Annotated in this window: 54 protein-coding genes, 1 tRNA gene and 1 pseudogene (2 of these 56 cut by a window edge); 36 read left to right on the top strand and 20 right to left on the bottom strand. The window is 28.3% G+C overall.

Annotated features, from left to right (window positions below; all coding sequences use genetic code 11):
- Window positions 1-2,007: the 5' portion of a cytochrome c biogenesis protein CcsA gene (ccsA, locus tag AVANS_RS07710; protein ID WP_239817303.1), read on the bottom strand. The gene continues 741 nt to the left of window position 1, outside the view; 2,007 of the gene's 2,748 nt are visible here — the first part of the coding sequence; its start codon is at window positions 2,005-2,007; its stop codon lies off the left edge, out of view.
- Between the two features lie 277 nt (window positions 2,008-2,284).
- On the opposite strand from ccsA, the gene AVANS_RS07705 reads away from it, so the two are divergent.
- From AVANS_RS07705 to AVANS_RS07685, 5 genes are all read left to right on the top strand, one after another.
- Window positions 2,285-4,171 carry a cytochrome c3 family protein gene (locus AVANS_RS07705; protein ID WP_239818548.1) on the top strand — a complete coding sequence of 629 codons (1,887 nt, stop codon included), beginning with the start codon at window positions 2,285-2,287 and terminating at the stop codon, window positions 4,169-4,171.
- 40 nt (window positions 4,172-4,211) lie between these two features.
- Entirely contained in the window at window positions 4,212-6,248 is a 2,037-nt protein-coding gene (locus AVANS_RS07700) for a rhodanese-like domain-containing protein (protein WP_239817302.1), read from the top strand.
- 4 nt (window positions 6,249-6,252) lie between these two features.
- A complete protein-coding gene (locus tag AVANS_RS07695; protein ID WP_239817301.1) occupies window positions 6,253-6,693 on the top strand; it encodes a hypothetical protein in 441 nt (146 codons plus the stop codon).
- Between the two features lie 233 nt (window positions 6,694-6,926).
- Window positions 6,927-8,960: an N-6 DNA methylase gene (locus tag AVANS_RS07690; RefSeq protein ID WP_239817300.1), complete on the top strand. Its 2,034-nt coding sequence runs from the start codon at window positions 6,927-6,929 to the stop codon at window positions 8,958-8,960.
- Complete coding sequence (locus tag AVANS_RS07685; protein WP_345772313.1) at window positions 8,942-10,042, top strand: restriction endonuclease subunit S; 1,101 nt, start codon at window positions 8,942-8,944, stop codon at window positions 10,040-10,042. The genes AVANS_RS07690 and AVANS_RS07685 overlap by 19 nt, the downstream gene beginning before the upstream one ends.
- 216 nt (window positions 10,043-10,258) lie before the next feature.
- On the opposite strand, the gene AVANS_RS07680 is transcribed toward AVANS_RS07685, so the two are convergent.
- The 3 genes from AVANS_RS07680 to thiD form a co-directional block, all read right to left on the bottom strand.
- On the bottom strand, window positions 10,259-11,185 hold the full coding sequence (locus AVANS_RS07680) for an exopolyphosphatase (RefSeq protein ID WP_239817299.1): 927 nt from the start codon (window positions 11,183-11,185) through the stop codon (window positions 10,259-10,261).
- On the bottom strand, window positions 11,178-12,452 hold the full coding sequence (locus tag AVANS_RS07675; protein ID WP_239818546.1) for a hemolysin family protein: 1,275 nt from the start codon (window positions 12,450-12,452) through the stop codon (window positions 11,178-11,180). The genes AVANS_RS07680 and AVANS_RS07675 overlap by 8 nt, the downstream gene beginning before the upstream one ends.
- A gap of 163 nt (window positions 12,453-12,615) precedes the next feature.
- Window positions 12,616-13,398, bottom strand: a complete 783-nt coding sequence (gene thiD, locus AVANS_RS07670; RefSeq protein ID WP_239817298.1) for a bifunctional hydroxymethylpyrimidine kinase/phosphomethylpyrimidine kinase — start codon at window positions 13,396-13,398, stop codon at window positions 12,616-12,618.
- A 98-nt stretch (window positions 13,399-13,496) separates the two neighbouring features.
- On the opposite strand from thiD, the gene mraY reads away from it, so the two are divergent.
- The 20 genes from mraY to AVANS_RS07570 all read left to right on the top strand — a co-directional run bounded on the left by mraY (window position 13,497) and on the right by AVANS_RS07570 (window position 34,747).
- Window positions 13,497-14,543 carry a phospho-N-acetylmuramoyl-pentapeptide-transferase gene (gene mraY, locus AVANS_RS07665; protein ID WP_239817297.1) on the top strand — a complete coding sequence of 349 codons (1,047 nt, stop codon included), beginning with the start codon at window positions 13,497-13,499 and terminating at the stop codon, window positions 14,541-14,543.
- Window positions 14,544-14,547: 4 nt separating this feature from the next.
- Window positions 14,548-15,735, top strand: a complete 1,188-nt coding sequence (gene murD / locus AVANS_RS07660; RefSeq protein WP_239817296.1) for a UDP-N-acetylmuramoyl-L-alanine--D-glutamate ligase — start codon at window positions 14,548-14,550, stop codon at window positions 15,733-15,735.
- Window positions 15,728-16,126, top strand: a complete 399-nt coding sequence (locus AVANS_RS07655; protein WP_239817295.1) for a hypothetical protein — start codon at window positions 15,728-15,730, stop codon at window positions 16,124-16,126. The genes murD and AVANS_RS07655 overlap by 8 nt, the downstream gene beginning before the upstream one ends.
- A 36-nt stretch (window positions 16,127-16,162) precedes the next feature.
- A tRNA-Phe gene (locus AVANS_RS07650) sits at window positions 16,163-16,238 on the top strand.
- Window positions 16,239-16,318: 80 nt separating this feature from the next.
- Complete coding sequence (rsmA, locus tag AVANS_RS07645; RefSeq protein ID WP_239817294.1) at window positions 16,319-17,089, top strand: 16S rRNA (adenine(1518)-N(6)/adenine(1519)-N(6))-dimethyltransferase RsmA; 771 nt, start codon at window positions 16,319-16,321, stop codon at window positions 17,087-17,089.
- A complete protein-coding gene (locus tag AVANS_RS07640; RefSeq protein ID WP_239817293.1) occupies window positions 17,076-18,980 on the top strand; it encodes a ribonuclease J in 1,905 nt (634 codons plus the stop codon). The genes rsmA and AVANS_RS07640 overlap by 14 nt, the downstream gene beginning before the upstream one ends.
- A 9-nt stretch (window positions 18,981-18,989) precedes the next feature.
- Window positions 18,990-19,913: a KpsF/GutQ family sugar-phosphate isomerase gene (locus AVANS_RS07635; protein ID WP_239817292.1), complete on the top strand. Its 924-nt coding sequence runs from the start codon at window positions 18,990-18,992 to the stop codon at window positions 19,911-19,913.
- Window positions 19,913-20,677, top strand: coding sequence for a pseudouridine synthase (locus tag AVANS_RS07630; RefSeq protein ID WP_239817291.1), 765 nt, complete (start codon window positions 19,913-19,915; stop codon window positions 20,675-20,677). Before AVANS_RS07635 ends, AVANS_RS07630 begins: the two co-directional genes overlap by 1 nt.
- Window positions 20,668-21,846: an amidohydrolase gene (locus AVANS_RS07625; RefSeq protein ID WP_345772312.1), complete on the top strand. Its 1,179-nt coding sequence runs from the start codon at window positions 20,668-20,670 to the stop codon at window positions 21,844-21,846. Before AVANS_RS07630 ends, AVANS_RS07625 begins: the two co-directional genes overlap by 10 nt.
- 163 nt (window positions 21,847-22,009) lie before the next feature.
- Entirely contained in the window at window positions 22,010-23,521 is a 1,512-nt protein-coding gene (locus AVANS_RS07620) for an ABC transporter substrate-binding protein (protein ID WP_239817289.1), read from the top strand.
- Window positions 23,521-24,459 (top strand): ABC transporter permease, encoded by a 939-nt coding sequence (locus AVANS_RS07615; protein WP_239817288.1) that lies wholly within the window; start codon window positions 23,521-23,523, stop codon window positions 24,457-24,459. The genes AVANS_RS07620 and AVANS_RS07615 overlap by 1 nt, the downstream gene beginning before the upstream one ends.
- Window positions 24,456-25,208, top strand: a complete 753-nt coding sequence (locus tag AVANS_RS07610; protein ID WP_239817287.1) for an ABC transporter permease — start codon at window positions 24,456-24,458, stop codon at window positions 25,206-25,208. The genes AVANS_RS07615 and AVANS_RS07610 overlap by 4 nt, the downstream gene beginning before the upstream one ends.
- Before the next feature lies 1 nt (window position 25,209).
- On the top strand, window positions 25,210-25,827 hold the full coding sequence (locus tag AVANS_RS07605) for an ATP-binding cassette domain-containing protein (protein WP_239817286.1): 618 nt from the start codon (window positions 25,210-25,212) through the stop codon (window positions 25,825-25,827).
- Window positions 25,814-26,467, top strand: coding sequence for an ATP-binding cassette domain-containing protein (locus AVANS_RS07600; RefSeq protein ID WP_239817285.1), 654 nt, complete (start codon window positions 25,814-25,816; stop codon window positions 26,465-26,467). The genes AVANS_RS07605 and AVANS_RS07600 overlap by 14 nt, the downstream gene beginning before the upstream one ends.
- A 1-nt stretch (window position 26,468) precedes the next feature.
- Window positions 26,469-27,038, top strand: a complete 570-nt coding sequence (locus AVANS_RS07595) for a CatA-like O-acetyltransferase (protein WP_239817284.1) — start codon at window positions 26,469-26,471, stop codon at window positions 27,036-27,038.
- Between the two features lie 61 nt (window positions 27,039-27,099).
- Complete coding sequence (locus AVANS_RS07590) at window positions 27,100-29,127, top strand: TonB-dependent receptor (RefSeq protein ID WP_239817283.1); 2,028 nt, start codon at window positions 27,100-27,102, stop codon at window positions 29,125-29,127.
- Between the two features lie 111 nt (window positions 29,128-29,238).
- Window positions 29,239-31,674 carry a hypothetical protein gene (locus AVANS_RS07585; protein ID WP_239817282.1) on the top strand — a complete coding sequence of 812 codons (2,436 nt, stop codon included), beginning with the start codon at window positions 29,239-29,241 and terminating at the stop codon, window positions 31,672-31,674.
- Window positions 31,675-31,791: 117 nt separating this feature from the next.
- Window positions 31,792-33,618, top strand: a complete 1,827-nt coding sequence (rpoD, locus tag AVANS_RS07580) for an RNA polymerase sigma factor RpoD (RefSeq protein WP_239817281.1) — start codon at window positions 31,792-31,794, stop codon at window positions 33,616-33,618.
- Window positions 33,615-33,794 carry a hypothetical protein gene (locus AVANS_RS07575; RefSeq protein ID WP_239817280.1) on the top strand — a complete coding sequence of 60 codons (180 nt, stop codon included), beginning with the start codon at window positions 33,615-33,617 and terminating at the stop codon, window positions 33,792-33,794. Before rpoD ends, AVANS_RS07575 begins: the two co-directional genes overlap by 4 nt.
- 101 nt (window positions 33,795-33,895) lie before the next feature.
- Window positions 33,896-34,747, top strand: coding sequence for a hypothetical protein (locus AVANS_RS07570; protein ID WP_239817279.1), 852 nt, complete (start codon window positions 33,896-33,898; stop codon window positions 34,745-34,747).
- A 329-nt stretch (window positions 34,748-35,076) separates the two neighbouring features.
- On the opposite strand, the gene AVANS_RS07565 is transcribed toward AVANS_RS07570, so the two are convergent.
- The 12 genes from AVANS_RS07565 to ciaB all read right to left on the bottom strand — a co-directional run bounded on the left by AVANS_RS07565 (window position 35,077) and on the right by ciaB (window position 45,616).
- Window positions 35,077-35,379 (bottom strand): metalloregulator ArsR/SmtB family transcription factor, encoded by a 303-nt coding sequence (locus AVANS_RS07565; protein ID WP_239817278.1) that lies wholly within the window; start codon window positions 35,377-35,379, stop codon window positions 35,077-35,079.
- Between the two features lies 1 nt (window position 35,380).
- A complete protein-coding gene (arsB, locus tag AVANS_RS07560; protein WP_239817277.1) occupies window positions 35,381-36,403 on the bottom strand; it encodes an ACR3 family arsenite efflux transporter in 1,023 nt (340 codons plus the stop codon).
- Window positions 36,393-36,791, bottom strand: coding sequence for an arsenate reductase ArsC (locus tag AVANS_RS07555; RefSeq protein WP_239817276.1), 399 nt, complete (start codon window positions 36,789-36,791; stop codon window positions 36,393-36,395). The genes arsB and AVANS_RS07555 overlap by 11 nt, the downstream gene beginning before the upstream one ends.
- A 9-nt stretch (window positions 36,792-36,800) precedes the next feature.
- The gene (locus AVANS_RS07550; protein ID WP_239817275.1) at window positions 36,801-37,676 is read right to left on the bottom strand and encodes a permease; all 876 of its coding nucleotides are present in this window, start codon (window positions 37,674-37,676) and stop codon (window positions 36,801-36,803) included.
- 744 nt (window positions 37,677-38,420) lie between these two features.
- Entirely contained in the window at window positions 38,421-38,681 is a 261-nt protein-coding gene (locus tag AVANS_RS07545) for a (2Fe-2S)-binding protein (RefSeq protein ID WP_239817274.1), read from the bottom strand.
- A gap of 12 nt (window positions 38,682-38,693) precedes the next feature.
- Window positions 38,694-38,984: a metalloregulator ArsR/SmtB family transcription factor gene (locus tag AVANS_RS07540; protein ID WP_239817273.1), complete on the bottom strand. Its 291-nt coding sequence runs from the start codon at window positions 38,982-38,984 to the stop codon at window positions 38,694-38,696.
- An 8-nt stretch (window positions 38,985-38,992) separates the two neighbouring features.
- Window positions 38,993-39,931 (bottom strand): permease, encoded by a 939-nt coding sequence (locus tag AVANS_RS07535; RefSeq protein ID WP_239817272.1) that lies wholly within the window; start codon window positions 39,929-39,931, stop codon window positions 38,993-38,995.
- Between the two features lie 311 nt (window positions 39,932-40,242).
- The gene (locus AVANS_RS07530; RefSeq protein ID WP_239817271.1) at window positions 40,243-40,722 is read right to left on the bottom strand and encodes a hypothetical protein; all 480 of its coding nucleotides are present in this window, start codon (window positions 40,720-40,722) and stop codon (window positions 40,243-40,245) included.
- A gap of 11 nt (window positions 40,723-40,733) precedes the next feature.
- On the bottom strand, window positions 40,734-40,988 hold the full coding sequence (locus AVANS_RS07525) for a hypothetical protein (protein WP_239817270.1): 255 nt from the start codon (window positions 40,986-40,988) through the stop codon (window positions 40,734-40,736).
- A 368-nt stretch (window positions 40,989-41,356) separates the two neighbouring features.
- The gene (locus tag AVANS_RS07520; protein WP_239817269.1) at window positions 41,357-41,764 is read right to left on the bottom strand and encodes a hypothetical protein; all 408 of its coding nucleotides are present in this window, start codon (window positions 41,762-41,764) and stop codon (window positions 41,357-41,359) included.
- A 24-nt stretch (window positions 41,765-41,788) separates the two neighbouring features.
- Window positions 41,789-43,876 (bottom strand): type I DNA topoisomerase, encoded by a 2,088-nt coding sequence (topA, locus tag AVANS_RS07515; protein WP_239817268.1) that lies wholly within the window; start codon window positions 43,874-43,876, stop codon window positions 41,789-41,791.
- Window positions 43,877-45,616: an invasion protein CiaB gene (gene ciaB, locus AVANS_RS07510; protein ID WP_239817267.1), complete on the bottom strand. Its 1,740-nt coding sequence runs from the start codon at window positions 45,614-45,616 to the stop codon at window positions 43,877-43,879.
- Window positions 45,617-45,708: 92 nt separating this feature from the next.
- Here ciaB and AVANS_RS07505 point away from each other — a divergent pair, with 92 nt between their 5' ends.
- The 4 genes from AVANS_RS07505 (at window position 45,709) to AVANS_RS07490 (ending at window position 49,351) form a co-directional block, all read left to right on the top strand.
- Window positions 45,709-46,524 (top strand): flagellar hook capping FlgD N-terminal domain-containing protein, encoded by an 816-nt coding sequence (locus tag AVANS_RS07505; protein WP_239817266.1) that lies wholly within the window; start codon window positions 45,709-45,711, stop codon window positions 46,522-46,524.
- Complete coding sequence (locus tag AVANS_RS07500; RefSeq protein WP_239817265.1) at window positions 46,521-48,068, top strand: flagellar hook-basal body complex protein; 1,548 nt, start codon at window positions 46,521-46,523, stop codon at window positions 48,066-48,068. Before AVANS_RS07505 ends, AVANS_RS07500 begins: the two co-directional genes overlap by 4 nt.
- A gap of 95 nt (window positions 48,069-48,163) precedes the next feature.
- Window positions 48,164-48,760, top strand: coding sequence for a hydrogenase-4 component G (locus AVANS_RS07495; RefSeq protein WP_239817264.1), 597 nt, complete (start codon window positions 48,164-48,166; stop codon window positions 48,758-48,760).
- Window positions 48,761-48,805: 45 nt separating this feature from the next.
- Window positions 48,806-49,351, top strand: a complete 546-nt coding sequence (locus tag AVANS_RS07490) for a hypothetical protein (RefSeq protein ID WP_239817263.1) — start codon at window positions 48,806-48,808, stop codon at window positions 49,349-49,351.
- An 8-nt stretch (window positions 49,352-49,359) separates the two neighbouring features.
- On the opposite strand, the gene AVANS_RS07485 is transcribed toward AVANS_RS07490, so the two are convergent.
- Complete coding sequence (locus AVANS_RS07485; protein WP_239817262.1) at window positions 49,360-49,692, bottom strand: helix-turn-helix domain-containing protein; 333 nt, start codon at window positions 49,690-49,692, stop codon at window positions 49,360-49,362.
- A 99-nt stretch (window positions 49,693-49,791) separates the two neighbouring features.
- On the opposite strand from AVANS_RS07485, the gene AVANS_RS07480 reads away from it, so the two are divergent.
- Window positions 49,792-50,382, top strand: a complete 591-nt coding sequence (locus AVANS_RS07480; RefSeq protein WP_239817261.1) for an NAD(P)H-dependent oxidoreductase — start codon at window positions 49,792-49,794, stop codon at window positions 50,380-50,382.
- A gap of 92 nt (window positions 50,383-50,474) precedes the next feature.
- On the opposite strand, the gene AVANS_RS07475 is transcribed toward AVANS_RS07480, so the two are convergent.
- Together AVANS_RS07475 and dnaG are read right to left on the bottom strand one after the other, a co-directional pair.
- Window positions 50,475-51,446 (bottom strand): argininosuccinate synthase domain-containing protein, encoded by a 972-nt coding sequence (locus AVANS_RS07475; RefSeq protein ID WP_239817260.1) that lies wholly within the window; start codon window positions 51,444-51,446, stop codon window positions 50,475-50,477.
- Window positions 51,447-53,171, bottom strand: a complete 1,725-nt coding sequence (gene dnaG / locus AVANS_RS07470; RefSeq protein ID WP_239817259.1) for a DNA primase — start codon at window positions 53,169-53,171, stop codon at window positions 51,447-51,449.
- Window positions 53,172-53,217: 46 nt separating this feature from the next.
- Here dnaG and AVANS_RS07465 point away from each other — a divergent pair, with 46 nt between their 5' ends.
- From AVANS_RS07465 to AVANS_RS07440, 6 genes and pseudogenes are all read left to right on the top strand, one after another.
- Window positions 53,218-53,922, top strand: coding sequence for a hypothetical protein (locus AVANS_RS07465; protein WP_239817258.1), 705 nt, complete (start codon window positions 53,218-53,220; stop codon window positions 53,920-53,922).
- Window positions 53,919-54,308 (top strand): annotated as a pseudogene (gene rnhA, locus AVANS_RS07460) (ribonuclease HI); the annotation flags it as partial. The gene AVANS_RS07465 and the pseudogene rnhA, both read left to right, overlap by 4 nt.
- A gap of 36 nt (window positions 54,309-54,344) precedes the next feature.
- Window positions 54,345-55,028 (top strand): ribonuclease III, encoded by a 684-nt coding sequence (gene rnc / locus AVANS_RS07455; RefSeq protein ID WP_239818545.1) that lies wholly within the window; start codon window positions 54,345-54,347, stop codon window positions 55,026-55,028.
- Entirely contained in the window at window positions 55,021-56,214 is a 1,194-nt protein-coding gene (gene aroC, locus AVANS_RS07450) for a chorismate synthase (protein ID WP_239817257.1), read from the top strand. The genes rnc and aroC overlap by 8 nt, the downstream gene beginning before the upstream one ends.
- Window positions 56,215-56,445, top strand: coding sequence for a 4-oxalocrotonate tautomerase family protein (locus AVANS_RS07445; RefSeq protein WP_239817256.1), 231 nt, complete (start codon window positions 56,215-56,217; stop codon window positions 56,443-56,445).
- A 25-nt stretch (window positions 56,446-56,470) separates the two neighbouring features.
- On the top strand, window positions 56,471-57,250 hold the full coding sequence (locus AVANS_RS07440; RefSeq protein WP_239817255.1) for a hypothetical protein: 780 nt from the start codon (window positions 56,471-56,473) through the stop codon (window positions 57,248-57,250).
- Window positions 57,251-57,402: 152 nt separating this feature from the next.
- On the opposite strand, the gene AVANS_RS07435 is transcribed toward AVANS_RS07440, so the two are convergent.
- Window positions 57,403-57,671, bottom strand: partial view of a TSUP family transporter gene (locus AVANS_RS07435; protein ID WP_239817254.1) — the end only. 490 nt of this gene lie beyond the right edge of the window; the window shows 269 of its 759 coding nt (coding positions 491-759); the start codon falls outside the window, past its right edge — the gene reads right to left on this strand; its stop codon occupies window positions 57,403-57,405.

The raw sequence follows: 57,671 nt of genomic DNA, 5'->3' as shown, positions 1-57,671 counted from the left end.
TGAGCTTAAATAAAATATGATTTTGCTTCTTTTATTTATAAAAAATAAAGATATAAAAAATAATATTAAATAAGCTAAGCATAGATTATAAAAAACATCGTATTTATTAAGAAATATTTCAGCTTTTATTTGATTTTCACTAGGTAAAAAATCTTGCATTTTTTGAAGATTTTTAATTTTTTCTAAAGCAATGTTAGCTTCATCATAATTGTTTGTTTTTTTAGCAATTAATAATGCGCTTAAATAATCATTTACAAGCTTTTGATTTTCTAAGCTTACATTATTTGCAAATGGGCTTTGCAAGTGATTTTCGTTTGGCAATATTTTGAATAATTCTCCTGTGAAAATTAAATAAAGAATATTTACGCTTTCATCAACTCTAATTAAGTCTTTATCATAATCATTAAAATTTGCTTCGCCTTTTGCGTAAGTTTTTTTAAGTTCATCTTTTAATTTATAGCTTGAACCTTCGTAAAAATCGCTAAATTTTGCTTGTTTTTCGCAGTTTAAAAACTCTCTTAATTTAGGATTTTTTACCTTTATTAATCTTGCTTCATTTACATAATTAACATCACTAATTAGCCTAAAAATCTCGCTACTTGCATTAGATATATCAGGACAGCCTATTTTATTGCATAAATTTTTTGAATATGAATAAAATGGCAAAAATCTATCATTGTAATCTTGAATAATTAAAGTGTTTAAATTATCTATATGATTTGCCCTTAAATTAGTGCTAAAAAATACTAAAAATACTAAGCTTAAAGCCTTAAAATAGCTTATGGTTTTTTTGCTAAATAGATTTAAAAAGCAGCCTAAAAATAATAAAAAATATCCTATATAAGTAGGGGTTTTGCCTAAATCTTTATTCGCACTTAAAATTGAGCCCTTTAAATCTTCATCGTATGAATGCTGAAAATACCTAATGCCTTTATAATCAAGCACTTTATTCATAGCGATTTTTGTATGAATATTTTTATCTTTATCAATTATTACGATTTCGCTTTCATAATCTTTTGGGCTATTGCTGTTTGCATAAGTTATTAGATTAAATCTTTTTAGATAAACATCAAAATCAAGCTTTAAGCTTTCTTGACTCCACAATATTTCATAATCATTTATTTTAATACTATCATTTAGAGCTAGGATTAGATTTTCTTTTGATGATCCTATTTTAAATTCCACTTTAATTGCTTGTAAATTACCCCCACTCATACTAAGAGCGTCTTTTGAATGAACTAAATAATTTAAAGCAGAAAATGAAAAATCATCTAAAGTATATATTCCATCTTTTAGCTTAAAATCAAAATCAAGAATTTGATTTAGGAATTTGATTTTTTCATTTGTAGCTACATAAAACTCATTATCTTTAATATAAAAATTTACATAATTATTTAAGCTTGTTTTATTAAAGCAAAAATTAGTTTTGCCAACTAAAAGGCAATCATTATAATTAATCTCAACATCGCTATAACCACTTGCGAAGTTAAATCTTAATTTTAAATAACTTGGGTCGTTTAAATTATCGCTTTTTACTTTAGTAAGACCTGCTTCGTTGCTAAAATCTAAAAACTTTAAACTAGCATTATTTAGCTTTAGACTTTCGTTTAAATTATCCGTGCTAATTATTTCATCATTATGTTTTAAGATTAATTTGGTTTTAGTGCTTTTAATCTCGTTAGCTTTATTATCAACTCTTAAATGAATTACTCCTTCAAAGCCAAAAAAATGCGTAAGCACTGCACCTATAAAAATAAAAATAAAAGAACTATGTATTAAAAATAATGAAAGATTTTTATAAAGTTTATATTTAAATATACAAAAAATTGTGCTTAAAAATAGCAAAATCATAATTAAATAAAAATACCAAGCGTTATAAATCAAACTATTTGCATAAGCTGTGCCGTTTTTACTCTCAATAAAAGTTGCAATCATACATAAAAATGCGAATATAAACATATAAAATAAACTAAATTTTAAAGAAAAAATCTTATTAATAATTTTCATAAATTACAAACCTTATTCTTAAAATCTTTATTAGTTGATAAAATTTATTATCTAAACTTAAATTAATATTTTATAATAAAAGCCTTAAAAAATAGAAAAATTATAAAATTTTATTTCATACTATTTATATCTTATTTTAAATTTTTAAATTATATTTATTTTTTTAAGTTTTTTTAAGAAAGCTTTAAATGAAAATGGACTAAACTTAAGAACCAAAATATTTTTTAAGGAGAATGTTATGAAACGATTATTGGTGCTTAGTGCCTGTATTAGCTCAATGCTATTTGGTGTTACGCCGCAAGCTGATGGTATAGAACCTAGAACTCTTCATGATTATGTTAATCAAGAAACTGATTTTATAGAGTTTTTAAAAGATCGCCACCCTATGTTTAAATACGAAAAAGAAGGCAGATTAGTAGGAAAATATTCTATTTCAAATCGCCAAGAAGAATTCGTAGAATTTGGTGGTGCAGCAAACTATGAAAAAGACAAAGGACATGGTGCTTCAATTACATATCGCTTAGGTATGGAAAGTATTTTAGATTATCCAAACAAATTCGTTGGTCCTAAAAAATGTGGAGAGTGCCACCCTGCACAATATGAAGCTTGGCAACGCTCACGCCACTCAAAAGTTATTCGCTTCCCTGATGAGCTAGAAGAAGCAGGAGGAGATCCTAAAAAGCCTATGTATGGAAGCAGCGAAGCTACAATTTTACCTAAAGGTGTTGAAGCTGATGATGTATTCGTTATCGTAGGAACTCCTAGAACAAAATATGGTTTTATTGATAAGTGGTTGGTTCGTGGAACTTATCACATTGAAGATGGAAAATTAGCTGATGGAACAGGTAAAATGGTTGCTGGTGGTAATCAATTCTCACGCCTTTGGGTTGAATCACTTACACCTGAAGTAGCGAAAAAAATAGCTGAATTTTCTCCAAATTTCCCTACAAAATTAGAAGATTTTGGCAAACAAACTTCAAGCGTTTGGGGAATTAACTCTTATGGTTCTACTTATAAAGAAAAGATGATGTTTCAACCTGCATCTGCATATTGTGAAGTTTGCCATAGCTTTAAATTTGACTTTAAATCTAAAGAAGAATTTTTAGCAGCAATCGGTAATAAAGATGAACTTAGAAAACACGCAATTTCTAAAGGAATTAGCTGTGAAGAATGCCACGGAGCAGGAGCTCACCTTTATGGAGCAAGGGGTGCTGGTATGCCAAGTAACTGCGAAAGATGTCATCAAAGATTTGCTTATGATAGTGAAGACGCTAAGATTGATCCAAGAAAGCCATTTAATAGCTACTTTAAATCAGCATGTCCATCTTGTGGAACAGAAGGCTCACAAATGTATAACACAATGCACTATGATAAAGGTATGAGATGTTCAACTTGCCATGATCCACACGAAGTTACTGCAAACGATTGGAAAGATCCATATACAAAAGTAGGGCTTAAGAAAACTTGTAGTGATTGCCACGAAACTCAAGCTGATATGTTTAAATACGGCGGAGCACACTCAAAAGATAATTGTACAGGTTGTCATATGCCAAATATGATGAGTTGTGAAAACTTTGCAAGCGTTCAAAACCCTGATAAAGGTGGATTTGATAACGTTCGTGCAAGTCATATTTGGAAGATTTATGTAGATAAAGACGCAAAAACTCTAAATCCACCAGCAGGCAAGCCAAGAGATCCACAAAATACTAAGGGTTGGACAATTGCTAGAAAAGATGGAAAATTCTTCGTTGATTTAATGTGGAGTTGTGGAAGAACTAGCTGGAGTGATGTAAATCTTGTTGGGCCTGGGGCTAGTGGATGCCATAGTGCAGTTCAATCAACTTTACCAAAAGAATTACACTTTACAGACCAAGAGCAAATCTATGATAAGGTTATGGAGTGGCAATTACCTGTTAAAGAAGGATTTAAAAAACTTGAGCTTGCAATTCGCAAAATTGATAGAGAACAAGCAAAAATGGATAATTTAAGCACAAAAGTTAAAGCTGAAATTATTCTACTTACAAAAGAAGCAAGAACAATTTATGAAAAAATTGAAAAAGACGGCAGCTGGGGTGTGCATGGTCCAAAATATGCTCTAAAATTAATAAATGAAGCATTAGTTTATGCACAACAAGCTCAAGAGTTATTAGATGGTAAGAAATAAAAGGCTAGGGATTTTCCTAGCCTTCGTGAAAGGATAAAATATGTTGTTAAGACTTATTTTTGCCATCTTTTTAAGCTTTAACCTTTTTGCATCAGAAGGCGATTTTGCAGTAGTTGATGGGGTAATTCCCATATCTATGGCTGATGTAGAAAAAGAATTAGGTAAAAAAGATGTTTATATATTTGATGCAAACACAAAAGAAGAAAGAATAAAATACGGCTATTTAAAGGGCTCTATTTTTATTAATACTCCTGAATGGGTAAGTTTATTACCTAGCAATAAAGATGCTAAGATTATTTTTTATTGTTTAAATAGAATGTGTTATGCAAGCTCTGATGCAGCTTTAAAAGCACAAAAATTAGGCTATACAAATGTTCGTGTAATGCTTGATGGAATTGAAAGCTGGATTCTTAGTGCAAGACCTATTGAAAAAGGCGGAATTAAACCACTTGTAAAAAGCTATGATATAAATAGCTGGCATGAAGGTAGTGAAGTTAGTAGCTTTAAAGATGAGTTACATAAAAATCTAAGATTTGGTAATCTTCCTGCTTGTAGAGATTGTCATGGTGATAGTGGAAAAATCAATGAATTAGCAAATGATAAAGATAATGTAAATAATAACTGCTCAAGCTGTCATAAAGAAGTTAAATCTGAGTTTAGCGGAAGCGTTCATGATAAAAGGACAAATCCAAGAGAAAAATCTCCATCATGTTCGGATTGTCATAACGTGCATGATAAACAACAATTAACTTCTTTAGCTGTTAAAAAATTAAGTGATGTTAAATGTGGAAGTTGCCACGAAAAAGAACAAAAGCATTATCATGAAACATTCCATGGTAAAGCTATGCTTTTAGCACAAGATGGTGAGAGTAAAAAAATAGCAGCTTGTTTTGACTGCCATGGAGCACACAATATTCATAAACCTGAAGATAAAAAATCAACACTTTATGATGAAGCAAAAATCAAAACTTGTGAAAAGTGCCATGAAGGTGCTAATGCTAACTTTAGTGATTTTATAGCTCATGCTGACCATACAGATAAAGAGAATTTCCCATTGCTTTATTGGGCTTATGTGTTTATGACAGGGCTTGTTATATCTGTATTTGCATTCTTTGGCTTACACACGTTCTTGTGGAGTATGAAACTAATTTATATGAGTATTAAATATAAAGATGAGTGGCGTGCAGCAAAAGAAAAAATGCATAAAGATAAGGTAAATATTAAACGCTTTAGTACATTGCATAGAATTCAACATTTCTTCGTAGCTTCAAGCTTCTTAGGGCTTAGCTTTAGTGGTTTACCACAAAAGTTCTATACAGCTCCTTGGGCGCAAACTATGATTGATATGATGGGTGGAATTGTAATGGCTACTAAGATACACCATTTTAGTGCATTTATTATGATAGCAGTGTTCTTAAGCCATATTGCTGAAGTAATTTATAATTCTTGGATTAAGCGTGACGCTATTCGTGATGCTAATGGAAAACTAAGCTTTAAATTATTCTTAGCAAAATTATTTGGACCTGATAGTTTAATGCCTAGAATGCAAGACTTAAGAGACGTTGTAGCTCACTTTAAATGGTTTATTGGTAAAGGTGAAAGACCTAAGTTTGATAGATTTACTTACTGGGAGAAGTTTGATTATATAGCAGTATTTTGGGGTATGTTTATTATAGGATTTAGTGGGCTTGTATTGTGGTTTCCGGTTGAATTTACAAAGATTTTACCTGGCTTTATGCTAAATCTTGCAACACTTGTGCATTCTGATGAAGCACTTTTAGCTACTGGATTTATTTTTGCAGTTCACTTCTTTAATACTCACTTTAGAGCTGATAGATTCCCAATGGATATGGTTATATTTAGTGGAGAATTAACAGAAGAAGAATTAAAGCACGATAGACCTGAATGGTATGCAAGGCTTAAGGCTAGTGGAAAATTAGAGAGCCTTAAAAATGAAAGCAATTCTTTTGCTAAGTATTTTTATTTTGCAAGAGTTGTTGGATTTTTAATGCTATTTACTGGACTAATTTTTCTGTTCTTGATAATTTATGCATTTGCAGATATGTTGATAGGTTGAGTTGATGAAAAATAAAGATGCTAATATAATTTTAAGTTTTATGGCTTCTTCTTTAGTTACTGCAGCACTTATTTTAAGTGCTTGCGGTAACGAGAAAAAAGAGCCTGAAATGGTGGTTAAGGATTTTGTGCTTTTATGTGAAGCTGGAAAAATGAATGAAGCTTCAAAACTTCTTGCAAAAAAGAATAATGTAGATTATTTTAAGAAGTTTCAAGATAAAGGTAAGGATATGATTTTTATAGATTATGATTACAAGGGTAATGATGATACTATTGAAATGAGCTTTACTAAGAAGAATAAAAGTAGCGAAATAGCTGTGGTACAAGTTGATACAAACTATAAAATACAGCAGCATAAATTCAGTAAAGATGTAATTTTACACAACGAAAACGGCGAGTGGAAAATCTACGAATACCCTTCGCTATATCCTGTAAAGGTTAAATAGGAATTTCAAATTCCTATTTCAAATTCTTGAAAAAATCTTGGAATTTGAAATAGGAATTAGGATTTTTGTGGTAGCTCATTAAACTTCATAAAAATGTTATAGTAAATAGTTTATTTTAGCTTGATTGTTTTAGACTATTTGTTAAACTCATAACATTATAAAATTAAAATATTTTAGCTTTATAGCTTGTAAAATAATTTTTATAATAAATTTGAATTATTATAGGAGTAAGTATGGCAAAAATAAAAATTCAATCAGTAGAACCAAATATCGCTGATATGGTTAATAATTGGCTTAAAAACTATGGGCTTGATTATAAGCTAGAGCAAGAAAGTTTAAATACTCAAGTAGATTATGCTTTAAATGAATACTATTCAAAAAGTGGAATGGGCGGGGGGAATAGACCTGATGCAAAATTATTATTAAAAGATAAATTTGGAAACTTCTATCCAATCCTTATAGAGTATAAGGGTTATAAAGACAAATTAGTAAAATTAGATAAACAAAATAATGTTTTTAATAAAGATGAAAATGGTGTTTTTCAATTTAATAACATAAAAAATTATGCAGTAAATGGTGCTATTCATTATGCAAATGCCTTGCTAGAACACACAAATTATGAAAAAATCATAGCAATCGGAGTTACAGGTTATAAATATTTAGATAAGTTGAGTCATGAAATAGGAGTATATTTGGTATCAAAAGATAATTTTGGTATAGGACAAGAGATTGGAAAATACACTGATTTATCATTTTTACAAAAAACTCATTTTGATGATTTTATAAAAGATTGTGATAATCTCAATCTAAACGATGACGAAATAGAGGCTTTAAGGATTAAGCGAGAGCAAGAGTTAAATAGTATTATTAAAAACTTAAATAAGCATATATATTCAAATGAAAAGGGTATATCAGAAAAAGATAGAGTTTATTTAGTAGTAGCTACCATTATGGCTACTTTAGGAGCTAGTGGGGTTGCTCCACTTGATAAAAAAGATTTAAAATCTTTGTCAGAATTAGGTAATCAAGACGGCGATATAATACTAAGAAAAATCAAAGCTTTTTTAGATAAAAGAAGCATTCCGCAAGATAAAAAAGACTTTATTTTAAGAGCTTTTGAAAATCTTTTAACTAATGAAAATTTAAACAAAGTAAAAGATGGAGAAAGTCAAATAAGAAGAATATTTGTTAAGATTGTAGATGAATTAGGTTTTTATTATAAAGTTAATCTAAGCACTGATTTTACGGGCAAGTTATTTAATGAAATGTATAATTGGCTTGGTTTCACACAAGATAAATTAAATGATGTTGTTTTAACACCACCATACGTTGCAACGCTTTTAGCAAAATTAGCAAGAGTTGATATGAATTCTTATGTTTGGGATTTTGCTACTGGTTCAGCTGGGCTTTTAGTCGCTGCTATGAATGAAATGATAAATAATGCAAAAGAAAACATAAAATCCCCTGATGAATTAGCTAAAAAAATAGCCCAGATTAAAGCTGAACAACTTTTAGGTTTAGAAGTTTTACCTGAAATTTATATGCTTGCTATTTTAAATATGATTTTGATGGGAGATGGAAGTTCTAATATATTAAATAAGGATTCTTTATATGATTTTAATGGAGAGTATGAATTTAATAAACAAGGAGAAAAATTCCCTGCAACAGCTTTCGTTTTAAACCCACCATATTCAGCAGATGGATGTGGAATGATATTTGTAAAACAAGCATTATCTATGATGAGCAAAGGTTATGCGTCGGTTATAATTCAAGGTTCTGCAGGTAGTGGAAAAGCAATAGAATATAACAAAGAGATATTAAAAAATAATACTCTAATAGCAAGCATTAAAATGCCAAATGATTTATTTGTAGGAAAATCAAGCGTGCAAACATATGTTTATGTATTTAGAGTAGGCGAAAAACATGAAAAAGATGAAGTTGTAAAGTTTATTGACTTTTCAAACGATGGATATTCAAGAAATGCTCGTAAAAAATCAAATTCAAATTTAATTGATATTGATAATGCAAAAGTTAGATACCAAGAATTGGTAGATTTAGTTAGGTTTGGCAAAACAAAGCTTAAAATTTTTAGTGCAAATGAGTACTATGAAAGTACAATAGATCCAGAAAATGGAGCTGATTGGAATCAAGTAGCCCCAGTTGACACTATACCAAAATTAGAAGATTTTGTAAAAACAATTGGCGATTTTTTATCGTGGGAGATAATAAATATTATTAAAGATGAAGAATTGTTAAAAAAGCTCTAAGCCCACTTAATGATGGTTTAAAAAGCGTTAAGTGGGCTGAATATAAATTAGGTGATTTATTTAGTATAAATGCGACAAAAAGTTTTAATAAAGACAAGCTTGTTAGCGGCAACGAATACGATTACATCACTAGAACATCACAAAACCAAGGAATTTTGCAAAGTACTGGATTTGTAAATGATTCTAATTTAAACAATGCCAAAAGTTGGAGTTTAGGTTTATTACAAATGGACTTTTTTTATAGAAAAAGAAAGTGGTATGCAGGTCAATTTGTTAGAAAAATTGATTGTAAATTTCAAATTAATGAAAATATGGCACATTTTTTTACCACAATACTTAATCATCAAAAATCAAAATTATTATCTGTTTTGGTTAGAGATGTAGATAAAATATTTAATGAAAGCATTGTAAAGCTACCAATAGATAATAGTGGAATTAATTTAAGTTTTATTGGTGATTTTATGAGTGAAATTAGGCGATTAGGTCTATCACAAGTAAAAAAATACTTAGCTGACAAAAAATTAGATATGAACTTAACGAGCGATGAAGCAAAAGCTTTAAAAGATTTTAAGAGCGGTTGTATTGTTTGGAATGATTATAGGCTAGGTAGTTTATTTGAAAAAATAAAAACAAATAAGTTGAGCTATAAAGGCTCCTATTTACCGAAATATAAGCAAGGTGAGTTCGTGTTACCTGCACTTACTTCAACAACTCAAAATCAAGGACTAAGTGTTTATGTGCCAATGGTAGATACTACAATTTTGAAAAATGTTATATCTATTGCTTCTAATGGAGAATGTCCAGTTTTTTATCAAAGCAAAGATTTTACAATATTTCAAGATGCTTATGCTATAAAATATCAAGTTAGGGTATTAAATGAAAATGAAAGTTTGTTTTTTGTAAGTTCTATTTCTAAAGTTATGAGAAAATACAATTGGGACAATAAGGGTAGTTGGGAAAAAGTAAAAAACGAATATATCGTATTACCTTCAAAAAATAAACAAATAGACTTTAAATTTATAAATGATTTTGCTAGTGCGATACTAAAAACAATATCAAAAGAAATTTTAAAGTTTATATGATTTAATTTATTACTTTTGATACTAAATTTCGTTTGTTTATGGTAACTTTTAAACTATAAACAAATGAAAAATTATTTTTTTGTTTAAAAAGCTAATATCGATATTGATAAGAAACTATATTGTTTGTTAGTATATAGTGAAGATACAATATAAATTATTATAAAAGTAAAGTAATTTAGATTCCTATTTGAAATTCTCAAATAGGAATTGTGATTATTAGCCGTCTGCGTTGATTTTTGCTATTAGTTCGTTTAAAACTTTTTCGGCATCTTCGTGAGATACTTGGCAAGTGCCTGCTGCTTCGTGTCCGCCTCCGCCGTATTTTAGCATTAGCTCTCCGATGTTTGTTTTGCTAGTTCTATTGAATATGCTCTTACCTGTTGCATAAACCATATTTTGACCTCTAAAGCCTAAGATTTTATGAATAGAGATATTGCATTCTGGATAAAGCGCATAAATCATAAAGCGATTGCCTGGATAAATAATCTCTTCTTTGCTTAAGTCTAATACAACTAGATTTTTATAAACTTTAGAACATCTTTTTAATTGTTCTTTAAATTCATTTTCGTATTTTTTATACAAATCACTTCTTTCAACAACATCAGGTAATTTCATAATATCTTCAATTTTGTGATTTTTGCAATAATCAATTAAATCCATCATAAGGTTATAGTTGCTTATTCTAAAGTCGTGAAATCTTCCAAGACCAGTTCTACTATCCATTAAAAAGCTTAAAAATTCCCAACCTTTAGGCTCAAGCACATCTTCCATTAAAAATTGTGCGCTATCAGCTTTATCAACTGCAACCATCATATCATCCCATTCTTTAGGGAATTCTACGCCTTGTTTAGTGTAATAATCATACACAACTCTAGCAGCACTTGGTGCATCAGGTATTATAATATGATTATCAGCTTTACCATTTCTAATACTTTCGCTTTCATGATGATCAAATACTAAATGTGCATTAGGGCAATACGGCAAGTTTGTTACTATATCATTGCTTGTAATTTCTATTGTGCCATCTTGCATATCTTTAGGATGAACGAATTTAATATCGCTAATTAAATCCATGTGCTTTAATAATACAGCACATACAAGTCCATCCATATCACTTCTAGTTATTAATCTATATTTATTCATTATTTTTCCTTTGCTTTTTGATTATTTTTAAATATTTTATGCTATTTGATTGCATTTGTTTTACTTCATAATAGCAATGTTCGTCTTCACAACGCTCTTTTTCACTAGGAACATGCCCTAAGCGATTGAATATATATCCACCTATGGTTAGCTCTTCTAATTCATCATCATATTTTATATCAAGCAATTCTTCAACGCTTTCAATATCAAGCCTTCCATTTACGATATAAATATCATCATTTATTTTTCTATAATCTTGCTCTTTTTTATCGTGCTCATCATTAATATCACCTACTAATTCTTCAATAATATCTTCCATAGTAAGCAATCCTGCGGTTCCGCCGTATTCATCCATTACTATTGCTGTATGGATTTGCTCTTTATTCATTTGAACTAGAACCTTTGAAATACTGATATTTTCAGGAACAAAAAGAACTTTTCTAACACATTCATTTAGGTCTTTATTTTGATTATCTAATAAATCTCTAATATGAATCATACCTAATACATTATCTTTACTAGCATCTATGAAAGGAAATCTAGTGTGTTTATAATCATGAACTATTTTTATATTTTCTTCATAAGTATTGCTTTTGTTTAAGCATATCATATCGCGTCTTGGAGTCATAATCTCTTTAGCTACAATGTCGCTAAAATCAACTGCATTTTGGATAAGTTCAGTTTCAAATTCATCTAAAACTCCACTTTTTTGGCTTTCACTTGCTATAAATTTAATTTCTTCTTCAGAGTGAGCTGCATGCTCGTTTGTTTTTATTCTTAACATTTTTAAAATTGATAAAGATAAAAAATCAAATGTAGCAATAAAAGGTGCAAAAATTATTCTAAATAAATAAAGTGGTCTTGCTATCCATAATACAACGGTTTCAGTTTTTGCTATTGCTATACTTTTTGGAACAATTTCGCCTAAGACAACATGTAAAAGCGTAATTAATATAAAAGAAATAACAACAGAAACACTATGAATTGCGATAGGATTTACATTAAAATTAGATAAAAGTTTGTTTAATAAAACCGCAACAGAACTCTCGCCCAACCAACCAAGAGCAAGTGAGCTTAAAGTAATTCCTAGCTGAGTAGCTGATAAATAAGTATCTAAGTTTTTATACATTTCTAAGGCTAATTTAGCGTTAGTTCTTCCTTGATTTACAAATTCTTCTAGCTTACTTTTTCTAATTTTTACAATGCTAAATTCAGATAACACGAAAAATCCATTTAAAAAAACACAAAATAATGCTAAAAACAGCATTAAAGCTGTATAACTGGGGTCCAAAAAATCTCCTTTTTTCAAAATAAAAACAAAAATTATAAACTCACAAGCTTAAAAATAAGTAAGTAAGATAAATAAAGCTATTTTTTAGATAATTTGCTTAGGAATTTCATTTAGGAATTTGAAATTCCTAAATGAAATTCTATAAATCAAACATATGATTTAAAGGGCCTCTTCCAGCACCTAATTTTGGTGCGTTTTCCATTGCATTTTGAGTATAAATTTTTGCATTTGCAACTGCACTTAATTTATCTAAGCCATTTGCTAGGTTTGCAGCAATTGCAGCGCTTAGAGTACAACCTGCTCCGTGGTCGTTTGAAGTTTGCAAGTTTTTACCACAAAGTTCGTGAAAATCTTTTCCATCATAAAAATAATCCACTGCTAAATCAAAATATTTTCCACCTTTAGCCAAAACGCTTTTAGCTCCTAAATCAATTAGTTTTTTAGCTGAATCTTTTAATTTTTCTTTTGAATCAATGCTAAATCCACAAAGAAGTTCAGCTTCAAGTTTGTTAGGTGTTAAAACATCGGCAAATTGTATGAATTCTTCTACATATAATTTAAAATCTTCATCGCCAATTAGTCTAAAACCACTTTTTGAAAACATAACAGGGTCAATTACTATATTTTCTGGCTTAAATTCTTTAAATTTTGCAGTGATTAATCTAATTAAATCAGCATCTCCCATTAAACCTGTTTTAAGAGCTTTTGGTCTTATATCATTAAAAACTGCATCAAATTGAGATGCAACAATTTCTTTATCCATAACACAAGCACCATAAACACCTTGAGTATTTACAGAATAAACACCTAAAACCACTGCCATTCCAAAAGTTTTATGCATTGTAAAAGTTTTTAAATCAGCCTCAAGTCCGCTACCCCCACTGCAATCACTACCTGCAATCGTTAGAACTGGATTTAACATATAAGCTCCTTAATATGAATTAGAAGCGAAATAATACTTAAAAATTTATAATTTTATTATAATATTTGCCTTTTTTATTTAATTTTTTAGGAACAAATATGTTTAACATTGATATAAACTTATTTTCATACATTAGCGTTAGGGCGTTTTTAGCTTTTTTATTGTCTTTTTTTATGACTTTAATTATTATGCCACTTTTTATTTCTTGGGCAAAAAATATAGGTGCAAATCAACCTATTTTAAGTGATGCTCCAAAAACTCATCAAAAAAAGTGCAATACCCCTACAATGGGCGGAGTGATATTTTTAGGCTCAACACTTCTTTCAAGCCTTATTTTTGCTACTTTTAATGTTTATAGTATTTCTGCGTTTTTGTGCTTAGTGTGCTTTGGAGCGATTGGAATTATTGATGATTTAGGTAAGGTTTTAAAAAAGGCTAATAAAGCAGGTCTTAAACCACGCTCAAAAATGCTTTTAATGATAATTGCTTCATTAATTACCTTACTTCCTATTATGATTTTTAGTGATTTTAGCACGGAGCTTTTCGTTCCTTTTTATAAATATCCAATAATAGATATGAAATATTTTGCTTTAATTTTTTGGATTTTGGTATTAATTTCAAGCTCAAATGCTATTAATTTAACCGATGGTCTTGATGGCCTTGCTTGTGTTCCTAGTGTATTTTCTTTATTTACATTATCTGTGTTTTTATATCTTAGTTCTAATGCTGTATATGCTAATTATTTATTATTACCTAAGGTTAGCGGTGCTGAAGAATGCGTTGTAATTGCACTTGCATTAATTGGCTCTTTACTAGGCTTTTTATGGTATAACTGCCATCCTGCGCAAGTATTTATGGGAGATAGTGGTTCGCTTACATTAGGAGCTATTGTTGGGTATTTAGCGATTATTTCAAAGAATGAAATTTTGCTTATATTAATAGGTTTTGTTTTTGTTCTTGAGACAATTAGCGTTATTTTACAAGTTGGAAGCTTTAAGATTTTTCATAAAAGAATTTTCAAAATGGCACCAATTCATCATCATTTTGAGCAAATCGGTTGGAGTGAAAATAAAATAATCGTTAGATTTTGGCTAATTGCGTTTTTATGCAATGTGTTTGCATTAATTACTATTAAATTAAGGTGAGATTATGTTATCAATGTTTGGATATGGAAATGTTGCTAAAGCAATTACTAGCACTTACAAAAAAGGCGAGTGGAATATATATGATGATAAATTTAGCGCAGCTAGTGAAGATGAGTTTGGCAATAAACTTTTGCCTGTAAATGAGTTTAATCCTGAGCTAAGTAGCATTGAAGTTGTAAGCCCTGGAATTGCTCCTAATCATATTTTATGCAAAAAGGCAAGAAATCTTACAAGCGAGATTGATTTTTACAATGAAGCTTTAGGGCTTAGTATTTGGGTAAGTGGAACAAATGGCAAAACTACAACAACTGAGATGATAGCTCATTTATTAGATATTGAAGCTGGAGCAAATATAGGAAAACCTTTGGCTTTAATGAATCTTAAAGCACCTTTAGTAGTGCTTGAGATGAGCTCTTTTGCTCTTCATTATACTAAGGTTGCAAGACCTGAGCTTTATGTATTACTCCCTATTTGTGATGATCATATAAGTTGGCATGGAAGCTTTAGTAATTACGAAAAAGCAAAGCTTGATTTGGTTTTTAGAATGAATAAAACTGCTAGCGTAATAGTTCCTAAAAAATATAAACAATATTTAGAGAATGCAAAATGTATTAAATATTTTTATGAAAACTCAAGCGATTTAGCAAAAACTTTTGATATTGATTTGTCTAAATTAAACTATAAAGAGCCGTTTTTATTAGATGCGTGTTTAGCATTAGCAGCCACAAAAATAATTAGTGGTGAGATTAAATATGATAAATTAAGTTTATTTAAAATCGGTCGTCATAGGGTTGAAGTATTTAAAGATAGTAAAAATAGAACTTGGATTGATGATAGCAAGGCTACAAATATTTCTGCAGCACTTGCAGCGATTAATAGCTTTAAAGAACCCTTACATTTAATTGCAGGTGGAGATGCTAAAGGTCAAGATTTAAATGAGTTTTTTAAATATTTACCTAAAAATACAAAGCTTTATTTGATAGGAAAGATAGATTTTAGCGACATTGCAAAGGCAAATGGATTTAATCCTATTAGAACGAATTTAAAAGAAGCTGTTGCTTTAATATATAAAGATTTAAAAATAGATGAAATCGCTTTATTAAGTCCTGCGTGTGCAAGCTTAGATGAGTTTAGCTCTTATGCTGAGCGTGGGGATTTGTTTATAAAATATACGAAAGAGCTTGATGTTTAGTTTTTTAAGACTTGCAAAAAGTGCTTTAATAAATAGCGATTATGAAATAAAAGAAAATAAATTAATTTATAAAAATAAAGAATTTTTACTGCAAGATGAATTAAAAAATCCTAATAATACTTATTTCGTAGTTGCTATTGATAGAGTAATTTTATTTAAGAATAAAGAAGAAGATAATTTTAAAAATGCAAAAGCAAGGCAAAAAAGAGCAATTTTTATTACATTTATAATATGCCTTGCACTTTTTATAGCATTATTTTTCACGGAATTTGAAATAGGAATTTCGTTTTTAACAATTGCAAGTATTGTGGTTTTTATACTTTCTATTTTAAATTATTCATTTTTAAAACAACAAATTTTTGCTTTAGAAAATATTTTAAGCAAAGTTTAAGAATTTTTGCATATAATTCAAGCTTTTACTTCAGGTGGTTGGATAGCTCAGTCGGTAGAGCAGCAGACTGAAAATCTGCGTGTCGGCAGTTCGATTCTGCCTCTAACCACCATTTTTATTTTTCCCATTTTTTTATTTTTAATCTTTTTTATTTTTTTCTAAGTATTAAATATTTTTCTTTATACTCCTGCAATGATTAAGGCAAAAAAGAAATTCGGACAAAATTTTTTAAAAGATGAATTAGTAAAACAGCAGATCATCCAAGCGATACCCAAAGATTTAAAGTCAATTTTAATTGAGATTGGGCCTGGCTTAGGTGATTTAACTGCTCCTATACTTAAAAGTGGTTTTAAGCTCACTAGTATTGAAATAGATGATAGTTTGATACCTATTTTAAATGAGCGTTTTAATAAAGAGATTTTAAGTGGAGATTTTACATTAATTAATGCTGATGTTATGAGCGTGAAAATTAGTGATGAGCCTTATTTTATATGTGCTAATTTGCCGTATTATATTAGTTCGCAAATTATCCTAAATGCTTTGTTTGATGATAACTGCACAGGTATGCTTGTTATGATTCAAAAAGAGCTTGCTGATAGATTTTTTGGCGATGATTATTGTGCTTTAAGCGTAATTACTGAATTACTTTGTGAAAAATCACTAGTTTGTGAAGTGCCACCTAGTGCTTTTGTACCTATGCCGAAAGTAAATTCAAGCGTAATTAAGCTTATTAAAAAGCCAAGTTTAATGGATAAAAAGGATATAAAAGGCTTTAATGCTTTTATAAAAACAGCCTTTAATCAACCTAGAAAAAAAATGCTAAGCTCATTTTCAAATAAAGAAAAAGTAAAAAAAGCATTAGATTTATTAGGAATAAACGAAAATGTAAGAGCTCATGAGGTATCGGTTAAATCATTCTTAGAAATTTTTAAATTACTAAAGGATGACAATGAGTATAGATGAATTAAATAAGACAAAAATAGCTAGAAGTTATGAAAACGCAGAAAATGAAGATGAACTTTTAGAAGAATTAGAAGAAGAAATTGACGAAAAAAAATCAAAAAAGAAGAAAAAACGCAAGAAAAAAATCTTACCAGCTTCTTTAAAAGGTGATTTAGATTGGCAAAAAGCTTTAGCTGAATCAATGAAAGCAAACGAAAAAGCTCAAGAAAAAAGATTAAGCCCGTGGATTAATTATAAAGGTAATGCTAGCGTGAAATTCACTCCACTTGGTGGTTTAGGTGCAATCGGTGGAAATATGAGCGTAATTGAATATGAAGATGAGGCAATTATCATTGATGTTGGAATGAGCTTTCCTGATGCTGATACTTTAGGTGTTGATATTGTAGTTCCTGATTTTTCATATATTAGAAAGATAAAAGATAAGGTTAAAGCTGTATTAATTACTCACGCTCATGAAGATCATATCGGAGCGATGCCTTATTTTTATAAAGAATTTGATTTTCCTATTTATGCAACTCCGCTTCCATTAGGAATGATTTCAAATAAATTTAGCGAACACGGACTTAAAGATAAGTGCAAACTATTTAGACCTATAACAAAGCGTGAAATATATGAAATTGGCTCATTTAAGGTTGAGTTTATTCATATAACACATAGTATTATTGATAGCTGTGCATTAGCTATAAATACACCTGCAGGAACTATCATTCATACAGGAGATTTTAAAATAGACCATACTCCAATAGATGGTTATGCGAGTGATTTACATCGTTTAGCTTATTATGGCGAAAAGGGAGTTTTATGTCTGTTTAGTGATAGCACTAATAGTTACCGTGAAGGTGTAACTAAGAGTGAAAGCACTGTGGGGGCTACATTTGATTTAATTTATTCACGCTGTAAGGGTCGTGTGATAATGAGTACATTTAGCTCAAATATTCATAGAATTCATCAAGCAATTACTCACGCACTAAACTATAATAGAAAAGTTTGTATTATAGGCCGTTCAATGGAAAGAAACTTATTTACAGCAATTGAGCTAGGTTATTTAAAATTTGATAAAAAGATTTTCATAAGTGCTGATGAGCTTGATAAATTCCCTGATGAAGAGATTTTAATCATTACTACTGGCTCACAAGGTGAGAGTATGAGTGCATTATATAGAATGGCAACAAGCGAGCATAAGCATGTAAAGATTAAACCAAGCGATCAAGTAATAATAAGTGCAAAAGCAATTCCAGGTAATGAAGCAAGTGTTTCAGGTGTAATTGATTTATTAATGCGTCATGGAGCAAGTGTTGCTTATCAAGAATTTAGCGAAATTCATGTAAGCGGACACGCAGCTGCTGAAGAGCAAAAATTGATATTAAGATTAGTAAAACCTAAGTATTTTCTACCTGTTCATGGAGAATATTCTCATATTAGCAAACACAAAGCTAGTGCGATTGCTTGTGGTGTAAATGAAAGAAATATTTATTTATTAGATAACGGCGATCAAATGGAAATAAGCTGGAATAAATTAAGAAAATTAAAGAGCGTTAAAACAGGAAAGACTTATATAGATAATCAAGTGGATAGAGAAGTTCATGATGATTTATTAAATACTAGAAAAAATCTAGCAGAGCATGGAATAGTTCAGCTAAATCTTCATATAAATATGGGTGCAAAAACTCTAAATCACGCACATATTATAAATTTTGGTCTTGTATCAAATAAACTAGCTCAAGATTTTGGAACTGATGTGAGTAATTACATTAAATTATTCATTGCAGATGCAAAAGAAGGCATTATGAAAGACAAAAAAGCTTTTGAGCCAGCACTAAGAAACGCACTTAAAAAGTATTTCTTTAAAAAGTATAAGAAATATCCATATTTATTATTAAATATACATTAAGGATAAATTATGCTAGAAATTGCAAAAAACATTCTAAAGCGAGAAGCTTTCGCTTTAGAAGAAGCAGCTTTAAGTTTAGATGAGAGTTTTATTAAAATTGCTAATTTAGTTAATGATTGCAAAGGCAATTTAATAGTGGTTGGAGTTGGTAAAAGTGGCATAGTTGGACGCAAAATTGCTGCTTCATTTGCTAGTTGTGGGGTAAAGTCGTTTTTTATTCATGCAAGTGAGTTAATGCATGGAGATTTAGGAAATATCTCTAAAGAAGATTTAGTGATTTTAATTTCATTTAGTGGAAAAAGCGAAGAAGTTTTAAAAATTATTCCTTTTTTAAAAGATAGAGCTTGCACTTTAATTAGCATTTCGCAAAGTAATTCTCCACTAGCTAATTCATGCTTATTTAATATCGCAACAAATTGTAATGAAGCAATCACAAATCTACCTGCACCAACTAGCTCAACAACCCTAACACTAGCTTTAGCAGACGCATTACTAGCTTGTGTAATTGCTTTAAGAGATTTTAGTGTAAGTGATTTTGGTATAAATCATCCTGGTGGAGCTTTAGGTAAGAGATATTATGTAAAAGTAAGTGATTTAATGCATAAAAATAATCTTCCTATTATTAATAAAGACGCTAATTTAAAAGAAGCAATTTTATGTATGAGTAAGGCTAGTTTTGGTTGTGCTTTAATAGTTGATAATGAAAAATTACTTGGATTTTTAAGCGATGGAGACTTAAGAAGAGCAATGGCAAAAGAAGATTTTTCTTTAGAGCAATTAGCTTTAACATACGCAAGTAAAAATCCTAAAACAATAATAAAAACAGAGCTAGCTCACAAGGCGTTTTCTTATATGAAAGAGAACAAAATATCTATTTTAGTAGTTGTTGAAGATGAAAAAATAATAGGTTTATTACAATTATTGGATGAGTGATGAGACTTAATAAATTTATTGCACACAATAGCAAATATTCAAGAAAAGAAGCTGATAAGCTAATTAAAGAAGGTTTAGTAAAAATCAATAATAAAGTCGTTTTAGAAGACTGGAGCGAAGTTGGAGTTGATGATAAAGTTTTTGTAAAAGGTAAAAGAATTTATAAAAAAAGCGAATTTAGCGTAATCGTATATCACAAAGATAAAGGCGAATTAGTAAGTCATAAAGATGAGCGTGGAAGAGCTTTGATATTTGATAATTTACCAAGAGATTTTAGACATTTTAATCCTGTTGGAAGACTAGATTACGCATCTACCGGGATACTTTTATTAGTTGATAGTCCTGTGATAGCGGATTTTTTAATGCAAAGTAACCTAGAGCGTGAATATTATTTAAAAATTAAAGGAACTATCACAAAAGAAGTAATCAATGCTATGGAAAATGGGCTTGAAATCGTAAATAGCTTAAAAGGAGCACACCCAAAAAGTAAAATCACAAATCTTAGCTTAAAGCCATTTTTAGAATACGAAATATTTGGAAGTAGTGGCGGATATACAAAGCTAAGAGTTATAATTGATGAGGGTAAAAATAGAGAGTTAAGACGCTTTTTTGCTGAGTTTGATTTAGAAGTTGTTGAGCTTAAAAGAGTAGCTTTTGGTAGGGTTGATTTAGGTGTTTTAAAACCTAAAAAATATAGATTTTTAACAAATAGCGAGTATGAAGACTTAAGAAGCTTTTTAAAAGAAAATAAGGTATATTACTAATGAAAAATTTAGAGAATTTGTATCAGGAATTTAAAGAATTAAGACATTTTATTCATCAAAATCCAGAACTAGGATTTAATGAGCTAAATACAGCAAAATTAGTTGCAAATAAGCTAAAAGAATTTGGATACGAAGTTTATGAAGGCATTGGAAAAACCGGCGTTGTAGGAGTGCTTAAAAAGGGTAATTCAGCTAAAAGCATAGGACTTAGAGCAGATATGGACGCACTTAGTATTAATGAATGCAATAATTTTTCATATGCAAGTAAAAACGGCTGTATGCACGCATGCGGACATGATGGACATACTGCAGGGCTTTTAATGGCTGCAAAGTATTTAGCAAGTGCTGAATTTAACGGAACACTTAATTTATTCTTCCAACCTGCTGAAGAATGCTGTGATGAAGAATTATTAAGTGGTGCAATGAGAATGATAAAAGATAAAGCATTAGAACGCTTTAGGGTTGATTATATTTATGGAATTCACAATATGCCAAGCTCTCAAATGAAAGGCTATGAAAACAAAAAGTTTTTTATGAAGCGCGGCGTTATGATGGCTGGAGTTAGTGCTTATAGGGTTGATTTTATAGGTTTAGGCGGACATGCGTCAGCTCCACATTTATGTAAAGACCCAATAAGTGTTGCAAATAATTTCGTAAATGCTTTATATACTTTTAAATCTCTTGAATTAAAAGATAGTGTTTTAAATGTTACAGGCTTTTTAGCAGGAACAACAAAAGCGTTTAATATTATTCCAAATGAAGCAAGTGTTATGATAAACGTAAGAGGGCTTAGCAATGATGAGCTTAGCTTTATTCATAAAAGAATTAACGAAATTGCAAAAGGCATTGCAGCAGCATTTAATGTAGAAGTAAATGTTAAAAGAGCAGAAAATATAAAAGCAACAATAAATAATGATGAAGCTTACGACATTGCAAAAAATGCAGCTATAAAAGCATTTGGTGAAAATGATTGCGAGTTTAATCATCCGCATTTAATGGGTAGCGAAGATTTTTCAGCATTCTTAGATGAGGTAAAAGGAACTTATGCTTTCATAAACAATGGCGATAGTGCGAACCTTCATCATCCTGAATATGATTTTAATGATGAAGTTTTATTGCTTGCTAGCAAGTATTTTTCTACTTTAGTTTTAGACTATTTAAAAGATTAAATTCCGAATTCAAATTCTTGTTTTTAAAATAAGAATTTGAAATAGGTTTTATAAAAGTTAAATTAAATAAAAAATTAAATAATTTTTTAAAAAAGTATTAATCGTTTTTTTTTTTTTTTTTTTTTATTATAATAAAACTTTAAATTATTTTTAAGGGGAGAAGATGTTTAAAAAATTATTTTTTATTTTTGTTTTACTCTTTAGTTGTTTAAATGCTAAAGATGTTTTAGTTGTAGGGGTAGAAAACGAAACCGAAAGGCTAAATCCACTTTATGATGAAGATCATAACGTAATGCTAGGTTTAGTTTTTAATGGCTTATTTTCTTATAGAAATGACACATTAGAAAAAGATTTAGTAAAAGATGTAAAAAAAGATGGCTTGGTTTATACTTTTACTTTAAGAGATGATGTTTATTTTCATGATGGTGCAAAACTTAGCAGTGATGATGTAATTTATACTCTTAATCTTGCTCGTGATGAAAAACTTAATTCAGAAGTTTTAGGCAATTTCTTAGATATTAAAGAAATTAGCAAAATTGATGATTTAAGCTTTAAAGTAACTTTAAAACACCCATATCCTAGTTTTTATGAAGTTCTTAGCTTAGGAATTATGCCAAAGCATATTGTAGAAAAAATCGGTCTTGATGAGTTTGACAAGCACCCAGTAGGAACTGGTCCTTATAAATTCGTAGAAAGAAAATCAGGCGAATATATTAAATTAGTTGCAAATGATAAATTTTATAAGCATAAAGCTCATATAAAAGAAGTAATTTTAAAGTTTATTCAAGATCCAAATCTAGTAGCACTTGAATTAGAAAATAATAAATTAGATATTTCTATCGTTGCTCCTATATTTTTAGATAAATTAGCTAAAAATAATAAGGTTAATTATCAAATTATGCCTTCAAATGATTATAGAGCTTTAATGTTTAATATGAAAAAATTCCCAAACAAAGACTTTAGAAAAGCTATTGATTTAGCTATTTGTAAAGAAGATTTAGTGAAAGGTATTTTAAATAACTTAGGTAGTGTTGCAAATAATCCTATTGAAAAACAAGTAAAAACTGATATTACTTATAGCACTTGCAATAAAGATTTAGCAAAACAAAAGCTAATTGATTTAGGTTATACATTAAAAAATAATAAGTTTTATGATAAAGATGGTAAGGCTTTAAGTTTTGATATTTACACATTTAACTTTGACTTATTACGCACTCAAATGGCTTATTATATTAAGCAAGAATTAGACAAAGTTGGAATTAGTGCAAATGTTTATGCTAAAGAGCATGGAAGTTTTGAGATTGACAAGGTTGATAGCTTTTTAATAGGTTGGGGTAGTGTTTATGGTGCTGATTTTTATACTTACAGAGTATTTTCTAAAGAATATGATGTAGAAACTAATGAAAACGGCTTAAATTATAATCATTACGATGATGCAGAAGTTTCAAAATATTTAAATCTTGCAAGAATTACCGATAATGAAAAAGAAAAAAATGAATATTACACAAAAGCTATGCTTGCATTAAAGGACAATCCTCCTTATGTTTTCTTAGCTTATATAGATTATGTAATTGCTTTCAATAAAAATCTAAAAGGTGTTAAAAACCACGCATTAGGACACCATGGAAACGGATATTTATACGGAATAGAAGATTTTTATTACGAAGATAAATAATGATTTATTTTATTAAAAAAGCACTTAGTTTTGTATTACTTAGTTTAATACTTAGCTTTGTGCTATTTTGTTTGATTTATTACACAAATGGTAGTGCAGTTTATGCAAACAAATCCATATTATTATCAAAATCTTTCATAGATAATGAGCTTAAAAGACTTGGTTTAAATGAAGGGTTGTTTTATCAATATTTTCAGTTTTTAAAAGGTTTAATAAGTCTTGATTTAAAGTCTTTAACAAGCGATAAAAATATATTTTTATTAATTAAAGAAAGATTGTTTAATTCTATTGTTTTAATCTTTGGCGGCGGATTTTTAATGCTAGTTTTTGGGATTTTATTAGGATTAATTTCTGCATTAATGAATAAAAGTTTAATTGATAAAAGCATTAATTTTGTTTTAATGCTTTGCTTTTGTTTGCCTAGTTTTTATATGGGAATTCTTTTGATTTTAACTTTTAGCATTTGGTTTGAGCTTTTTCCTAGTTCTTTATCAAATGATATTCAAAATCCAACTTTTTTAAACTATTTGCATCATTTAATCTTACCACTTAGTGCGCTTATTTTAAGTGGTCTTGGAATTTTGGTAAGTTTTTGCAAAAATACTTTTATACAAACTTTAAATAAGCCTTACATAAACGCTGCTTTTTTAATGGGATTTAAAAGAAGAAGAGTTTATTTTTTTATAATCTATGATGCTTTTAGCTCTATTTTTGGATATTTTAGTGCTAATTTCATAGGGCTTTTAGGAAGTTCATATATTATTGAAAAAGTTTTTTCTTATTCTGGAATAGGAAGTTTGTTTATTGATTCTTTGATTTTTAAAGATTATCCATTAAGCTTGGTTTTGATAATTGTTAGCTTTTTTATTGTTAGTTTTTTTAATTTTCTAGCTTTATTTTTAGAAAAAATAATTTTTGCAAAGAAAGAGGCTTTATGAAAATACTTAATATTTTGATTTTAGTCTTTTGTATTTGTTTTTCAATGCTTAGTTTTTTTATACAAAGACCTGAAATAAATCTTGCAAATATGTTCGCAAATCCTAGCTTAGAGCATATTTTTGGGACGGATTTTTTAGGAAAAGATGTTGTGGTTGAATTAATACATGCAAGCAATTCATCACTTCAAATAGGAATATTTTCATCATTACTTGCTTGCGTAATAGGAGTTATTGTTGCTATTTTTATGCAGTTTTTCTTCAAAAATGCAATTTTAAAAATCCTTGATTTATTAATAGCAACCCCATCTTTAATCTTAATTATGTTTATACAAAGCTTATTTGATGGCGGAAAATTAACAATAATATTATTATTTGGTTTTACACATTTTGCGATTACTTCTAAAACTTTAAATGTATTTTTTAGCACATATTTAAAACAAGATTATATTTTAAACTTAATTATTTTTAGAGCTAGTAAATTTGATATTTTTAAGCAAATTAGCTTTGTTTTATTTAATATAATTTTAGTTTTATTTATACAAAATGTAGCTCATATCATACTTAGCGAATCAACTCTTAGCTTTTTTGGACTTGGTCTTAAACCTTATGAAGCAAGCATAGGAAATATGCTAAATGATAATGCAAAATGTATTTATTTAGGACATTATCATTTGATTTTAGCTCCAGGGATATATTTGTTCTTGCTTATATATTCTTTAAATAATTTAAGCTCAATAATTAGGAAATAAAGTGATTGATATTAAAAACGCAAGTTGCATTAAAGATAACAAAGTAATTTTTAGCAATATAGACCTTACAACAAATGCAAAAACAATAGGCATAATCGGAGAAAATGGCATAGGAAAAAGCACTTTTTTATTTCAGTTTATGGGAGTAAATACAAAGGCTAATAAATTTATGGTATTAAATCACGATTTATTAAAAGAAAAAAATATAGATGATTTTAGCATAGTGTTTCAAGATGCAAAAAGCACTTTAAATCCTTTGTTTGATATAGGAAGATTAATGCTGTTTTTAGCAAAAGATAGAAAAATAAGTAATGTAAAAGAAAAAACCTTAAGTTTTTGCGAAAAGTTTAATTTAAAAGATGTTTGGCATAGCAATCCTTATGAATTAAGCATAGGAGAGTCTAAAAAGATTAGTTTAATAATGGCATTAGTAAAACAGCCAAAATTACTAATTTTAGATGAATTAAGCGCTGGTCTTGATGAAAAAAGCCTTATAAATATAATGGCATATTTAAAAGAGCTTGATATAAATATAATCTTAACTAGCCATGATAAAAGATTTTTAAGCCTTTGTGATGAGATTTATGAATTTAAAGGAGACTCTCTTGCTAGAAATTAAAAACTTATCAAAAAGATTTGAAATAAAAGAGCATTTTTATTCAAAAACTACGATTTTTGAAGTTTTTAAAGATATTAATTTTAAGCTTGATTTAGGCGATAAGTTAAACTTAAAAGGTGCAAATGGCTGTGGAAAAACTACTTTAGTAAAAATCATTGCAATGCTTGATAATTTTAATGATGGAGATATTATTTTTAATCAAAAATCTTTAAAAAACCTAACATATAATGAAAAAAGAGAGATAAGAAAAGATTTGATTTTAATAATGCAAAATCAAAAATCAGCCCTAAATCCATTCAAAAATATTAAATGGCATTTTGATATGGTTTGTAAAAATTATAATGTTAGATTTAATGATGAATTATTTTATGATTTTTTTAGCGATGATAAGATTTTGTATCAATATCCAAGTGAATTAAGTGGTGGAGAAGCTCAAATAATAGGACTTTTAAGAGCATTTTTTGTAAAACCAAAATTACTAATCTTAGATGAAGTAGAAGCTGGACTTGATAAAAATGCTATAAAGAAATTTATAAAACACTGCCAAGCTTATGAAAATTCTATGATTTTAATAAGCCATGTTAAAGAAATCGCAGAAGGAATTTGTAATAGGAATTACGAAATCATAAAAAAGGTTTAAAATGTATAAAAAAGCTTTTTTATCAAACTATGAATTAGATAAATTTAAGGTTTATACAAGTAGTGCAAATAGTAGATTTGAAGTAAGCAAAAGATTTAAAATCAAAAAACTTAAAAATGTGGATTTTTTATTTAATTTAAGTAAGGTTGTAAATGATACAAAAGAATTAAAATTAAGCGTAATAAATGGTGAAATAATAGAATTTAATGTGTTAAATCCTGCGTATGTTTTAGAAAAAAACCAAGAGATTGTAAATACCTTTACAAATTATTCTAGTAATTATGAAGAATTTGTAAGAAATTATGAAAAAGATTATGAATTATTTTTGCAATCACCTTTAGCTTTTAGCTTAAAACAAAGTGATATTAATTGTTTTTATGTATCAAGTTTTAAGGGTTATTTTGATTCTTTTTCTTTGTATTTAAAAAATGGCTTTGAGTTTTATCAACCTATATTTACAAGTTTAAAAGATAGTGAAGAATTAGTAATTTACGCTAATTTTCATCATGCTTTTTTTGACCTTGCAAAGGCTAAAAAATTTTATGATTATCTTGCTGAATTATTAAAATGAAAATAATTATTAATAATAAAATGCTTTAATGCTTGCTTTTATTATTAATTAAGGAGAACTTATGTTTCGTTTTAGTATCGCAGCAATTTTGCTAATGGGGGGGGGTGCTTATGCTAATGTTGAACTTGATTTAATAAATGTAAAATCAAATTCCATTGATGAGTTTAGCATTCAAAACAAAAACACAACAAGCACAAGAGATATTTTAAGAAACCTTCCTAGCATTTATTTAGGTGGGACAAATAATTTAAATCAAAAAATATTTATGCGTGGAATGAGTGATAGGGCAGTAAATATTAGCATAGATGGTGCAAGACAAGTTGGAAATAATTGGCATCACTCAGCTGATTTAGTCGTTGATACTGATATTTTAAAAGCAATTGAGATAAATACTGATAATTTAAATATTATTTCTTCATCTTTAGCAGGTAGCGTTAAGTTTAATACCTTAAATGCGCTTGATTTACTTGAAGCTAATGAGCATTTAGGAGCAAAGATTAAAACAAGCTTTGCAAGTAATAATAAAGAATGGCAAAAAAGTTTGCAAACTTATGGCAAAAGCGACAATGGCTTGCATTTATTAGCTTATATAAATCATAAAAACCATAGCTTTTCAAAAGACGCTTTAAAGCACGAAAGCGGTGGAAAAGGCAATAATTTAAGCTATCTTTTAAAGGGTGGATATACTAAAGATGAACATAATTTGAATATAAGTTATGAAAATGTTGAATATAAAGGCGATTATCCATTAGTGCCTGAATGGGCTGGAAGTGTTGCTTATGATTATTATCAAGGAGCTAACTTAATTAGTGCAGGAACAAGGGCGTTTGATTTGATTAATCAAGAAATGAGAAGAAATACCTTTGTGCTTGATTATAATTATGATTTAGATGAATATATAAATTTTAATTTTAAGACTTATTATACAAATAGAGTGCTTGAGCTTGATAATTGGAAGCAAAAAAACCTTTTAAAAGAAGATGTTTTAGAATATTTAAAAGGTGGAGTTAAAACTTATGGATTATATCTTGATAATAAAAGTGAATTAAAAACATTTGATATTTCTCATCTTTTTACTTATGGGCTTGAATATTTTAATACCCAAAGCTATGTTAAGAATAATTATTATAAATATAATTTAAGTAAAGATATAGCAATTTATGAAAAATTCACACCAGCTTCAAATGATATTTCCCAAACTCTTTCAGTGTTTTTACAAGATAAGATGAGTTTAGGAGATTTTGATTTGATTTTAGGAACTAAGTTTAATAATTATAAAATCAATACAATTGCTAATTTAAATCAAGATAGAATAAAGCATAATTTTAATTCAATTGATTACGCTGCAAGACTTAAATATAATTTTTCTAAAGATTTTTCAATTTATGCAGGATATTCTAAGATTTCTAAAGGAATTGACCCGCTTGAAATGATTGTTTTGCGTGAAAATAGAGCAAAGCTAAAAACAAATGAAGATTTAAAATTTGAGAGTGGTTATGGATATGAGTTTGGGCTTGACTATCTTAAAGAAATAAATGATTTTACTATGGGTGCAAGTGCAAAATACTATAATAGATTTTACAAAAACCTAATTAGAGAAGAGACTAAAAGAATTGGCGAAGCAGGTGGATATTATACAAGGCTAAATGGTGGAAAATATAATATTTATGGAGTTGATTTAGAAGCAATTTTTAGCTATAAGCAGTTTAAATCAAGGCTTGGTTATTCAAGAGCTAGAACTTATGATGAAAAAGATAGTTTAGTAAGAGCTGGATATGCTTTAGCTTATAGTGATGCAGGAGATAAATATACTTTAAATCTTGAATATTTATATCAAAATTTTATTTTCGGATATGATTTAATTTATTTTAGCTCTATTTTAGTAGATGATTATATTAAACCAGCTTATGCAAAGCATGATTTTTATGTAAATTACGAAGTTAATAAAAATCTTGATTTAGGTTTTAGTATTAATAATATTTTTAATAAACTATATTTTTCACACTACAAAAGAAGCTATAAAAGTGCTAAAAGCGCTGATTGGGAAGCTGGAAGAGACTTTAGATTTAGCATAAGTTATAGATTTTAAAAGGCATTTATTTGCCTTTTATTTTTCAAGAATTTGAAATAGGAATTTCAAAAATAAAAATATTAGCTATTTTTAAAATATAATAAGCTTTATTTTCTTTGAAGGTGCAAATTGTTTAAAAAATATTTAATTTTATTACTAAGCTTATCTTATATTTTTGCTTTAGATATTAATGAATTTGACGAAATTACAACCACTATTAAAACCAGCGAAGAAGTTAATAATAACGGCACTATAAGTAGCGATAATAATGAGTTTTTAGGAACTTTTAATAATAATTATGGAGCTAGTTTGCGTGGCAGTGGCTCTATGTTTAATATTGTAAATAATGATGGCTTTTTTGAAGGTTCAGGTCATATTGTAAATGAATTTATAAATAATGGATATTTTTTAAGCTCGGATACTAATATTAACAATACTTTTACAAATACATATGATGGTATTATTGAGGGTAGTGGTAATTATTTTGCAAATACACATAATTTTGGCTTAATTTACGGAGATTTTAATACTTTTAATAATTTTATAAATTATTATGATGGTTGGATTTTTGGAGATTATCTAACCTTTGAAGGCGAAGTTTTAAATGAATCTAATAGTTTAATATCAGGTAGCAATCTTAACTTTAATGGTAAGGTTACAAATAGTGATAATTCTTATATTTTTATAGGTAGTGGTGCAGAATTTAACGAAGTGGTTAATGATTCAGTAATTGATGGAAACAACCTTACTTTTAATGGCGAAGTGCATAATAACGATACTATTAATGGTGAAAATTTAGTCTTTAATGCGACTTTAAATAATAATTTAGAAAGCACTATTTCAGGCGAAACTATGGAGTTTCAAAAAGTTTTTAACAATTCAATGATATTAGGAGATTATGTTAATTTTAAAGACGAAGTTGAAAACTATGAAGAAGGTTGGATAATAGGAAATGAAATAACCTTTGCTAGCCCAACTATCAATAAAGGCGATATTATAGGAGCAAGGCTACATTTTCAAAATAGTCTAGAAAATCATTTAAATCTTGATTGTATGTATTCAGATTTTCAAGAAATAAAAAATTATGATAATTTAAGTGCTTATAAAAGTTATTTCGCGGGTAAGATTACTCAATTTAATAATGCTTATTTATATGCAAATGCTTCATTTTTTAGTAATGATTTAGATGGTGGAGATTATGAGATTGCTTATAGTAAGGTAGTAAATAATTCTATAAATGCTAGAAATTTCTTAGCAAGTCATACTTTGCTTAATTCAACTAATATGAATTTTGATAGCTTAAATGTAGTGGATAATTCTCAAGTTTATGGTGGTTTTAGAACTAAAAAACTATACGCTAAAGATAGTGAGTTTGTAGTGTATTTTAACGATGGTTTTAGTGGTTCTATCGTAGTTACCGAAGAAATAAATGGAGAAAATAACTCAATTAAGATTATAAATTACGACCCAAGCACAGGTTTTTATCCTATATTGTTAGCTAAAACTAATAAAGATATTATGAATGATTTTTCGCTTTATACTATAAAAGGCTTTAGTGTTTTTGGTTTTGATAAAGAGCTTGTAGCTAAGATTAATCAAAACGGAGCGTTTTTATTAGGTATAGGAGATTTTAATTCTTTAGGAATTAGCGATATAAACGAATTATTTAAAGATGAATATAAAAATATTTTTGAAAATGTTAGTAAAGATAGAATTTATGCTTTTGATTCAGCCTTAAATAAAGTTGGCGTAGATAGAAAAATAATAGCAAATATTAAGGACAAATTTTATAAAAACGAATTATTAAATTACGCTATTTTAAGACTTAATTTTGATGATATTAATAAAGATTCTTTTAATTACGAATATCATAGTGGTGATATAAACGATGATAATTATCAAATGACTTTATTAAAGTTTAATAAATTTAATGATTATTTTAATGTTAATAATAATTTAGGATTTTTCTTATATAAACTTGATACGCAAAACACTTATCACAAAATCAAAGGTGGTGGAATATATGCTAATTTTGATTTTAAAGATTATTATATAAACACAGATTTTAAGTATAGCGAACACACAAATAAAGTAAATCTTGATGATTTAGGGATTTTAGATAGTAAATATTTTCACGCTAATACAAAGCTAGAATTTGGTTTAATATACGATAATCTTGTTATGTTTAAGCCAAATATTGCAATGATTTTTGAGTATTTTCCTAAGACAAAGTTTAAAAATGAAGATATAAGGGTTAAATTATTAAAACAAAATAATTTATATTATAAATTAGGCTTTGATTTGATTTATCAAACTTACGATTTTGATTTAGCTTTTAGCTCAAATTATTATCAAAAACTCTCAAAACAAAGAGAAATGATTTTAAGAGATGGATATTCTAAAGAAATCTTAGAGCTTAATAAACATAAATCTTTAGAATTAGGTATCAAAACTCACTTTTTATTAAAAGATAATTTGCATATTTATTTTGATTTATCAAAAACTTTATTAAATAAAGATTTTGATTCTTATTCATTCAGAGCTTCGCTTGGATATAGCTTTTAATTTTAAGAATTATGAAATAAGAATTTGATTTGAAATTCCTATTTCAAATTCTTTTTTAAATAATCCTTAATTTATTAATTTTTTGTATAATGTAAGTTTTTTCAAAAAGGAGCAAAAATGGCAGATTTAGATAAAGAATTAGAGGTTTTGTTTAAGGACAATACAGATGATTATTTAACCTATGAAATGATAGTTAAGTTATTTAAAAAAGCTCCAACAGCAGCAAATATAAAAACTATTAAAAATCTAGTAAAAGAATATAATGTAAATCTTCTAAGCTCAGCAGAAATTGCTAAAATGAGAAATCTAAAAGAAGCAAAAGAGCGAGCAAAGCAAAGAGAATTATTAAGAGAAAACGAGCTTGAGGGTGATTTAAGCAAGGATTATGATTTAAGCGAAATCAGTAGAAGTGAAAGCCCTGTTAGAATGTATCTTCGTGAAATGGGTCAAATTGATTTATTAAGCAAAGAAGAAGAAGTAGAAATTAGTAAAAGAATTGAGCTAGGAGAAGATATAATCATTGATGCTTTTTGTAGCGTTCCTTATTTGATTGATTTCATACTTGATTATAAAGATGCTTTAATTAATCGTGAGCGTCGTGTAAAAGAGCTATTTAAAAACTTTGATAATGACGAAGAAGAAAACGAAGAAGAATTAGAAGAAGATGAGCTTGAAGATGGCGATGAAGAAAGAAAGCCAGCAAAATCTTTAAAAGAAGATAAAAGAGCAATCAAAGTAATAGAAAGCTTTAAAGCTTTAGAAAAAGCTAAAAAAGAATGGCTAAAAAGCTCACATAAAGAACAACTTAGCAAAGATGAATTACAAAATCATATAAATATTGCGTTTAAGAAAAATATTTTAAAAGAAAAATTATTAGCACTAGGACCAACTTCTAAGCTAATTAATGAAATTGTAAAATCTATGGAAACTGTTTTAAAAAGCGATGTAGATTTTGATAAAGAATTAAAACGCTTAGAATACCGCTTGCCTATGTTTAGCGATGAACTAAAAGAAAGACATAAAAAAATCTTAGATAATATCACAAATCTAAGCAAAGAAGAAATCGCTGAACTTGCACTTGAAAATACAATGGTAAGCACATATATGGAAATTAAGAAATTATTCCAGACAAAGGAAGCTAGCGAAAATTGCTTTGATATGGATAAAGAAAGATTAAAAGAGATTTTAGAGCAAATTAAGCGTGGTAAAAATATTAGCGATACTGCAAAAGGTAAAATGGCAAGATCAAACTTAAGATTGGTTGTAAGTATTGCAAAACGCTATACTAATCGTGGTTTAGCATTCTTAGATCTTATTCAAGAAGGAAATATCGGTCTTATGAAGGCTGTTGATAAGTTTGAATACAAGCGTGGATATAAATTCTCAACCTATGCAACTTGGTGGATTAGACAAGCAATTAGCCGTGCAGTAGCTGATCAGGCTAGAACTATTAGAATTCCAATACATATGATTGATACTATTAATAAGATTAATAAATTTAGCAAAAAGCGTGTTCAAGAATGTGGAAAAGAGCCAACAATAGATGAAATTGCTAAAGAAATCGGAATGAGTGAAGATAAGGTTAAGCAAGTTATGAAGATTGCAAAAGAGCCTGTTAGCCTTGATGCTCCTGTTGGAAGTGATGATGATGGAAGATTTGGCGATAGCGTAGAAGATAGAAGTAGCATTAGCCCACTTGAGCATATCTTAAAAGAAGATTTAAAAGAGCAAATTAACGGAGTTTTAGAGCAATTAAACGAGCGTGAGAAAACCGTTATTAAATTACGCTTTGGCTTAACAGAAGACGAAAGTGATAGAACGCTTGAAGAAATAGGAACAGAACTTAAAATTACTCGTGAGCGTGTAAGACAGATTGAAAGCACAGCGATTAAGAAATTAAAATTCCCTAAATACGGAAAACAATTAAAAGGAGCTAGCACATGAGTAAATATGAAATATTTAATGTAAATTGCTCTCATTGTGTAAATAAAATTAAAAATGAATTAGACAATGTTAGCTTTAGTGATGATTTAAAAACAATCATAACCGATCATGATGAAGATGAATTAAGAGAAATCTTAGAAGATTTAGGCTTTAAACTAGGAAAGAAATTAGATTAAAATTAGGCTTTTTATAAGCGCTTGCTTATAAAAAGCTATTTAATAAATATTTATAATATTTTTATAATATTTAATTTTTATTTAAAAAATAAGGAGATATTATGAAAAAATTATTTTTATTAAGCTTATTTGGTGTTTTTGTAATGGCAAATGAAGGAGAAGCTATTGCGAAAATTATAAAACAATATCAAGTAGAGTGTGCAAGTGGAAATGGTGCTTCTTGTGATAAATTAAGCAAAATTCATAATTTTCTTATGAATAATCAAGATTTTTTTACAAATAATCAAAACAATTTAGCAAGCCTTGAGAAAGATTGCAATAATAAAAATTATAAAGTTTGTGAAGAATTAGGCGATAAATACTATATGGGAGATGGTGTTAATACCGATCTTGACAAAGCGCTTTTATATTATAATAAAGCTTGCAAAGGTTCAGTGGCTTGCAATAAAGTAAATGCTACAAAAAATGCAAAGCAAAGAATAGAAAATATCGTAAATAATTATTATCAAAATCAAGCAAATACTAATAATCAAAACTCTTATAATCCAAACGATATAAGCTCAAAAAACACTTATGACCCATATAATACTTATTATGTTAGAAATGGCAAAAGATATATGCTCCCATCAACTTGCCCTATGGGAGCTGATAAAGATAAAGCTTATATGTATGCGATAGAGTATTTAAAAGTAGGAAATGGCAAAGAAGCTAAAAGATGCCTTTTAAAAGGTTGTGATAGAAAATATTCTCCTTTAGCAAAATCTTGCACGAAGTTAGGAGATATGCATTTTAGTGGGAATGGGGCTGAGTTTAGCTATGATTTGGCTTTAAAATATTATAAAAAAGGTTGCGAATTAGGCGATAGCTATGCTTGTTTAGGAACTAAAAAAGTTGCAGACGCACTAAAAGAAGAAAAAGAAAAAAATAAATATGAAGTAATAATTAAAAAATAAAACCTAAGAATTTGAATTATGATTTATAATTCAAATTCCTATTTCAAATTCTTATAATTTTTATTTCTTATAAACTAGGAATTAAAACGCAGATTAAATTAGCTAAAATTAATAAACTTTACTTTAGGCAAAAAACTTACAAATAGCTAAAATAATTTTATTTAAATTTATTTGAAGATTTATTCAAAATAAAAGCAAGTAATAATAATAAAATAAATTAGCAAAAAGCCTTAAAAAATCATATACTAAAAATACCTATAAATATCCTTGAAAAACAAAGATATTTTAATATTTTTAGTTTTAAATTCCTAATTCAAATTCTTTTTGTTTTAGCACTCAATTTTCTTTAACATAGGTAGCTTAATGTTTTTATTTTTTAATAATTCTAATGTTAGTTTTGTATGAAAATTATCATAATTTATCTCGTAAAAAATATACGCCCCCTCTCTACTTGCAATTAATAATTCCGCATCTTTTAAAATCTTTAAATGCCTTGAAATACGAGATTGTATCATATCAAAACTCTCACATATCTCACAAACGCAAAGCTTTTTATGAATGTCTAAAAAAGCTATTATTTTAAGTCTTGTTTCATCGTTTATCGCCGCTGTGTAATTTAACAAATCTTTCATCTTAGTCCTTAAATCTATTTTTATTTATATTAACAATTTTTACCAAAAACAACATTAATGGCACTTCAACAAGCACGCCAACAACACAAACTAAGGTAGCAAAAGAGCCAAGTCCAAACAAAGCAATGCTAACTCCAACAGCAAGTTCAAAGAAATTTGAAGCACCTATTAAAATACTTGCTGAAGCTATTTCAAATGGTAGTTTTAACTTTAGTGATAAATAAAATCCTACTAAAAAAACAATAAAAGTTTGAATGATTAAAACTATTGAAATAAGAACTATCAAAATAGGATTATTTATGATATTTTGCCCTTGAAAAATAAAAATAGTTATCAAAGTTAGCAAAAGCCCAAGCATTGTAAATCTATCAAAACTAGGCAAAAATGATTTTTCGTAATACTCTAAACCTTTTTTCTTAATTACTTTATGCCTTATAAAAACGCTTATAAAAAGTGGTAAAAATACATATAAAATTGTAGATAAAATTAGCGTTGTAAATGAAATGCTAATATCACTCCTATTAAGTAAAAATGAAGATATAGGCACAAAGGCAAACAAAATTATCAAATCATTACTAGCAACTTGTATCAAAGTATAATTAGCATTTGCACGAGTTAGCTTAGCCCATACAAATACCATAGCGGTGCAAGGTGCAACCCCAAGCAAGACAGCACCAGCTAAAAATTCATAATAATTTTCAAAATTATAAATATACTTAAAAAATAAAATCGCTACTAAATACATCAAAAATGGTTTAAAAAGCCAATTTATAAACCAAGTTAAATATAAACCTTTTGGATTTTGAAGGCTATGTTTTAGACTTGTAAAATCAATTTTTAAAAACATAGGTATTATCATAACCCAAAGCAAAATTAGCATTATAAAAGATATATTTGCGTATTCTAATGATTTTAAAACATTAGCAAAATTAGGCATAAGATAGCCAAGCAAAGTGCCAATTATCATACATATAATCACCCAAAAACTTAAGTTTTTTTCAAAAAAACTAATATCATTTTTCATCTAAAACTCCTATGTTTTTTAAAAATTCATTGATTTTTTTGTCTATTTCATAAATTGTTTTAATAAATTCTTTTTCATCATATTCACTAGGGTCAGCTACTCCAAAATCAAGCCTTGCGATATTATGCTTTAAGCTAGGGCATTTTACATTACACCCCATAGTTATCACATAATCAATATCAGTAAGGCTATCAATTAGCTTTGATTTTTCTTTGCTTATATCTATATCAAACTCGCTTTTTAGATATTTAATAGCCTTAGGATTAATAGGCTTTAAAGATGTTCCTGCTGAATAAAACTCAATTCCTTTTAAGCCTTTTGATTTTGCTAAAGCTTCAGCGATTTGGCTTCTGCAAGAATTATGCACGCAAATAAAAGCTACTTTCATAAAAATTCCTTAGTAAAATAAATAAAGCAATATCCCAAAAACATTTGCCATAGCAAGAACACTAAGTATAAATATAATCATCATGCGAGTTTTAAACATTGATTTTAAGAGTATAAGTTCTGGTAAAGAGCAGCCGCCACCAGCAATCAAAAAGCTAAAAAATATACCGATAGGAAACCCAACATTTATTAAAGTTACTCCTAGTGGAATAATCAAGCAAGTTTGTATATAAAGTAATAAACCAACAAAACTAGCTAAAAATATACCATAAATTCCAAAACTAGATAAATAATCTTTAATAAACTCAACAGGCATAAAATTATGCAAAAAAGCACCTATTAACATACCAAATAATACATAATAAAAAATATCCTTATATGATTTTAAAGACTTGTATAGACATTCATATAAATTAAGCTTGACATTTTGATTGAACTGAAATTCTTTAGTTATAATATCTTTTAATAGCAATCTTGCAGGTATTAAACCTATTAAATAGCTTATAATAAATACAAATATAACTATATAAATAATGTAATAAAAAGTTATGCTAAAACCAAATGCACTAAGTAGCATAGTAATTAGCATAGGATTAATTAATGGCGAAGTTAGTAAAAAAGCACTAGCTACTCCGTGATTAATATTGTTTTTAATTAAAGAATTAAAAACAGGTATAGTTGAACAAGAACAAAAAGTAGTAATTGAGCCTAAAAATATTGCTATAAAATATGAAAAAACATTATTTTTTAAATATTTATTAAAGCTATACCTTGAATTAATATAAAACATAATCATATTGATAAAAATAAATAAAAAGCTTATTTCAGCAGTTAAAAACAAAAACTCATAAAAAAATGAGAGTAATTTTTCGCTTGTAAATTCCATAAAAATCCTTATATAATTTATGATTTTAGAATAACTTTTTTGATAATTTAGACTTGAGAGTATGCTTTTTTTGGATTTTGTTTTAAGCTAATTTTGTTTTAAATGATTTTTTGTGATATTTAAAACACATGTTTAGCTCTACTATGAAAACCCAATTTAAAAGCTTATCATAAAATCTATATATCAAGTTATCTTGATATATTATAAATGATAATTGTAAATATGTAAATAATTCATTATTAAGTTTTTTTTAATTTGTATTTTAAGCTAAATAAGCACTAGTTTTATTTATATTATTTTGATTGTCAAATTTCGTTTGTTTTAACCAAACTCCAAACAAACGGAATTCCTATTTTAAATCCCTTTTTTTTGTAAAGCAAATTTCGTATGTTTGTAGCTTTAATTTTATGGCAAAAATACACGAAATAAATTCCATAAAGCTCCAAATGTCACTTGTTTGGCGTGGAATTTATTTTCGTATTTGGAATTTGAATTCGGAATTTCGTTTGTTTATAAATGTCTTTAATAGCCATGCAAAGCAATTAACAAATGAAATTCCTATTTTAAATTCTTTGTGATTTTGATACTTTTTAATAAGTTTCGATTGTTTGGCTAAAAGCCATAAAATTCCATATAAAATTACCAAACAAACGAAATTTACAGCTTGGAATTTATTTTATGTATTTTTTAAACTTATCCATAATTTTCGTATGTTTTGACTAAATTCAAACAACCAATATATAATTATTCTTGATTTATAGACTTATTAAATACATAAACAATATCAGGATAACAGCAAGTGCCTTTTGGGTTATTTACAACACAATTGCTATTTTTCATAGCTTGAGTTATTTTTATAACTTCTTGTATGGTTTTTGCACCTTTTTTAATCACTGATTTAATATCATCTTCCGTTACTTTATTACAATAACACACGTATTCACCGATTATGCTTTCGTCTTTAGGATTTACCTTACAACAAAAGCATTTTTCTTGATTTTCCATTTAATTCCTTTATTAACACATTGGTTTTTTTAACATAGGAAGGCTTAAATTCTTATCTTGTAAAAGCTCTAGAATAATTTTTGTATAAAAACTATCATAATTTATCTCGTAAAAAATATACGCCCTCTCTCTACTTGCAATTAATAATTCAGCGTCTTTTAAAATCTTTAAATGCCTTGAAATACGAGATTGTATCATATCAAAACCACAAACGCAAAGTTTTTTATGAATGTCTAAAAAAGCTATTATTTTAAGTCTTGTTTCATCGTTTATCGCTGCTGTGTAATTTAACAAATCTTTCATCTTAATCCTTAGTAAAATAAATATAATAATACTCCAAAAACATTTGCCATAGCAAGAACACTAAGTATAAATATAATCATCATACGAGTTTTAAACATTGATTTTAAAAGTATAAGTTCTGGCAAAGAACACCCGCCACCAGCAATCAAAAAGCTAAAAAGCACTCCTAAAGGAAACCCAGCATTCATAAGGCTAACCCCAAGCGGGATAATCAAATCCGTCCTAACATAGAGCAAAATTCCAAGCAAGCTAGCTAGAAATATCCCAAAAATGCCAAAATTAGCAAGGTAATTTGAAAGCAAATCTTGCGGGATAAAGTTATGAAAAAATGCACCTACAAGCATTCCCAAAAATATATATTTAAAAACTTTTATATATCCAAAAACAGCCTTTACAAAACTATCTTTTAGGGTTAGTTTTTGTTGCGTGGTGCATTTGCAAGGGGTGTTTTGGTTTAAAATACTTGTTTTTTGGCTGTGATTTTTTGTAAAAAATACATTTTTAGGTTTTATAAACTCATCTTTTAAAAGTGATTTTGGATTCATTTGCCCTAAAATTAGGCTAATAATTAACACAAAAACCACTATAAAAATTACATAAAATATAGCTATTTTTAGCCCAAAAGCAGCCAAAAGCATAGTAAAAATCATAGGATTGATAAGCGGCGATGTAAGCAAATACGCAAAGCTTATCCCGTGATTTATGCCATTTTTTAAAAGCGAGTTAAAAAGCGGTATCGTTGAGCATGAGCAAAACGGAGTTAGTGAGCCTATAAAAATAGCTTTTAGGTATGAAAAAACATTGTTTTTAAGGTATTTGCCTAAATCAAACCTAGCGTTAATATAAGCCATAATCATATTTATAATAATAAAAAGCAAGGTAATCTCGCACATCAAAAACAAAAACTCATAAAAAAATGAGAGTAATTTTTCGCTTGAAAATTCCATAATAAACCTTTAAAATAATTTAATTTTGAAAATATATTATAAAATTCTAAATATCAAGATAACTTGATATTTAGAATAATCAAAGAATTACGAATTATGAATTTATATTTTAAAATATTTTAAGATTTAGTGTGAATTATAAAATCTAATTTTAGCTTAAACAAAAGTCTAATTCCTATTTCAAATTCCTTGATTTATTTGCTTGAAATTCTAAAGAATTTGAATTCAGCTTAATTTAAGGTGTTTAATGTTTCATAATATTTTTAAGTTTTTAATAAAAGAGCTCTAGTCGTGAGCTCTTTTGTAGCGGTTTAATACATTTCTTTTGCTTTTATTTCTCTAAGGTTTTTTTCAGCATTTTTTACCATGACTTCAATATATATTATATTCTTTCTTATATCTTCTGCTAAGTTATAGTATATATAATAAGCTTCTTTATTGTCTTTATACTTTTCAACACGTTTATTTATTTCTTTTTGTAATGGTGTTATATCAGTAATAAATTTATTAGCGTGTTTGCACAGTATATCATAATCAGCGTCTGTTTTTACATTCTTACGTAGTACTATCATTTTTTTTATAAAATCGTTTTTAGTTCCTGCGATTCCTACGATTTTGTGATATTCTTCTTTTAATTGATTATAGTTCATCTTTGAATAATCAATTACTTTTTTACTTACTTTAGTTGTAGTGTTTGTTTTTACACCATCAGTAGTTGCTGCTGTTGCAGTAAGTGTTGTAGCTGTTAAAAGCACCATTGTTAATGTTTTAAAGTTTAATAATTTTTTCATTTTTTCTCCTTTTAATTTTTACGCTTTTTTATAATATTCATTATCACAAATGTTATTACAAATGTTATTGCAAAGGCGATTATGTAAGATATATAGTATTTATCCGTAGCTCCAAAAAATCTAGCTACGTCAAACATATCTAAACGATAATCTCTTGTTATATTACCTCCTGCCCAACTTATAAATATAATTGGTGCAATAAAAAAACCTCCTATAATGCTTGTTACAATACTAATAATAAAAGTTTTAATCGTGTATTTTTTCATTTTTTTTCCTTTTAAATTGATTTTTTAGATTTTTGTTTTTAAATAAATTAGTTTGATTTCATTGTAATTTTTTATTCATAGCAACTCCTTTGATTTAATAGAAGGCTATTGTAATGCCCCCCACCCATTAATGAAAAGTTAATAAAGCTAAATAAATAATTTTAAGGTTAAAAATAATTTGGATTTGAAATTCCTATTTCAAATTCCTTTGTTTTTGTGTAAAAGTAGGACATAAAATAATATTTTTTAAAAGAATGTGATTTTGGCGTAATAGTCTTAAGAGTTGTTAAAACAAATAAAAAGAATTGCTAGGTAGGAATTTAGCTTAATAAATCGTTTGATTAGCAAAATTATTAAGCTAATTATATTTATTCGCTTAATAAATCACAAGAATACTTATCTCCTAGCTTACAAGCTTTTTTAAGATATTCTTGCCTTTTATTATTGTTATTTGTCATTTGAGCTAGGTTATAGCAAGATATTGCTAAATTATTTTCACAAGCTTTTGTAAAGATTTGTAATGCCTTATTACTATCCTTTGCAAAACCTATGCTATTTGTATATAAATAGCCTAAATTATTGCAATATATCAAATCACCATCATGGCATTTTGTCATTATATTCATTTTATCTTTTTGTGATTTTGGATAGTATTTGCCTAATCTTAAAGCTTCGGCTTGATTATTTTTATTCATTGTATAAACAAGCATCAAAATATCGCTTTCGTTTGCTAAGCTTGAGCCTAAAAAGGCTAAAGCTAAGATAATTTTTTTCATCAACTTACTCCTAAAAGTTAATAATTATTCCTTGTTTGTTTTTTGCTTACATTCTAAGCATTCTAAAAATGTTCCTTTTTTAAGCTCTTTAATAATCATAGTTCCACCACATTCACATTTTTCTTTAGCTAATGGATATGAGCTTATAAAATTACATTTTGGATAGTTGCTACATCCATAAAATGCTCCACGCTTAGAAAATCTTTGCACTAAATCCCCACCACATTTAGGGCAAGGAACTTCAAGCTTTACTACTTCTTTTTTTGGTTTTTCTTCTTTCGTTTCGTTTGCTGTTTCGTTTAAATTCCTTGAATATTTGCATTTAGGATAGCCACTACAAGCTATGAATTTGCCAAATCTTCCTTCACGAATTAATAATTCTTTGCCACAATCAGGACAATTTTCGCCTAATTTTTCAACTTGTTTTTGACTTTGAATGCTTGTTTTTCCATCATTTATTTTTGTAATAAATGGCTCATAAAATTCGTTTAAAACTTCATCTAAATCACGCCCATGGGTTGCAATCTCATCTAAACGCTCTTCCATAGTACTAGTAAATTTAGCATCTACAATTTGCATAAAATGCTCTTCTAAAAATTCTATAATTTTCTCGCCTTTTTCACTAGGAATTAGCTGTTTTTTCTCAACATTTACATAATCTCTATCTATTAAAAGGCTTGTTGTAGGAGCGTATGTAGAAGGTCTTCCTATGCCTAATTCTTCAAGCTGTTTAATAAGACTTGCTTCATTGTATCTTGCAGGTGGTTCTGTATGAAGTGTCTTTACTTTAGCACTTTGTAAAGTCATTTCATCACCTTTATTTAAATTAGGCAATATTTTATCTCCACTAGCATCATCATTAAGTTTTAAATGCCCATCAAATAGCACTCTTCTTCCACTTAATTTAAACTTAGCCTTATCGCTTGTGATATAAATCGTATTATTTTCTATCCTTGCATCAGCCATTTGAGTCATCAAAAATCTATCATAAATTAGCTTATATAATTTATATTCATCTGGTTTTAAATACTCTTTAGCAATTGCTGGAGTAAAGGCTGTATTAGTTACACGAATTGCTTCGTGAGCTTCTTGAGCGCCTTTATTTTTTGTCTCATAAATTCTTGCTTTGCTTGGAACATATTCTTTTCCATAATCTTTGTTAATTTGCTCTCTTGCAGCCTTAATTGCTTCTTCGCTTAAGTTTAAGCTATCTGTTCTCATATAAGTAATAGCACCCATAAAACCTGCATGAGTTTGAACGCCTTCATATAAAGTCTGTGCTAACATCATTGTTTTTTTCGGAGAAAAGCCTAATTTTGAGCTAGCAGCTTGTTGAAGTGTTGAGGTCATAAAAGGTGGTTTTGGGCTATCTTTACGCTCTTTTATATTTACTTCATCTACGCTAAATCTAGCACCTTTAATGTGTTTTAAAATCTCATCAGCTAAGGCTTTATCAGTTAGGCTTGTTTTTGCTATTTTTTTGCCTTCATATTCTATTAATTCTACTTCTAAATCTTGTTTAAATTTAGTATCAAGTTCATAATATTCAATGCTTACGAAATTTCTAATTTCACGCTCTTTTAATACGATTAATCTTAAGGCTGCACTTTGAACTCTTCCAGCACTTAGCTTACTAGCAACTTTGCTTGATAGCAAGCCACTTAGTTTAAAGCCCACAATTCTATCTAACATGCGTCTTGCTTGTTGGGCATTTACGCTGTTTAAATCTATTTTTCTAGGGTGTTTTATAGCGTTTAATATAGCATCTTTTGTAATTTCGTGAAATACAATTCTATCATAGCTTAAAACATCGCCGCCTAAGATATTTGCAAGATGATAAGCAATCGCTTCTCCTTCACGATCCTCATCCGTTGCAAGTAAAACTTTTGTACCTTTGCTAAGGCTTTTTAGCTCTTTTACTATACCTGCATGAGTTTTGCTTATTTCATAATCAGGCTCAAAATGTCCATTGTCTATACTAATTCCAAGCCTATTTTTAGGTAAATCCCTAATATGACCTTTACTAGCGATTACTGAGTAATCACTGCTTACAAATTTTGAAATTGTTTTTGCTTTGCTAGGTGATTCTACTATTATTAGGGTATTACTCATTTATTCTCCTTTTATTAAAACATTAGCGTATTCATCATAAAGTCTTCTATATTCATCGCCAAGTTTTACAATATTTTCGTTTTTGCTAATGTATTCTAAATCTTTTAACACTACATAATTTTTTAAAAAATTATTCGCATTTTCTTTATTTAAATATGTTTTAGCAAGATTTAAATAAACTTTTAAAAACTCATTAGCAAATCCACTAAATCTATTTAAATCAACTTCTACTAAAGTATTTTCGCCTAATTTTAAAACTTCGCTTTTAAATAAAATCTCTAAAAATATAAGCCCTTCACAATAATACGGCTCTATTTCTTTAGTGCTTTTATAAGCCATTAAAGATATTGCACGGCTTGTAATATTTGCTAAAAGTGGCTTTTTATATTTTTCATCTAAGTTATTTAAAAAATCATACACCCCACCAGCACTAGCTTTAAATTCTTCAATATTTTTAAATACTCCATCTTTATTCATAAGGCTTTCAGTATCGCTATCTATAAAGAAAATATGTCCTGCTTCATGTCCTATTGTGCTAATTTCATAAATCTTTTTCCATAAAAACTCATCATCTAAAACGCTTTGTGTATAGTCGTTGTAGTCTTTGCTAAATACTTTTTGATTTAGCATAGTTTTTGGTTTTGATTTTGCTTTTTTATAGACAAAATCTAAAAATGCGAAGATTTTTTTGCCATAATTTGCCGATACAAATTCATCATTTGGCACAACTTGAGCTGAAAATAAACCATTTAGCTCAGCTCCGTAATAAATCGCAGGTTTGCTTATATGAAGTTCTATTTTATTTAGATTTGCAAGGCTAAGATTTAATGCACTTATACAATTTATATTGCTATCTTTATAGATTTTATTTAGGCTTGTCTTCATTTTATTTACAAAGTTTTCATTATTAAAATTATATGAATCATCAATTCTAATATCCCATTCAATAGCAACCGAGTGAGTGAAAGCATCTTCATAGTATTCTAAGAAATGTCCTACTTGAATAAAGTCTTTTACCCCCATCCAAGCAATCTCAGCATCTTGAAAAGGCTTAAGGCTTAATTCTTTACTCATTAAAGCATTTTGCAAGGCTTTAAGATATTTTATATAAGGCTCATTTTTGTGATTTTTAGCAAAAAATTCATTAAAATATTCATCAATTTTTCTAAACTCATCGCTAAAATACTCAGAGTATGGTTTTAGTTCTGGTTTAGTGTCTAAATTAATAGCAAGTGCGTAAATCCTAGTTGCGATTTCGCCTTTTTCATCAAGATAATAAAGTTTATTATTTTTAATAAAGTCATAAGGATTTTCTAAGCTTTTAAAAAACTCATTATTTTTATTAATTACTTCATCCCATTTTGGCTGAATACTATTAAAAATAAGCCCGATTTTATGCACTAAATGTAATAAATCTATATAAAACTCATCTAAATAAGGGCTTAGATTTGTGATTAATTCTAAATGTCTTTTTTCATAAAATTCTTTTGCTATTTTATAAGCTAAGTTTTTTGCCTTAGTTAAATTAATATTATTTTTCTTGCAAGTATTTTCATAATTTGTAGTGTTTAATTCAATAATTCTTAATAAGAAAGAATTAAAGTTTAAATCATTATTTTCTAAGCCTAATTCATCTAAGGCATTATTTATTATTTTGCTTAATTCGTGTTCGCTTGTATTTTTTAGATTATATAAATTAAATAAGTTTAATTCGTGATTTTTTATAATTTCACTTAACATTTATTCTCCTTTTTTCGCATTTTGCCAAAAATCTTTAAATGTGGAACACACTTTGCTATATGTTATAAATTATTTTGAACAAGGATAAGAAAATGGCAATTTCACCTATGAATAATACAATGAGTAGTGTAAGAACTGACATATCAAAACAAAATGTAGATAATTTAACTAAAAAGCAAAGAGATGCAGGATTTAGCTTAGATAATACAACTCATACAAGTGATATTAAAAAGCAAGAAGCAGAAGCTAAAGCTTTAAAAGAAGCTGATGGAACAAACCCTAATGCTAAGATTTCTCAAGAAGCTTTTATGAGATTATTGCTTGAAGAGTTAAAACATCAAGACCCAACAAGCCCTATGGATAGTGATAAAATGCTAACCCAAACAAGCCAATTAGCAGCACTTGAAACCCAAGAAAAAACTAATAAAACAATGGATGAGCTTGCAAAAAGAATGGAATTACTTAGCAATAGCGTTGGAATTGGAATGATTAATTCAGTTGGTAAAATGGCAATACTTAAAAAAGATGGCTTTACTCATGATGGTAAGGCAGTGGATTTACCATTTAACTTATACTTTCCAAATGGTGCTCCAAACGATGTAAGAATTGGAGTATTTAATGATAAATACGAACAAATTGATGGTTTTACTATAAGTAAAGACCATATTATAAAAGGAAATAACAATTTCTTGTGGGATACAAGATATGAAGATGGAACTATTAGAGAAAAGGGCGAATTCAAATTCCTTGCAGAATACGAAGATGAAAATGGAAATATAGTAAAAATTCCTAGTGGATATTTTAAAATAGACGGAGTTACCTTTGAAGATGGCAAGGCTTATTTAAACGCTGGAGATTTACAAATAAGCTTTGATGAAGTTAAACAATTTCAGGATGAAAAACTATGATGCGTTCACTTTATAACGGAGTTAGTGGGGTAAAAACCCATAGCTTCGGAATGGATTTATTAGCAAATAATATTGCTAATATTAACACAGTAGGCTACAAGGCTGCTATTCCTGAGTTTAAAGATATTTTTTATCAAACAGGAGTTGATGTTGGTGGGCTTAATAATTTTGGAGCAAATCAAGTAGGACTTGCTGCAAGTGGTCTAAGCTCAACTTTTTCTCAAAAGCAAGGATTTTTAGTAGCAAGTCAAAATACCTTTGATGTTGCTATTGAAGGAAAAGGCTTTTATGGCATAAAAGATTATGACGGCAATACTTATTACACTAGAAATGGTGCTTTTAACATTGATGCTGATTATAATTTGGTTGATAGTTTTGGAAGATTTGTGCTTGGCACTATGAATGCAGGTTTTAATGCAAGTACCATGAATGATAATATTAAACAAATGTATGGAAATATTAGCTCAAACGCTGGTTATACAATATCAAATAATGATTTAAATATTAAACTAAATGAGCCAAATGCACAAAGCCCTATAAAATTGCCAAAAACACTTTTTATGAATGCAATTGCAACTACAAATGTAGATGTTAAGGCAAATCTTAGCAATGAATTTAAAGAAGTAGATGAATATACAGAAATTAAAAATATTGAGCTTTTTGCAGAAGATAATAAAAGCACTTTTAAAGCAAGTAATTTAGAACCAAATGCAAGAATATTTTTAGAAGTTGATAGAGGTAGCGGAAGCGAAACTATTGAAGCTTATGCAAATGAGTTTGGGGAATTAGAAAAGCAAATTAGTGGAAATGTAAAAAGCTTTAGTGCAAAACAAGTAAAGAGTGTAAAGGTAGGAGCTATTAATAAATTTGACATAGCAACTTATGATGCAAATGGAAATATAAGAAAGATTGATTTGCAAATTCAAGCGATAAAAGATTTAGATTTTAAGGCTACTGCTGTGTTAAAAGATGCTAAAGGAAATGTTTTAGAAGAAGTAAGTGGAAATATTATTTTTAATCCTGATGGCTCTTTAAAAATCAATGAGCTAACAAATATAGGTGGAATTAATCTAAATCTAGGAACAGCAGGTGGGGATAATAAAGGCGGTTATGATGGATTAACCTGCATTGATAATGCAAAAATAGAGCGTTATGTATCGGCTGATGGCTATCCTGCAGGTATTTTAAGAGATTACAATATTGATGATAGGGGAAATATATTAGCTAATTTTACAAATGGCAAATCTCAAGCTGTTGCTAAGTTTGCAATATTTAATTTTATAAATGAGCAAGGTCTTCATAAAAATGGCGAAAATGAATTTAGCACCACTCCTGATAGTGGAAATGCAATATTTTTTAAAGACGCAAATAATGATGTAATTAATTCATATAAGATTAAATCAAATTATTTAGAGCAAAGTAACGTTGATTTAGGCACAGAGCTTACTCAAGTTATTGTATTTCAAAAAGCCTATGAAGCAAATGCTAAAAGCATTACGACAGCTGATCAAATGCTAAAGCGTGCAATTGAGATGAAGAAATAATTAAATTTAATGCTCATAATTAATAATAATTGTTAAAATATTAAAGTTTTTATAAATTAATCCGATATTAATTTAAATTTAACAAAGGAGAAATTATGAGTATTAGTTCAGTTGGCTCAAGCGGCTTTACAATGCCAAAAAGCGTAAAAACTCAAGATGATGCAAGAAATGCAATAAAAGACAATTTAAAAAATATAGGAATTGACTTAGGAGATAGGGACTTAAGTAGTGTTAGTGGTAAGGATATTACTAATGCTTATATAGCACAAAGCATGCAATTAAGTTCTACTCAATTCAGCGTTCAAGGAAATATCGCAAGTTTTTCAAAAAACGAAATGCAGCTTAGCACTTTCTTAGGGACTTTAGGCAAATTAGGAAGTGGTTTTGAAAATTTACAAGACTTAACACCTGCAAAAGCAAAAGAATTAATTAGCGAAGATGGCTACTGGGGAAGTAAGCAAACAGGCGATAGAATAGCTGGTTTTGTTCTAGCTGGTGCTGGAGATGATATAGAAAAACTAAAAGCTGGTCGTGAAGGTATCATGCGTGGGTTTAAACAAGCTGATAAAATGCTAGGTGGATTTAGCAAAGGTTATGATGATATTGCAAATGCTACAATAGAAAGAGCTGTAAAAGCAATAGATGACAAAATTGCTGAATTAGGCGGAAATCTAGTAGATATTAAAGCATAATTTATTTTTCCTACTTCTAGTTTAGAAGTAGGAGTTAGGTTTTAAATGTTTAAAAATATCTTCTTAAAAACTTTTTTAAATGTGTTCTTATTAAACTTCAATGCTAATTTAAGCAAAAATGACTTTTTTAAGTTTTGGGGTGTTATTTCTTTAGTATCGCTTTTTATACATGGTTTATTATTAATTGATTATAGTATTTATATAAAATTTACTGAATTCTACCGATGTTTAGCAGAAATATTAGTTTTTACACTTATTTTTACTCTTATTTATAGGGCGAAAAAGTATAAAAAATTTGTATTTATTTTAATTATATTTTTTCCTTTTATTTTGTTTGCTTCAAGCTATTTTACAGATTATAATATATACATATTTTTTACTTTTTTATTCTTGATATTGTTTTTGAGCTTGTGTAATAATGAAACAAATCTTAATATTAATTTAGGCAAAAAAGAATTAATCATAAGACTTATATTTATTGCTTTAATAAATATATTTTTATTTAAACAAAGCTTGATATTAGCATTTTTTATTATTAGCTTCATTGCAACTCTTATATATCTAATAAAAAATTATAAGAATTTGAAATAGGAATTAAATTATTGTCTATTATCAACACCCCATTTACACATTAAATCAAGTATAGGAATCAAGCTTTCTCCCCTTTTACTCAAACTATATTCAACCTTTGGTGGGATTTGTGGGTATTCGGTGCGAATTATCAAATCATCATTTTCAAGCTCTTTTAAAGCTTTTGTTAAACTCTTAAAAGAAACTCCATCTATCATTCTTTTAAGCTCGTTGTATCTTATAATTTTATGTTTTGACAAAAGGTATAATATGCTCATTTTATACTTACTTGAAATTAGACTTAAAGTATAATAAAACCCACATTTACCGATATATTTTTCATCTTGATGACATTTTTCCATACACTCTCCTTTTGGTTAGTATCTAACAAAATTATTCGTATTGACTAAAAATTAGGTGTAAATTATAATGTTTTTTCATTTTTTACACAAGGAGATTTTATGAAAAATGTTTTACTGATTAATGGTGCTAAAGCCTTTGGGTTTTCAGAAGCAAAATTAAGTGCAAGTCTTTGTCAAGTTGCATTTAATACTTTGAATGAAAATGGTTTTAAAGTAGAGCAAACCATTATTGATGAAGGGTATGAGCCAAAAACTGAAGTAGAAAAAATATTAAGAGCAGATATTATTATCTTTCAAGTGCAAGGATTTTGGATGAATGCACCTTGGATAGTATGGGAATATTTTGCAAAAGTTTTTAAAGAAGGCGCTGGAAAATTATGGGAAAATGATGGCAGAAGTAGAAACGATGCAAGTAAAAAATACGGCTCAGGTGGGCTTTGTCAAGATAAAAAATTTATGATTTCTTGGACTTGGAATGCACCTGAGGAAGCATTTACTGATAAAAATCAGTTTTTTGGTGGTGTTGGTATTGATGGAGTTGGTATAAGCATTATGAAAACTCATGAGTTTTTGGGTATGAAGGCACTTAAAACCTTTGCTTGCTATGACGTGCATAAAGAAAATCAAGGCGAAAAATATCTAAAAGAATATAAAGAACATATTTTAAAGGAAATTGTAAAGAAGTATTAAATTAAAATTATTAAGCCATATTACTTAATGTTAAATATGGCTTAGTAAGAAAGTTTTAATTCCTATTTTAAGAATTTGAAACAGGAATTTCATTAAACTATAAAGTATTTTTTAGCGTCGTTTTTACTGAGTGCTTTTGCAAAATATTTTTGCCCTTTAAACTCGCATTCTTTATCATCTGGACTTTTAGCATAAGCAAGTGCAAGTGAGCAAGCAAGATTAATATCATCTAAACTAGCATTATTATCTAGTAAAGAAATCGCACCGATTAAGCCTGTTTTAATCTCGCTCATTTTTATTTTTTCATTTGCTAATAATTCTAAGATTTTTATGCCTTCTGCTTCATCTCTTGAAATTATCATCTTAGCATTATTTGGCAGTCTTAAATGTCTTCCGTATCTTAATAATTTTGCATTTTGGCTATCTAAAGTATCGTATTTTAAATAATCTTGTATTTTGTTTTTGTAAGCTTGCAAGGTTAATAAGCATCCACCAGCTGGGCTTTCATAATCGCTGTATCCATAAATATTTGCAAGTTCCATTTGTCTAGTTCTTCCCCTGCCACTAAAATCAAGCAGTTTTTCTCTATCAACCCAGCCATTAATCTCAGGTAAAGTTGGTGCAAGTAATTTAGCACTTAAAGGGCGTAAAATCTTATTATCCTTATCTTCGCTAAGTTTTGCAACGCTATTTAATGCTTGTGCTCTTTGGCTCATAGGACGCTGACCTAAAACCTCTCCACTAATTACAAAAGAAGCTCCTAAATCTTCACACATAGAAAGTGCAGTCTTAAACATATAACCATGACAATCAATACAAGGATTTATAGCTTTTCCATAGCCATATTTTGGATTTAATAAAACATCTTGCAAATACGCACTACTAATATCAACTACTCTAAAGCTAGCTCCTGCCATATTTGCACGGCGTTTTAATAATTCAAAATTGCTTCCACCAAATCCCGTATCAATATGAATGGCTTCAACTTCTATTCCTTGTTTTGCAATGGTAGTGATTGCTAACATACTATCAAGACCACCGCTAAATAAAGCTAATGCTTTCATTTATTCTCCTAATTTTCTTATATAGTCTTTTAATTTTTCTTTTTCTTCTTCATCTAAGGCTTTGTTATGAACTAAGATTAATTCAACTAAACAATGATAAGCCTTTTTTAAACCTTCTTTGCTGTGAATTAATTTTAAGTTTTTTATAATCTCTGCTGCATAGTTTTTAAATAAAGAAGCGTTTAGAATATTAAAACTTGCGTAATAATTAGCTAAATTATTAAAAAAAACTAAAATATTATCAATTTTTTGTGCGTTGCTAAAATTGTTTAAAAACTCAATTAGTCCTGCACTTGCATAGTTCATATCTAAAACATCATCAATTAGTGGATTTTGAAAATATTCTCTTAAAATCAAAACATTAAAATTTGCCTTAGAAATAGCTAGAAAATAAATTATTCTATCTTCTTGAATATTGCTTGTTTTTTTAATTTGTGGTTTTTTTTCTATAACTTTTGCTTTTATTCCATTTAATAGATTAAAGTCAAGCCCATAATTTTCGCAAAATATCTTAAGATGAGTATTTGCTAAAAAACTATCAATTGTATTTGTATATTCTAAGACTTTTAAATAAGCTTGTTTTATCAAAAATGGCTCAATTTTACTTATGCTTAATTTGTCTAAATATTCAAGCTCTAATTCTTTTTTGAATATATATTCAATACAAAATGTAATGATATTTATTGCGTTGTTTAATTCTGATTTTAGCTTTAATTCTTCGTTGTTTTCAATATATTCGCCTGGGTCTTTGTATGTTTTTAGCCTTATTACTTCGGCGTTATAGCCGTTTGCACTAAGCAATACACCTGCTTTAAATGCAGCATTTAATCCTGCACCATCTTTATCAAAACAAAGCGATACAAAGCAATCTTTTTTAATTAGTCTTAAATGCTGTTTAGTAAGTGCAGTTCCTAACACTGCTACTGCATAGGTTAAACCTGCTTTATGTAGGCTAATTGTATCCATATAGCCTTCACAAATTATCATTCTTTTGTGCTTATTAATATCGTTTTTTGCTAAGTGATAAGCATAAAAAATAGTGCTTTTATCAAAAAGAGCCGAAGCAGGGGAATTTACATATTTCGCAGGATTTTGCGGATTTAGTGTGCGTCCTCCAAAACCTACTAAAAAGCCTGTATTATCATAAATAGGAAAGGTAATTCTTTCTATAAAAGAAGCATAAACTCCATTTTCGTTTTTTTTAAGAACTCCTTCGTTTAGAGCATTTTCTAAAGGAATATTTGCTTTTTGCAATACTCTTAAAGTATCGTTTGCACTAGGTGCGTAGCCAAGATTAAATTTAATTCTTAAATCTCTTGTGATTTTTCTTTTTTCAAGATACGAAATCAAATTCCCACGAATATTTAATTCGCTTATATAATAATCATTTAATACCACTAAAGCATCGTTTTTTTGATAGACCTTTGTTTTTTTATCATCTTCTAAAACGAAGTTATACATATTTGCTAATTCTTTTACAGCGTCTATAAAATCTAAATTATTATATTTTTGTAAAAAACTTATAGCATCGCCATTAGCCCCACATCCAAAGCAATGAAAAAAACCTTCGTTTTCACGAATAGCCATACTAGGGTTTTTATCAGCATGAAAAGGGCAAACGCACATATAATTCGCACCATTTTTATGCACTGGAATATAATTTGAAATTAAATCAACAATATTAACACTTTCTTTTAATCTTTGAATGCTCTCGTTTGTAATCATAAAAGTATTATATGTATAATTAATTAATTTTTTTTAAAGGATATTTGTGGATTTAATACTTAGCTATTATAGAAATCCTATTTTTGGTATTTTAGTATTAATTAGCCTTGTTTTAATCATTGCACTATCTCAAATCATCTTTGCAAGTTTAAAAGAAAGTCAAACTAATAAAAATATTAAAAAATATCTTGCTAATTTTAACGCACTTGAGCCTAAATATTTAAGCAATTTAAGTTTTGATGAAAGGCTTAATTTAGCAAATGGATTTTTTAAAGCATCAATGTTTTTAGAATGTAAGCAAGTTTTAATCAATTTATTAAATGAATTTAGTAATGATAAAGACTTATTATATCTATTAGCACAATGTGATTTAAGGCTAGGTTTGTTAAATGACGCTAAGCAAGATTTATTAAAAATTTTAAAAAATCGTGCTAGAGATGAAGCAGCGTTGTTAAGTCTTGCTTATATTCACTTTAAATTAAATGAAATAAATGATTGCATAGAAGTTTATAAATGCTTATGTGTTTTAAATGATTATGAAAAGGATTTAGAATTTATAAAAAATTATAAAAACTCTCCTAATTTTTCATATAAGCAAGTAAAAGTAGATGATAAAATAATAGATGCTAGTTCTATCAATCAATTTTATTTATGCAAATATTGTTCATCGCATTCTTTATTTTACACTCCGTTTTGTTCGCAGTGCTTTAGATGTGATTGCTTACAAGCTAATTTAAGGATAAAAATATGAAAAAAATAACTATATATACAGACGGAAGTTGCCTAAACAATCCAGGAGCAGGTGGTTGGGCTTGGATAAAATTAGATGATGGCAAAATTACAAAAGATAGTGGTGGAGAAAGCTCTACAACAAATAATATTATGGAACTAAGTGCCTGTATTAATGCACTTTCAAGTCTTAATGAAGCTTGTGAAATTGATTTATATAGCGATAGTCAATATGTAGTAAAAGGAATTAATGAGTGGCTTAGCGGTTGGGTTAAAACCAACTTTAAGGGTAAAAAAAATGTTGAATTATGGAAAAATTATTTAGAAGTTTCAAAATCACATAAAATCAATGCAATTTGGGTAAAGGCTCATAATGGCGATACTTATAATGAAATGTGTGATGAATTAGCAAGGACAAAAGCACTTGAGTATGAAAAAGGCGTAATAGTAGAAAAAAAACATTCAAAATATAAAGAGATAGAAGATAAATTAAATTATAAATTTAAAAACGAAGCTCTATTAAATCAAGCACTAACACATAAAAGTTTTGGCAAAACTCATAATGAAAGGCTTGAGTTTTTGGGTGATGCGGTTCTTGATTTAATAGTGGCAAATATTTTATTTAAAGATTTCGGACATTTTAGTGAAGGAGATTTAAGTAAATTAAGAGCTGCACTTGTAAATGAAAAATCATTTGCAAAAATTGCAAAATACCTAAATATAGGAGATTTTTTACAATTATCAACTTCAGAAGAAAATAACGGCGGAAGAGCAAAGCCAAGCTTACTTTCAGATGCTTACGAAGCAATAATAGGTGCAATTTACTTAGAAAGTGGTTATGAAAAAGCAAGAGAAGTTGGCGAAAAGATTTTAAATGAAGTTTTTCCTAAGATTGATATAGAACTTATAAAAGATTATAAAACAAAGCTTCAAGAAAAAACTCAAGCAATAATGGCGCAAACACCAGAATATAAAATCCTTAGCACAAAAGGACCTGATCATAAAAAAGAATTTGAAATAGGACTTTTCTTAAACGATGAATTATTTACAAAAGCTATAGGAAATAGTAAAAAAGAAGCAGAGCAAAGTGCCGCAAAATTAGCACTAGAAAGATTAGAAGATGAATAGTTTTGGAAGTTTTTTAAAATTTAGTAGCTTTGGAGAAAGTCACGGAAAAGCAATAGGCGTTGTAATAGACAATTATCCAGCAGGAATTAAGATTGATATTGATTATATAAACTCACAACTAAAGCTAAGACAAGGTGGTGGAGCATTTAGCACTCCTAGAAAAGAAGCTGATGAGATAAATATAATTAGCGGAGTATTTAATGATATTAGCACAGGTGCTCCAATTTGCGTACTTGTAGAAAATAACAACACTAGAAGTAAAGATTATAAAGAGCATTTACGCCCTGCTCATGCTGATTTTAGCTATTATGCAAAATACGAGCATTTTGATTATCGTGGTGGTGGTAGAAGTAGTGCTAGAGAAAGCCTTGCAAGGGTTATTGCAGGAAGTTTTGCAGATTTAATACTAAAAGAATTTAATATAAGAACTTATGCAAGTATTTGCGGGGTAGGTGGAGTTAGTTTAGATGAGTTTAAATTTAGCGAAAATGATTATAAAAACGCTTTAGCTAAAGACTTTAACGCTTTAGGCGATGATTTAATAAAAGAATTATTTAAAGATGAAATCATAAAAGCAAAAAACAATAATGATAGTGTAGGTGCTAGTGTAAGTGTTGCTGCATTTGGCGTAATGGCAGGGCTAGGAAATGGGCTTTATGATAAGCTAGATGCTAGAATTGCAAGTGCATTTATGGGGCTTAATGCTGTAAAATGCGTTGAAATTGGAGCAGGAAGAAAACTAAGCTCAATGAATGGCTCATTTGCAAATGATGAGATTTTAGGCGTTAGCAATAGCGAAAATCACACAAACACTACAAGTAATATAGTGAAAAAATCAAGTAATTTTGTATCATTTAAAGAAGCAAAGGCTAATATAAACAAGCCTTTATTTTTGCATACTAGACATAATTTTAGTGGCGGAGTTGTTGGCGGAATTAGCACTGGAGAAAATATTTATATCAAGGCTCATTTTAAGCCAACTCCTTCAATTTTTAAAGAACAAACTATGCTAAATAAAGATTTAAAACTTATTAAAGATAGCATTCATGGAAGACATGATCCTTGCGTTGGAGTGCGTGGGGCTGTTGTTTTAAAATCAATGTTAAGCTTTATAATAGCTGATTTTTTAATGTTAAATTCGTGTGCTAAAATAAGCAACCTTAAAAAAATCTACAAAGGAGAATAAATGCCAGTAATTAATATAAAACTAGCAGCGCCAATGCCAAATAAAGAAAAATGCGAAGAAATCATAAAAGATTTAACCGAATATTTTGAAACAAAATTAGGCAAAAAGCGTGAAAGAATAGTAATAATGCTAGAAGAAATCCCACAATCTCACATAGGTTTTGGTGGAAGAAGCGTTGAGAATATCAATAATGCTGATTTTGTGAATAATTACAAATTAGAAGATAGATAAAATCCCCTATTTTAGGGGAATTGCTATGCAAATTTTACTTTCTTTAGTATTTGGATTTTTTATTTTTATCGGTGTTTTTTTAGAATTTTTTTATTTTGCATGGAGAGCTTTTAAGCTTTTTGATGCTGCTTATCCTTTAATATCTTTAGCAATTTTTACGATTTTAATTTTATTAATTATTAAAATAATTAGAAAAATTAGCTTTAAAAAATTTTTACTCATTAGTATTGTAATCATTAGTTTTGAAGCGCTTTTTGTTAGAACTGTCGTTGATTATTCTAATTTTAATGATTTTAGCTATGTTTTAAAAAGTAGTTATGAAAAAGATTTGCTTGGATATTGTGTAAAAGATAATGAGATTTTAAGTAAAGATGAGCTTGTAAAAAGAGCTACGAATGATTTTTTAGACAAAACTAGAGCTTATTATAAAAATATTGCTTATGAATATATAAAAGAACGTATATATTTTTATACCCTTGATGAGATAAAGGATTTTGATGATTTAAAATCATTTGATATAGAAAGTCTTCAAAAACGTAAAATAAATAGCAAAAACTATTCAGAAAAACTATTAGAAAGGCCTTTGTTTTTATCAACTAGCAGAGGATATGATATTGTATTTTTTAAAGGTGGATTTGATGTAAAAGATGGATTTTTAGAGTATTCATATACGACAACTGATAATAATTTAGGTTCAAAATTTAAGTTTAGAGTAGAAATTGATCGTTGTGGTAATACAAATAGAGCTTATGATGAAAAACCTTGCTTTGATGTGTTTGAGTGTAGGCTAAATCATCTTTTATAAAACTTAAATTTCTTTAAACTAGCGTAAAACTTAGTTAATTGTTTATTTAAATTCCTATTTCAAATTCCTTTGTTTTTAAAGGGTAGGGCAGCAGAATTTAAAATAGGAATTTGGTTTGATAATTCGTGCAAGGTTTAAAAATTGTTAAGTATTTAATTCATAAAATATTCATAACTTAGCTTAGAAAGGGTTAAAAATACTATTATTAAAAAGATTTTTTTAATCGATGTGCTTTTATATTTTAGAACAAACTTAGCTCCTAAAAATGCTCCAAATATCCCGCAAGCTGCCATTTTAAAACCAAGCGAATAATAAATATTAAAATCTATTATAAATACAAGAAGAGAAATCATTCCGCTTGCCATACATAAAGCTTTTGCATTAATGCTAGCTTGTTTTATATCTTGTCCTATTAAGCTAA

This window comes from Campylobacter sp. RM5004 (genome assembly GCF_022369455.1).
In the GTDB taxonomy this organism is placed as follows: Bacteria; Campylobacterota; Campylobacteria; order Campylobacterales; family Campylobacteraceae; genus Campylobacter_E.
This window is presented reverse-complemented; position numbering and strand designations above follow the sequence as displayed.

Coding starts and splice junctions, on each gene's coding strand:
- AVANS_RS07480 (WP_239817261.1), top strand. CDS start 49,792: ATGAAAAATGTTTTACTGATTAATGGTGCTAAAGCCTTTGGGTTTTCA.
- aroC (WP_239817257.1), top strand. CDS start 55,021: ATGAATAGTTTTGGAAGTTTTTTAAAATTTAGTAGCTTTGGAGAAAGT.
- AVANS_RS07490 (WP_239817263.1), top strand. CDS start 48,806: ATGTTTAAAAATATCTTCTTAAAAACTTTTTTAAATGTGTTCTTATTA.
- AVANS_RS07575 (WP_239817280.1), top strand. CDS start 33,615: ATGAGTAAATATGAAATATTTAATGTAAATTGCTCTCATTGTGTAAAT.
- AVANS_RS07635 (WP_239817292.1), top strand. CDS start 18,990: ATGCTAGAAATTGCAAAAAACATTCTAAAGCGAGAAGCTTTCGCTTTA.
- AVANS_RS07675 (WP_239818546.1), bottom strand. CDS start 12,452: ATGCTGTTTTTAGCATTATTTTGTGTTTTTTTAAATGGATTTTTCGTG.
- AVANS_RS07620 (WP_239817289.1), top strand. CDS start 22,010: ATGTTTAAAAAATTATTTTTTATTTTTGTTTTACTCTTTAGTTGTTTA.
- AVANS_RS07610 (WP_239817287.1), top strand. CDS start 24,456: ATGAAAATACTTAATATTTTGATTTTAGTCTTTTGTATTTGTTTTTCA.
- AVANS_RS07705 (WP_239818548.1), top strand. CDS start 2,285: ATGCTATTTGGTGTTACGCCGCAAGCTGATGGTATAGAACCTAGAACT.
- topA (WP_239817268.1), bottom strand. CDS start 43,876: ATGAGTAATACCCTAATAATAGTAGAATCACCTAGCAAAGCAAAAACA.
- AVANS_RS07555 (WP_239817276.1), bottom strand. CDS start 36,791: ATGAAAGTAGCTTTTATTTGCGTGCATAATTCTTGCAGAAGCCAAATC.
- AVANS_RS07530 (WP_239817271.1), bottom strand. CDS start 40,722: ATGAAAAAATTATTAAACTTTAAAACATTAACAATGGTGCTTTTAACA.
- rpoD (WP_239817281.1), top strand. CDS start 31,792: ATGGCAGATTTAGATAAAGAATTAGAGGTTTTGTTTAAGGACAATACA.
- AVANS_RS07440 (WP_239817255.1), top strand. CDS start 56,471: ATGCAAATTTTACTTTCTTTAGTATTTGGATTTTTTATTTTTATCGGT.
- AVANS_RS07475 (WP_239817260.1), bottom strand. CDS start 51,446: ATGAAAGCATTAGCTTTATTTAGCGGTGGTCTTGATAGTATGTTAGCA.
- AVANS_RS07445 (WP_239817256.1), top strand. CDS start 56,215: ATGCCAGTAATTAATATAAAACTAGCAGCGCCAATGCCAAATAAAGAA.
- AVANS_RS07495 (WP_239817264.1), top strand. CDS start 48,164: ATGAGTATTAGTTCAGTTGGCTCAAGCGGCTTTACAATGCCAAAAAGC.
- AVANS_RS07505 (WP_239817266.1), top strand. CDS start 45,709: ATGGCAATTTCACCTATGAATAATACAATGAGTAGTGTAAGAACTGAC.
- AVANS_RS07520 (WP_239817269.1), bottom strand. CDS start 41,764: ATGAAAAAAATTATCTTAGCTTTAGCCTTTTTAGGCTCAAGCTTAGCA.
- AVANS_RS07640 (WP_239817293.1), top strand. CDS start 17,076: ATGAGTATAGATGAATTAAATAAGACAAAAATAGCTAGAAGTTATGAA.
- dnaG (WP_239817259.1), bottom strand. CDS start 53,171: ATGATTACAAACGAGAGCATTCAAAGATTAAAAGAAAGTGTTAATATT.
- thiD (WP_239817298.1), bottom strand. CDS start 13,398: ATGTTAAATCCAGTTCTAACGATTGCAGGTAGTGATTGCAGTGGGGGT.
- murD (WP_239817296.1), top strand. CDS start 14,548: ATGTTATCAATGTTTGGATATGGAAATGTTGCTAAAGCAATTACTAGC.
- AVANS_RS07550 (WP_239817275.1), bottom strand. CDS start 37,676: ATGGAATTTACAAGCGAAAAATTACTCTCATTTTTTTATGAGTTTTTG.
- AVANS_RS07655 (WP_239817295.1), top strand. CDS start 15,728: ATGTTTAGTTTTTTAAGACTTGCAAAAAGTGCTTTAATAAATAGCGAT.
- mraY (WP_239817297.1), top strand. CDS start 13,497: ATGTTTAACATTGATATAAACTTATTTTCATACATTAGCGTTAGGGCG.
- arsB (WP_239817277.1), bottom strand. CDS start 36,403: ATGAAAAATGATATTAGTTTTTTTGAAAAAAACTTAAGTTTTTGGGTG.
- AVANS_RS07615 (WP_239817288.1), top strand. CDS start 23,521: ATGATTTATTTTATTAAAAAAGCACTTAGTTTTGTATTACTTAGTTTA.
- AVANS_RS07565 (WP_239817278.1), bottom strand. CDS start 35,379: ATGAAAGATTTGTTAAATTACACAGCGGCGATAAACGATGAAACAAGA.
- AVANS_RS07545 (WP_239817274.1), bottom strand. CDS start 38,681: ATGGAAAATCAAGAAAAATGCTTTTGTTGTAAGGTAAATCCTAAAGAC.
- ciaB (WP_239817267.1), bottom strand. CDS start 45,616: ATGTTAAGTGAAATTATAAAAAATCACGAATTAAACTTATTTAATTTA.
- AVANS_RS07595 (WP_239817284.1), top strand. CDS start 26,469: ATGTATAAAAAAGCTTTTTTATCAAACTATGAATTAGATAAATTTAAG.
- AVANS_RS07525 (WP_239817270.1), bottom strand. CDS start 40,988: ATGAAAAAATACACGATTAAAACTTTTATTATTAGTATTGTAACAAGC.
- AVANS_RS07680 (WP_239817299.1), bottom strand. CDS start 11,185: ATGAATAAATATAGATTAATAACTAGAAGTGATATGGATGGACTTGTA.
- AVANS_RS07540 (WP_239817273.1), bottom strand. CDS start 38,984: ATGAAAGATTTGTTAAATTACACAGCAGCGATAAACGATGAAACAAGA.
- AVANS_RS07485 (WP_239817262.1), bottom strand. CDS start 49,692: ATGGAAAAATGTCATCAAGATGAAAAATATATCGGTAAATGTGGGTTT.
- AVANS_RS07700 (WP_239817302.1), top strand. CDS start 4,212: ATGTTGTTAAGACTTATTTTTGCCATCTTTTTAAGCTTTAACCTTTTT.
- rsmA (WP_239817294.1), top strand. CDS start 16,319: ATGATTAAGGCAAAAAAGAAATTCGGACAAAATTTTTTAAAAGATGAA.
- AVANS_RS07630 (WP_239817291.1), top strand. CDS start 19,913: ATGAGACTTAATAAATTTATTGCACACAATAGCAAATATTCAAGAAAA.
- AVANS_RS07695 (WP_239817301.1), top strand. CDS start 6,253: ATGAAAAATAAAGATGCTAATATAATTTTAAGTTTTATGGCTTCTTCT.
- AVANS_RS07570 (WP_239817279.1), top strand. CDS start 33,896: ATGAAAAAATTATTTTTATTAAGCTTATTTGGTGTTTTTGTAATGGCA.
- AVANS_RS07535 (WP_239817272.1), bottom strand. CDS start 39,931: ATGGAATTTTCAAGCGAAAAATTACTCTCATTTTTTTATGAGTTTTTG.
- AVANS_RS07590 (WP_239817283.1), top strand. CDS start 27,100: ATGTTTCGTTTTAGTATCGCAGCAATTTTGCTAATGGGGGGGGGTGCT.
- AVANS_RS07690 (WP_239817300.1), top strand. CDS start 6,927: ATGGCAAAAATAAAAATTCAATCAGTAGAACCAAATATCGCTGATATG.
- AVANS_RS07500 (WP_239817265.1), top strand. CDS start 46,521: ATGATGCGTTCACTTTATAACGGAGTTAGTGGGGTAAAAACCCATAGC.